60 protein-coding genes and 1 pseudogene (1 of these 61 cut by a window edge) are annotated in these 57,671 nt (G+C 42.2%); 36 read left to right on the forward strand and 25 right to left on the reverse strand.

From position 1 onward, the window contains the following. Nucleotides 1-92: 92 nt before the first annotated feature. Both MTTB_RS06290 and MTTB_RS06295 read right to left on the reverse strand, forming a co-directional pair. Nucleotides 93-2,024 (reverse strand): MutS-related protein, encoded by a 1,932-nt coding sequence (locus MTTB_RS06290; RefSeq protein WP_248564160.1) that lies wholly within the window; start codon nucleotides 2,022-2,024, stop codon nucleotides 93-95. A gap of 12 nt (nucleotides 2,025-2,036) precedes the next feature. Next, nucleotides 2,037-3,329 carry a response regulator gene (locus tag MTTB_RS06295; RefSeq protein ID WP_248564161.1) on the reverse strand — a complete coding sequence of 431 codons (1,293 nt, stop codon included), beginning with the start codon at nucleotides 3,327-3,329 and terminating at the stop codon, nucleotides 2,037-2,039. A gap of 64 nt (nucleotides 3,330-3,393) precedes the next feature. Between MTTB_RS06295 and tmk the strand changes: the two genes are divergently transcribed. Beyond that, nucleotides 3,394-3,969 (forward strand): dTMP kinase, encoded by a 576-nt coding sequence (gene tmk / locus MTTB_RS06300; RefSeq protein WP_248564162.1) that lies wholly within the window; start codon nucleotides 3,394-3,396, stop codon nucleotides 3,967-3,969. Between the two features lie 3 nt (nucleotides 3,970-3,972). On the opposite strand, the gene MTTB_RS06305 is transcribed toward tmk, so the two are convergent. The 5 genes from MTTB_RS06305 to MTTB_RS06325 are packed head-to-tail and all read right to left on the reverse strand — an operon-like array spanning nucleotide 3,973 to nucleotide 10,360. Next, nucleotides 3,973-4,167, reverse strand: coding sequence for a hypothetical protein (locus MTTB_RS06305; RefSeq protein ID WP_248564163.1), 195 nt, complete (start codon nucleotides 4,165-4,167; stop codon nucleotides 3,973-3,975). Between the two features lie 8 nt (nucleotides 4,168-4,175). Next, the gene (locus tag MTTB_RS06310) at nucleotides 4,176-5,135 is read right to left on the reverse strand and encodes a tyrosine--tRNA ligase (RefSeq protein ID WP_248564164.1); all 960 of its coding nucleotides are present in this window, start codon (nucleotides 5,133-5,135) and stop codon (nucleotides 4,176-4,178) included. A gap of 5 nt (nucleotides 5,136-5,140) precedes the next feature. Next, complete coding sequence (locus tag MTTB_RS06315) at nucleotides 5,141-6,187, reverse strand: 60S ribosomal export protein NMD3 (RefSeq protein ID WP_248564165.1); 1,047 nt, start codon at nucleotides 6,185-6,187, stop codon at nucleotides 5,141-5,143. A gap of 14 nt (nucleotides 6,188-6,201) precedes the next feature. Then, nucleotides 6,202-6,609, reverse strand: a complete 408-nt coding sequence (locus tag MTTB_RS06320) for a translation initiation factor IF-2 subunit beta (protein ID WP_248565304.1) — start codon at nucleotides 6,607-6,609, stop codon at nucleotides 6,202-6,204. A 25-nt stretch (nucleotides 6,610-6,634) separates the two neighbouring features. Continuing rightward, nucleotides 6,635-10,360 (reverse strand): LAGLIDADG family homing endonuclease, encoded by a 3,726-nt coding sequence (locus MTTB_RS06325; RefSeq protein ID WP_428343378.1) that lies wholly within the window; start codon nucleotides 10,358-10,360, stop codon nucleotides 6,635-6,637. Nucleotides 10,361-10,446: 86 nt separating this feature from the next. Here MTTB_RS06325 and MTTB_RS06330 point away from each other — a divergent pair, with 86 nt between their 5' ends. Next, nucleotides 10,447-10,875, forward strand: a complete 429-nt coding sequence (locus MTTB_RS06330) for a hypothetical protein (RefSeq protein ID WP_248564167.1) — start codon at nucleotides 10,447-10,449, stop codon at nucleotides 10,873-10,875. On the opposite strand, the gene MTTB_RS06335 is transcribed toward MTTB_RS06330, so the two are convergent. The 3 genes from MTTB_RS06335 to MTTB_RS06345 form a co-directional block, all read right to left on the reverse strand. After that, nucleotides 10,872-11,480: an RlmE family RNA methyltransferase gene (locus tag MTTB_RS06335; protein WP_248564168.1), complete on the reverse strand. Its 609-nt coding sequence runs from the start codon at nucleotides 11,478-11,480 to the stop codon at nucleotides 10,872-10,874. The genes MTTB_RS06330 and MTTB_RS06335 overlap by 4 nt on opposite strands. A 6-nt stretch (nucleotides 11,481-11,486) precedes the next feature. Continuing rightward, nucleotides 11,487-11,993 carry a metallophosphoesterase gene (locus tag MTTB_RS06340; RefSeq protein ID WP_248564169.1) on the reverse strand — a complete coding sequence of 169 codons (507 nt, stop codon included), beginning with the start codon at nucleotides 11,991-11,993 and terminating at the stop codon, nucleotides 11,487-11,489. 77 nt (nucleotides 11,994-12,070) lie between these two features. After that, complete coding sequence (locus MTTB_RS06345; protein ID WP_248564170.1) at nucleotides 12,071-12,430, reverse strand: DUF5518 domain-containing protein; 360 nt, start codon at nucleotides 12,428-12,430, stop codon at nucleotides 12,071-12,073. Between the two features lie 96 nt (nucleotides 12,431-12,526). Here MTTB_RS06345 and MTTB_RS06350 point away from each other — a divergent pair. From MTTB_RS06350 to MTTB_RS06360, 3 genes and pseudogenes are all read left to right on the forward strand, one after another. Next, nucleotides 12,527-13,642: pseudogene (locus MTTB_RS06350) on the forward strand (Coenzyme F420 hydrogenase/dehydrogenase, beta subunit C-terminal domain); the annotation flags it as partial. A 36-nt stretch (nucleotides 13,643-13,678) separates the two neighbouring features. Further along, nucleotides 13,679-14,200, forward strand: coding sequence for a beta-class carbonic anhydrase (locus MTTB_RS06355; RefSeq protein WP_248564172.1), 522 nt, complete (start codon nucleotides 13,679-13,681; stop codon nucleotides 14,198-14,200). A gap of 195 nt (nucleotides 14,201-14,395) precedes the next feature. Beyond that, nucleotides 14,396-14,737 carry a hypothetical protein gene (locus MTTB_RS06360; protein ID WP_248564173.1) on the forward strand — a complete coding sequence of 114 codons (342 nt, stop codon included), beginning with the start codon at nucleotides 14,396-14,398 and terminating at the stop codon, nucleotides 14,735-14,737. A gap of 84 nt (nucleotides 14,738-14,821) precedes the next feature. Here MTTB_RS06360 and MTTB_RS06365 read toward each other — a convergent pair whose 3' ends face one another. Then, entirely contained in the window at nucleotides 14,822-15,478 is a 657-nt protein-coding gene (locus MTTB_RS06365; RefSeq protein WP_248564174.1) for a cysteine peptidase family C39 domain-containing protein, read from the reverse strand. Next, entirely contained in the window at nucleotides 15,472-15,804 is a 333-nt protein-coding gene (locus tag MTTB_RS06370) for a DUF2085 domain-containing protein (RefSeq protein ID WP_248564175.1), read from the reverse strand. Before MTTB_RS06370 ends, MTTB_RS06365 begins: the two co-directional genes overlap by 7 nt. 131 nt (nucleotides 15,805-15,935) lie before the next feature. Here MTTB_RS06370 and MTTB_RS06375 point away from each other — a divergent pair, with 131 nt between their 5' ends. Together MTTB_RS06375 and MTTB_RS06380 are read left to right on the forward strand one after the other, a co-directional pair. After that, the gene (locus MTTB_RS06375) at nucleotides 15,936-16,958 is read left to right on the forward strand and encodes a hypothetical protein (protein WP_248564176.1); all 1,023 of its coding nucleotides are present in this window, start codon (nucleotides 15,936-15,938) and stop codon (nucleotides 16,956-16,958) included. Nucleotides 16,959-16,962: 4 nt separating this feature from the next. Next, nucleotides 16,963-17,778 carry a methanogenesis marker 8 protein gene (locus tag MTTB_RS06380; RefSeq protein WP_248564177.1) on the forward strand — a complete coding sequence of 272 codons (816 nt, stop codon included), beginning with the start codon at nucleotides 16,963-16,965 and terminating at the stop codon, nucleotides 17,776-17,778. Nucleotides 17,779-17,794: 16 nt separating this feature from the next. Here the strand turns inward: MTTB_RS06380 and MTTB_RS06385 are convergent, their stop codons facing one another. Further along, the gene (locus MTTB_RS06385) at nucleotides 17,795-18,187 is read right to left on the reverse strand and encodes a CBS domain-containing protein (RefSeq protein WP_248564178.1); all 393 of its coding nucleotides are present in this window, start codon (nucleotides 18,185-18,187) and stop codon (nucleotides 17,795-17,797) included. A gap of 48 nt (nucleotides 18,188-18,235) precedes the next feature. On the opposite strand from MTTB_RS06385, the gene thiC reads away from it, so the two are divergent. The 5 genes from thiC (at nucleotide 18,236) to glmM (MTTB_RS06410) (ending at nucleotide 24,469) form a co-directional block, all read left to right on the forward strand. After that, nucleotides 18,236-19,510, forward strand: a complete 1,275-nt coding sequence (thiC, locus tag MTTB_RS06390; protein WP_248564179.1) for a phosphomethylpyrimidine synthase — start codon at nucleotides 18,236-18,238, stop codon at nucleotides 19,508-19,510. Between the two features lie 25 nt (nucleotides 19,511-19,535). Next, complete coding sequence (locus MTTB_RS06395; protein WP_248564180.1) at nucleotides 19,536-21,191, forward strand: ATP-dependent DNA ligase; 1,656 nt, start codon at nucleotides 19,536-19,538, stop codon at nucleotides 21,189-21,191. A 101-nt stretch (nucleotides 21,192-21,292) separates the two neighbouring features. Beyond that, nucleotides 21,293-21,682 (forward strand): OB-fold nucleic acid binding domain-containing protein, encoded by a 390-nt coding sequence (locus MTTB_RS06400; protein WP_248564181.1) that lies wholly within the window; start codon nucleotides 21,293-21,295, stop codon nucleotides 21,680-21,682. A gap of 31 nt (nucleotides 21,683-21,713) precedes the next feature. Beyond that, nucleotides 21,714-23,105, forward strand: coding sequence for a glycosyltransferase family protein (locus MTTB_RS06405; RefSeq protein WP_248564182.1), 1,392 nt, complete (start codon nucleotides 21,714-21,716; stop codon nucleotides 23,103-23,105). Next, entirely contained in the window at nucleotides 23,102-24,469 is a 1,368-nt protein-coding gene (gene glmM / locus MTTB_RS06410; RefSeq protein ID WP_248564183.1) for a phosphoglucosamine mutase, read from the forward strand. Before MTTB_RS06405 ends, glmM (MTTB_RS06410) begins: the two co-directional genes overlap by 4 nt. A gap of 472 nt (nucleotides 24,470-24,941) precedes the next feature. On the opposite strand, the gene MTTB_RS06415 is transcribed toward glmM (MTTB_RS06410), so the two are convergent. Further along, on the reverse strand, nucleotides 24,942-26,096 hold the full coding sequence (locus MTTB_RS06415) for a pyridoxal-phosphate-dependent aminotransferase family protein (RefSeq protein WP_248564184.1): 1,155 nt from the start codon (nucleotides 26,094-26,096) through the stop codon (nucleotides 24,942-24,944). A gap of 127 nt (nucleotides 26,097-26,223) precedes the next feature. Between MTTB_RS06415 and MTTB_RS06420 the strand changes: the two genes are divergently transcribed. From MTTB_RS06420 to MTTB_RS06495, 16 genes are all read left to right on the forward strand, one after another. Then, complete coding sequence (locus MTTB_RS06420; RefSeq protein ID WP_248564185.1) at nucleotides 26,224-26,955, forward strand: 6-hydroxymethylpterin diphosphokinase MptE-like protein; 732 nt, start codon at nucleotides 26,224-26,226, stop codon at nucleotides 26,953-26,955. Between the two features lie 27 nt (nucleotides 26,956-26,982). Continuing rightward, nucleotides 26,983-28,092, forward strand: a complete 1,110-nt coding sequence (locus MTTB_RS06425) for an ORC1-type DNA replication protein (protein WP_248564186.1) — start codon at nucleotides 26,983-26,985, stop codon at nucleotides 28,090-28,092. A gap of 245 nt (nucleotides 28,093-28,337) precedes the next feature. Further along, nucleotides 28,338-28,763, forward strand: coding sequence for an archease (locus tag MTTB_RS06430; protein ID WP_248564187.1), 426 nt, complete (start codon nucleotides 28,338-28,340; stop codon nucleotides 28,761-28,763). Nucleotides 28,764-28,793: 30 nt separating this feature from the next. Continuing rightward, entirely contained in the window at nucleotides 28,794-30,242 is a 1,449-nt protein-coding gene (locus MTTB_RS06435) for an RtcB family protein (protein ID WP_248564188.1), read from the forward strand. Between the two features lie 5 nt (nucleotides 30,243-30,247). Further along, a complete protein-coding gene (gene mtnP, locus MTTB_RS06440) occupies nucleotides 30,248-31,033 on the forward strand; it encodes an S-methyl-5'-thioadenosine phosphorylase (RefSeq protein WP_248564189.1) in 786 nt (261 codons plus the stop codon). Next, nucleotides 31,030-31,593 (forward strand): flavodoxin family protein, encoded by a 564-nt coding sequence (locus MTTB_RS06445; protein ID WP_248564190.1) that lies wholly within the window; start codon nucleotides 31,030-31,032, stop codon nucleotides 31,591-31,593. The genes mtnP and MTTB_RS06445 overlap by 4 nt, the downstream gene beginning before the upstream one ends. Before the next feature lie 25 nt (nucleotides 31,594-31,618). Continuing rightward, nucleotides 31,619-31,942: a NifB/NifX family molybdenum-iron cluster-binding protein gene (locus MTTB_RS06450; protein WP_248564191.1), complete on the forward strand. Its 324-nt coding sequence runs from the start codon at nucleotides 31,619-31,621 to the stop codon at nucleotides 31,940-31,942. 110 nt (nucleotides 31,943-32,052) lie between these two features. After that, a complete protein-coding gene (locus MTTB_RS06455; RefSeq protein ID WP_248564192.1) occupies nucleotides 32,053-32,640 on the forward strand; it encodes a 30S ribosomal protein S3ae in 588 nt (195 codons plus the stop codon). Between the two features lie 32 nt (nucleotides 32,641-32,672). Further along, a complete protein-coding gene (locus MTTB_RS06460; protein WP_248564193.1) occupies nucleotides 32,673-33,365 on the forward strand; it encodes a TIGR00297 family protein in 693 nt (230 codons plus the stop codon). 21 nt (nucleotides 33,366-33,386) lie between these two features. Then, nucleotides 33,387-34,616, forward strand: coding sequence for a 2,3-bisphosphoglycerate-independent phosphoglycerate mutase (locus tag MTTB_RS06465; protein WP_248564194.1), 1,230 nt, complete (start codon nucleotides 33,387-33,389; stop codon nucleotides 34,614-34,616). 2 nt (nucleotides 34,617-34,618) lie between these two features. Next, nucleotides 34,619-35,953, forward strand: coding sequence for a phosphoglucosamine mutase (gene glmM / locus MTTB_RS06470; protein WP_248564195.1), 1,335 nt, complete (start codon nucleotides 34,619-34,621; stop codon nucleotides 35,951-35,953). Between the two features lie 4 nt (nucleotides 35,954-35,957). Continuing rightward, a complete protein-coding gene (gene glmU / locus MTTB_RS06475; RefSeq protein ID WP_248565305.1) occupies nucleotides 35,958-37,229 on the forward strand; it encodes a bifunctional sugar-1-phosphate nucleotidylyltransferase/acetyltransferase in 1,272 nt (423 codons plus the stop codon). Between the two features lie 156 nt (nucleotides 37,230-37,385). Next, nucleotides 37,386-37,853, forward strand: a complete 468-nt coding sequence (locus MTTB_RS06480) for a gamma carbonic anhydrase family protein (protein WP_248564196.1) — start codon at nucleotides 37,386-37,388, stop codon at nucleotides 37,851-37,853. Further along, complete coding sequence (gene hisC, locus MTTB_RS06485; RefSeq protein WP_428343379.1) at nucleotides 37,850-38,947, forward strand: histidinol-phosphate transaminase; 1,098 nt, start codon at nucleotides 37,850-37,852, stop codon at nucleotides 38,945-38,947. Before MTTB_RS06480 ends, hisC begins: the two co-directional genes overlap by 4 nt. 4 nt (nucleotides 38,948-38,951) lie before the next feature. After that, nucleotides 38,952-39,644, forward strand: a complete 693-nt coding sequence (locus tag MTTB_RS06490; RefSeq protein WP_248564198.1) for an anaerobic ribonucleoside-triphosphate reductase activating protein — start codon at nucleotides 38,952-38,954, stop codon at nucleotides 39,642-39,644. A 20-nt stretch (nucleotides 39,645-39,664) separates the two neighbouring features. Continuing rightward, nucleotides 39,665-40,795, forward strand: a complete 1,131-nt coding sequence (locus MTTB_RS06495) for a tetratricopeptide repeat protein (RefSeq protein WP_248564199.1) — start codon at nucleotides 39,665-39,667, stop codon at nucleotides 40,793-40,795. 29 nt (nucleotides 40,796-40,824) lie between these two features. Here MTTB_RS06495 and MTTB_RS06500 read toward each other — a convergent pair whose 3' ends face one another. Then, on the reverse strand, nucleotides 40,825-42,438 hold the full coding sequence (locus tag MTTB_RS06500; protein ID WP_248564200.1) for a thiamine pyrophosphate-binding protein: 1,614 nt from the start codon (nucleotides 42,436-42,438) through the stop codon (nucleotides 40,825-40,827). A 69-nt stretch (nucleotides 42,439-42,507) separates the two neighbouring features. On the opposite strand from MTTB_RS06500, the gene acs reads away from it, so the two are divergent. Beyond that, the gene (gene acs, locus MTTB_RS06505; protein WP_248564201.1) at nucleotides 42,508-44,460 is read left to right on the forward strand and encodes an acetate--CoA ligase; all 1,953 of its coding nucleotides are present in this window, start codon (nucleotides 42,508-42,510) and stop codon (nucleotides 44,458-44,460) included. Here acs and MTTB_RS06510 read toward each other — a convergent pair. From MTTB_RS06510 to rnz, 5 genes are read right to left on the reverse strand one after another with little or no spacing between them, the layout of a single operon-like run. Further along, on the reverse strand, nucleotides 44,455-44,910 hold the full coding sequence (locus MTTB_RS06510) for a dCTP deaminase (protein ID WP_248565306.1): 456 nt from the start codon (nucleotides 44,908-44,910) through the stop codon (nucleotides 44,455-44,457). The two genes, acs and MTTB_RS06510, sit on opposite strands and share 6 nt — an antisense overlap. A gap of 47 nt (nucleotides 44,911-44,957) precedes the next feature. Further along, entirely contained in the window at nucleotides 44,958-45,929 is a 972-nt protein-coding gene (locus MTTB_RS06515) for a roadblock/LC7 domain-containing protein (RefSeq protein WP_248564202.1), read from the reverse strand. 13 nt (nucleotides 45,930-45,942) lie between these two features. After that, the gene (locus MTTB_RS06520; RefSeq protein ID WP_248564203.1) at nucleotides 45,943-46,530 is read right to left on the reverse strand and encodes a class E sortase; all 588 of its coding nucleotides are present in this window, start codon (nucleotides 46,528-46,530) and stop codon (nucleotides 45,943-45,945) included. A 3-nt stretch (nucleotides 46,531-46,533) separates the two neighbouring features. Further along, entirely contained in the window at nucleotides 46,534-47,265 is a 732-nt protein-coding gene (locus MTTB_RS06525) for a mechanosensitive ion channel family protein (RefSeq protein ID WP_248564204.1), read from the reverse strand. Continuing rightward, nucleotides 47,243-48,163: a ribonuclease Z gene (gene rnz, locus MTTB_RS06530; protein ID WP_248565307.1), complete on the reverse strand. Its 921-nt coding sequence runs from the start codon at nucleotides 48,161-48,163 to the stop codon at nucleotides 47,243-47,245. Before rnz ends, MTTB_RS06525 begins: the two co-directional genes overlap by 23 nt. An 83-nt stretch (nucleotides 48,164-48,246) precedes the next feature. Between rnz and nadC the strand changes: the two genes are divergently transcribed. Together nadC and MTTB_RS06540 are read left to right on the forward strand one after the other, a co-directional pair. Next, the gene (gene nadC, locus MTTB_RS06535) at nucleotides 48,247-49,074 is read left to right on the forward strand and encodes a carboxylating nicotinate-nucleotide diphosphorylase (protein WP_345894000.1); all 828 of its coding nucleotides are present in this window, start codon (nucleotides 48,247-48,249) and stop codon (nucleotides 49,072-49,074) included. A gap of 139 nt (nucleotides 49,075-49,213) precedes the next feature. Further along, nucleotides 49,214-49,558 carry a hypothetical protein gene (locus MTTB_RS06540; RefSeq protein WP_248564206.1) on the forward strand — a complete coding sequence of 115 codons (345 nt, stop codon included), beginning with the start codon at nucleotides 49,214-49,216 and terminating at the stop codon, nucleotides 49,556-49,558. Between the two features lie 5 nt (nucleotides 49,559-49,563). Here the strand turns inward: MTTB_RS06540 and MTTB_RS06545 are convergent, their stop codons facing one another. The 3 genes from MTTB_RS06545 to MTTB_RS06555 all read right to left on the reverse strand — a co-directional run bounded on the left by MTTB_RS06545 (nucleotide 49,564) and on the right by MTTB_RS06555 (nucleotide 51,493). After that, a complete protein-coding gene (locus MTTB_RS06545) occupies nucleotides 49,564-50,118 on the reverse strand; it encodes a ZPR1 zinc finger domain-containing protein (RefSeq protein WP_248564207.1) in 555 nt (184 codons plus the stop codon). Continuing rightward, nucleotides 50,115-51,077, reverse strand: a complete 963-nt coding sequence (locus MTTB_RS06550; RefSeq protein ID WP_248564208.1) for a 3H domain-containing protein — start codon at nucleotides 51,075-51,077, stop codon at nucleotides 50,115-50,117. The genes MTTB_RS06545 and MTTB_RS06550 overlap by 4 nt, the downstream gene beginning before the upstream one ends. A gap of 68 nt (nucleotides 51,078-51,145) precedes the next feature. Then, complete coding sequence (locus MTTB_RS06555; protein WP_248565308.1) at nucleotides 51,146-51,493, reverse strand: roadblock/LC7 domain-containing protein; 348 nt, start codon at nucleotides 51,491-51,493, stop codon at nucleotides 51,146-51,148. A gap of 122 nt (nucleotides 51,494-51,615) precedes the next feature. Between MTTB_RS06555 and MTTB_RS06560 the strand changes: the two genes are divergently transcribed. Genes MTTB_RS06560 through MTTB_RS06580 form a run of 5 tightly spaced genes read left to right on the forward strand, consistent with a single transcriptional unit; the run spans nucleotide 51,616 to nucleotide 55,673 of the window. Next, entirely contained in the window at nucleotides 51,616-52,677 is a 1,062-nt protein-coding gene (locus MTTB_RS06560) for an N-acetyltransferase DgcN family protein (protein WP_248564209.1), read from the forward strand. Between the two features lies 1 nt (nucleotide 52,678). Further along, entirely contained in the window at nucleotides 52,679-53,035 is a 357-nt protein-coding gene (sepF, locus tag MTTB_RS06565) for a cell division protein SepF (protein WP_248564210.1), read from the forward strand. Nucleotides 53,036-53,052: 17 nt separating this feature from the next. Beyond that, the gene (locus tag MTTB_RS06570) at nucleotides 53,053-54,012 is read left to right on the forward strand and encodes a DUF2226 domain-containing protein (protein ID WP_248564211.1); all 960 of its coding nucleotides are present in this window, start codon (nucleotides 53,053-53,055) and stop codon (nucleotides 54,010-54,012) included. A gap of 16 nt (nucleotides 54,013-54,028) precedes the next feature. Continuing rightward, nucleotides 54,029-54,808: a cell division ATPase MinD gene (gene minD / locus MTTB_RS06575; RefSeq protein ID WP_248564212.1), complete on the forward strand. Its 780-nt coding sequence runs from the start codon at nucleotides 54,029-54,031 to the stop codon at nucleotides 54,806-54,808. Nucleotides 54,809-54,833: 25 nt separating this feature from the next. After that, the gene (locus tag MTTB_RS06580; RefSeq protein WP_248564213.1) at nucleotides 54,834-55,673 is read left to right on the forward strand and encodes a carbohydrate kinase family protein; all 840 of its coding nucleotides are present in this window, start codon (nucleotides 54,834-54,836) and stop codon (nucleotides 55,671-55,673) included. 67 nt (nucleotides 55,674-55,740) lie between these two features. Here MTTB_RS06580 and MTTB_RS06585 read toward each other — a convergent pair whose 3' ends face one another. Further along, complete coding sequence (locus tag MTTB_RS06585) at nucleotides 55,741-56,496, reverse strand: TatD family hydrolase (protein ID WP_248564214.1); 756 nt, start codon at nucleotides 56,494-56,496, stop codon at nucleotides 55,741-55,743. 14 nt (nucleotides 56,497-56,510) lie between these two features. Continuing rightward, on the reverse strand, nucleotides 56,511-57,671 hold the 3' portion of the coding sequence (gene glyS / locus MTTB_RS06590) for a glycine--tRNA ligase (RefSeq protein ID WP_248565309.1). It continues 582 nt past the right edge of the window; only the last 1,161 of its 1,743 coding nucleotides appear in the window; its start codon lies off the right edge, out of view — the gene reads right to left on this strand; it ends in the stop codon at nucleotides 56,511-56,513.

The raw sequence follows: 57,671 nt of genomic DNA on the forward strand, positions 1-57,671 counted from the left end.
AGACTGCCTGCTTCGAGGGTTGCTCGGGGAGAGGGATGAGAATATCCTGGCTGTGAACTTTGTAGAGTTAGTATGCAGGCAACAATAAAATTTTATTTTTTGAATTTTTCGAGTATTTTTGCGTAGATTTTTTTTGTTTTACCATTGGATTTTTGGTAGAGCATTTTGACTATTAGTTCTGGTGTGCTTTTGGCTAGGTAGTTCATTTTGGGTGTTCTGTTGACTATCAGGTTGTAGTTTTCGTCGAGTCCTTTGGCCTCTATGCCGTCTATTCTCACGTTTACTTCTTCTGTTATTTCCCTGGCCATGTGGGTTACTATGACCGCGTAGGATTCCGAGTTTTTTATAAGTTCTATGAAGGTTGATAGTATTTTCACGGCGGCTTCTAGTTCTGTTATGGCTTCGATTTCGTCTAGTAGTATTAGTTTTTGTTTTTTGCTTATTATGGTGTTTGTGAATCTTCGTAGGAATGATTCGAATTCTCCTGCGTCTAGTGTTTTTTCTTTTGAGTATAGGTGTATTTCGTCGAATATTTTTATCTGGGCTTCTTTCACTGGTACTGGGAGTCCCATCTGTGCCAGTATTATTATCTGTGCTATTGTTTCTATTAGGGTTGTTTTGCCTCCGCTGTTGGCGCCTGTGAGTAGGCTGATGTTTTCTTGGTTGTCTAGTTGGTAGTCTATTCTTTGGATGTTTTCTTTGTCTTCTTTGGGGATTAGGTTTAGGTGTAGTGCTCCCTTGAGTTTTATTTTGTCTGTTATTTGTGGTTTTTCTAGTTTGTATTTGGCTGCGAAGCAGCCTAGTGCGAGTTTGTAATCGAATTCTAGGATTTCTTTTATTTCCTCTTCTAGTCGTGGTTTGAGTTTGGAGAGTTTTTCCGCGGCTTCTACTCTTTTTTCGAATGTTTTGATGATCTCCTCGGAGAATTTCATCTCCTCCGCCCTTTTCAGCTCTTTTTCGTCTATTTTGAGCGGATAGGATTTTATATATGGGTTGAAGTCGATCCCCGTCTCCTCTTTAAGTTTTTCCTTGGCTTCTCTCATGACTTTTTCAAATATTCTATCTATCTTGTTTGTTGTGCCCTCGTCGAGGAGCCTTAGGATCTCATCCCCCTTGAGGTCTATCCTTTTGATGAGTTTTTCCAGTTTTTCATCGGCTTCTGATTTTGTTGTGTTGACGATCTTGTTGATATCCTGGGTTGTCTCAGATTCCTCTAATTCTCCCAGGATGTTCATTACCTCATCTAGGACCGTCTCCCAGCCCAGCAACCTTCCAAGTGCTAATAGGCTTCTGAGAAGTTTCCTGTTTTCCTTAAAATAATCTAGGATCGTTTCAGGTACTATCTGGTGTTTTTCGGCGCCTGCATGGACCATGATTATATTGTGCGCTCCTTCAACCTCGAACAGCCCCTCTGAATAGACATAGATTATAAGCTCATATTCCCTTAATTCTATCGGGTTAGGGTTTATGAGTATCGGATGATACCTGTTAAGGCCCATTTCTATGAGTCTCTCATATTCTTCTTCATCTTCTGTTAGAATGGCCACCCCCTGGTTGAATTTTGGTTTTGGCTCATCTGGGGTTTTTATATTCTTGAGTAGTCTTCTGATTTTTTCTATGGGGAGTCTCTGGATCGTCTCCTTGGAATCCATCACCATCTGTATATGTTCTTTTATCCACTTAGGATCTTTCCTAGGATGTAAAAGGAGTATACGGTTACGTGAGTATTGGGTGTTAGCATATGGGAGTATCCTATTGATTATATCCTCGTATAATCTTCTGGCCCCCTCTCCCTTCAAAAACTGTGGTATTGGATCCCCAAGTAGATTGTTTATGACCTCGATAGCCTTTCCCTGACTGATACCATCTACTCTGGCTAGACGATCCACTTCCCTATTCTCAACTAGCCTTGTAAGTTCTTCCTCGCCTCCAAGTTCCCCGAGGATCTTGTCGGCTAACTTATCCCCTATACCCTTTATCTTTTTAAGATCTTCCCGTCCAAAAATAGTATTTGACATTGCCATGGGATCGAAGTTCTATTTAAGCTCTTCCAGGACCTCTGATACTATCTTCAAGAATTTTTGGATGATTATCCTATTCTTTTCCTCGTCCTGTTTCCTTTTTATGGCGATTGAATATAAGTCCGCTAATCTTTCCACTATCTCAAGATCCTTCTTTTCATAGTCACCATCCTTGTTTGCAAGGGCTATTATACCCACAAGCTCCTCCTGTAATAGGGCCGGGACTATGAGGAGGTTTTCAATTTTCACATGACCCTCAGGCAGGCTAATATTATCCTCCTGGGGGTTATTGGATAATATCGGTTTCCTGTTTTCCATGATACGATCACATAAGCTTCCCATTTTGGCTTCTTCCTCCAGTTGGCATTCCTCTAATGTATCCTCTGGTATGATACACTCCTTTAACCTCCCACTTTCAACGGCTCCTATGATACAAAATTGGCTGTCTGTAAGTTTCCTAGCATATTCTATAACATTATCAGATATCTTCTCGAGTGATATGGGTTCCAGAAGCTTCTTGGCAAGATTTGCTAATGCCCTGTTTATCCTGTTCTCCCTTTCAAGGGCCAGTTCATATTCTTTAAGTGAAGTGATGTCCCTGAGTATCCCGGTTATCCCAATAATTTCACCATTAGAATCTCTCAAGGGTGAAAGCGACACCATAAAATATAATCTTTCACCATCCTTTTCCCATTCCCAATTGTATATCCTTGATTCGCCCTCTAATACCATCCGGTTTTGTTCATGGTGTATTTCACCAGCAGCTCCGAAAACTTCCCTGGGGGTTTTCCCCACCATCTCCTCCTCAGCCAAACCATAATCTTGTATTTGACCCGATACCATAGTGTATTTTTCATCAGCATCTAGAGTGAATAGGACATCATTTAATGATCTTATAATCGCACGGTAAAGTTCCTCGCTCTCCCTCAATTTTTTCTCCATTTTATCCTTATAGAGTGCTATCTCGATTACACTCTGAAGTTCCCTATCCTCGAAGGGTTTTATAATGTAACCGAATGGTTCTGTCACCTTCGCCCTCTCAAGGGTCTTGCTATCAGAATAAGCCGTTATATAAATGATGGGGATTCCAAGTCGTCTCCTGATCTCCTCGGCCGCTTCTATACCATCCACTTCACCCTTGAGGACGATATCCATGAGCACAACATCTGGTCTTGTTTTATCGGCTAATTCAATAGCCTTCTTACCTGTAGTTACAGTAGCGGTAACCTCATATCCTAACATCTCCAGGCGCTGCCTTATATCCATAGCAACTATGTTCTCATCTTCCACTATCATTACCCTTGCCATGATCCAAACCTCAAACTTTTATCCTATCATATTATTTATATCCCACCATTATATATTGGATTCAATGTATATTTGTATCGAAGGAATAGACGGAGCCGGTAAAACAACACAATGCAAACTCTTAAAAGACTGGTTTGATAAGAACGGGTACAGGGCAGAGCTTATCAGAGAACCTACCCAGTCACCCATCGGGAGGCTCATAAGGAGAATATTAAATGAACCAAGCCTCCCAACCGATGACCAGCAAAAGATACTCGGCCTATTATTCGCAGCTGACAGACTCCTCCTAAAGGATAAAATCAAAAAGGCAAAAAATGAAAAAACCATCATAATAAGCGACAGATGCTTTTACTCTAGCATAGCATACCAGGAACCAGAAGATTGGATCAGGGAAATAAACAAATTCGCCATAAAACCGGATATCGTTATAATACTTGACATCACCCCCGAGGATGCCCAGGAAAGATTTGAAGGCCTTGAAAGGTTCGAGGAGAAATCATTCCTTGAAAGGGTTAGGAGGAAATATCTCAGAATAGCGGAAGAAAAAAAGTTCCCAGTAGTGGATGCTAACAGGGGGATCAACATCATACAAGAGGATATAAGGAGGATAATAGCACCCTACCTTGGCATTTGCCGATAATAATCATCTTCCCTCTAATTCCTTTATGCGCTCGTTAAGATACTTTACAATCTCATCCTTAACCTTTTCAAGCTCCTCCAATTCCCCTTGCAGGACCGGCCCCTGGTCTGTCTGGACCAACTCCACATCATACTTTTCCATAATCTTTATAACCATGCTAGTTGTTATCCCAGGTGGCAATCTCATCTCATATAACATTATAACACCTACTCAAGGTATGCCCTGGCGGGTTCAAAAATCTTTATCAAATATTCACTAACAGCATTTTTAAGGTCAAGTGGGTGTAATCTCCCGCTAAGGTATTCCCTTATGAGTCCTTCACGGTCAAGTTCAAAGTCCCCTCCAAACTTCTCAGGCCTCTTTATCAGCATCTTACCATATCTTGGTAATATAAGGTACTCTGCCATCTCTATTATAGGGTTGCCCTTTATCTCCTTCATTGGACAATAACTTTTTTCCACCTTCTCCCTGATAACCTCTGGGGGGTCGTCAATTGCTATGAAATTCCCCTTACTAGATGACATTTTCTCCCCACCATCTGTCCCATGGAGTAAGGGTGTGTGCATACATACCGGTGCATTGTAGCCAAGCCTTGGAAGGTTCTCCCTTGCAAGCATATGTATTTTCCTCTGCTCCATACCACCCAATGCAAGATCCACTCCTAGGAATATCATGTCAATAACTTGCATCAGAGGGTATATGACCTCAGCGACCTTAGGATTTTCAGCTTCCCTTGTTATCTGCGCCATGCTCCTCTTAGCCCTTGCCAGTGTCGTTATAAGTGATAGCTCATAGAGTTTATGGGTGTACTCCCCAGTAGTCTGGAAAGTTGAACCTAATATGAACTCCGTATCATCTGATAGGCCCAGGGCCTTGAAACATCTTTTATTGTATTCTGCCATCTCTTCTATTTTCTCCATGGACCCCTTACCATTAAGGTGAGCATGATAATCTGCCAGGAGCACCTTTACCTTGAATCCTATCCTTTGAAGGTCTAGGAGTTTCATCACTGTGATGGCATGGCCTACGTGTATCTTCCCCGATGGTTCATAGCCGATATATGCGACTGGCTCCTTCTTTTTTTGGAGTGTTTCCCTGAGTTCTTCTTCTGTGATAACTTCTATGGTGCCCTTTTTCGCAATTTTTATCCTTTCTTCGATATTCACTCCCATCACCATAGGATGTAGGTTTTATTGTCTATTTGGATTACTGATACCTGGTCACCAATCTTTAAATTTTCCATGCCAGGTTTGAGTTTGAGGTCTATTGGCTCATAGCTTATAGGATCAAGTATTTGTATCCTACCAGGGGATATTGCTGTGACGGTTGTCTCCTTTATATCCTCTGGTGTCGCTATTCTCTCTATATTCTGGTATTCACGCCAGAGTGTAGTGGACATTTCTCGCCTGTCAAGATCATAGAATAGTATACCATGGGAGTCCATGGCCTTTATAACCCCAATGTGGCCTTTGTAGGATATGAAGTCTCCTTTTTTGAATTTGGGTAGTTTGAATGAAATCCATATCCTGTAGATGTTTTTGCCGGTGGATTTGTCCCTCCCCATGAGCCTGGGAGACTCCTTCACAATCCCCCCGAATTCCTCTCGGAGGGCTGCTACAACCCGCTTAGCCGCCTTATATGATCCTATATAATAATCTACACCCTCTCTTTGCCGGGTTGTCCTTGCAAGGTATGCTAGTTTGTCTTTTTCCCATAATCTCTGGAGGATCTTGTTTATCACCTGTTCCGCCTTTTCTATCTCCCCTGATCCTAGGCTTCTCTCATCTGCTCTTAATTGTATGACCGCCTCATAATATCCTGATTTGTATTTACTACAATATGGGCATACCCTCTTTTTTAATCTTACCTCCGTATAGAAATCCTGTGTTATCCTCTCCCCCAGGACCTTCGCCTCCCCCCTTACTAGGCAGGAGCTTATGGTCCCCCTTTTCTGGATTATTTCAAGATCTACTATGGTATCCTCCACACTCCTGCTAATATTGTTTTCGAGGGCGCGGTATATTATCTCATCCTCTGGGACGCCCCTCCCAGTCCATTTACCATTGATTAGTTGTGCGTTGCAGTGCGCGCAGACTTCAACTTCTATCCTCTCAGGAACCTCCAAAAGCTTATACTCTTTGAGGAAACATTCCCTGCATAATCCCTTGAAGAGTTGGATGTTGGAGCGCCCACAGTTTATGCAAAAATTCCCACCCATATAAAACTCCTAACCTAGACTGGCTTTAAAGGGGCCTTAGCACCGCAGGCCTCACACTTTAGGAGGGATATGCGACCTTCTTTTATTATGCGAGTATCTGGACGGTTACATTCTGGGCATAATACGAACTTTTTCACATAATCTTCTATCCTCTCATTTATAAGGAAATGGGTGAATTTCCCCTGGAGGATAGCCCTTTTACCCTCGATGTTTCCTGCTGTTCCAAGTTCCCTCAGTAGGTATCTTAGAAGGTGTTGTGGGTCCCTGTTTAATTTGGCCGCTATATCCTTGAAGTTTTGGATGAGTGTCCTGTTACCCTGGATGACAGAGTAAGCTTTGGGGGTGGTGAAACGTTTAGTTTCTAGGACCTCTGGTGGTAATTGTTCTATGGCCCTATCTAGTAATTTTTCATAATCTTGCAAAGTTATCATACCTCCTCCTCTTTTTTTAGACTATCTTTACATAGCCTCTCTGGGGTTCGAATATTACCCCCTTTTCTTGTAAAAATCTTAAGAGTTCTTCTACCTTTTCTTCACTTATATTATATCTGTCTAACATTTCTGATTTAAGGATGTTAGTGGGTGCTTTTCCCCCATATTCTTCTTCAAGTTCTTTTATTAATTCTATTAGTATGTTGAATTTGTCTCTTTCCGATTTTGGTGTTCGGCCTTCTACTTTATCAATGTCGATTTTGCCTGTTTCTGGGTCGTAGCCTACCTGTTTGAGGCATGATTTCGCCAGTCTTATAGCCCTTTTAGCATCCTCTGCTTCGACCTTATTTTTGAGTTTTACCCTGGCGCTTGCCTCTGCTAATCTTATTATGGCTTCTAGTTGCCGTGCTGTTATTGGTACTGGTGAGTCTTCGTCTGTTGCGCTGCTCCTCATTGAAACATAGAATTCTTCGAGTACTTTCATCGCCTCGTCTGTTAGTTTGGGGTGAATATTCTTTCTCGCATATGCTATATATTTTCTTAGTAGTTCTGGTTCGATTTCTATGGGTAATGTATCCTCCTTGTGGGTTTTGAGGATGTGCCTTGCAAGTTCTCTGTCTCTTTCTTCGTGTGGTTTGTCCTCTATGACGAATATTAAATCGAACCTTGAGAGTATGGTTGATGGGAGGTCTATCTGCTCTGCTATGGACTTGTAAGTGTCGAATCGGCCGAATTTTGGGTTGGCGGCTGCTAGTACTGCGCAACGGGAATTTAGGGTTGCCATGATACCTGCCTTGGCTATACTTATGGTTTGCTGCTCAAGTGCCTCGTGTATAGCGGAACGATCCTCCTCACGCATCTTATCCAATTCATCAACACAGACAATTCCACGATCTCCCAGGACCAATGCACCAGCTTCAAGGGACCATCCCCCAAGTTCGTCCCGAACCGCCGCGGCTGTGTTATGAACCACTATCCCATTTGCTATGAAACTATGGGATTCTTTGACCGTTAGATCATAAACATGATCATACGGTGAATCGATGACCTCAACCCTCTTTATCTTTTCAAATAGGATGTCAGAATAAGCCAAGCTTTCTAAATATTGAAGCTTTTCTCTAATAATTTCCTCCCGAGCTTTCAACTCCCTTAAGATTCGAACAAAGGATTTGCGCACCCTCTTATCTTTTATTCTTCTTGTAAATTGAACAAGAGTATTGAAAGGTATGCTCTTATCTGAGCTTTTCCCTAACATTGACTTGAGCTTATCAGGCAACTCTATTTTAACATTTTCAATCGAAGCTTTTGATTTTAAGTTTCTGATAATCCTCTGGAGTGATTTTCTTGAAATAGCACCATCTTCTTCAACTAGATTTCCAAAATCATGGGCTTCTTTAACACTTACCCCATAAAAACTTATTATCTCTTCTATGGTTTCCCCAATCCCGGGGATTATATCCATGATCGTATTACTCTCCCCACCTTGTAATCCCCGGAGTTTATTCTTTTTCCTCAGATCTTCAAATCCAATAAACTTGGCGAACTTTCCAATACCCTCCCCGGAAATTCGGATAAGATAATCACCTATAACCTCCCTCCTCTTTAGATGGGCTATTATCCCAAATCTTAGAAGTGCAAGTTGGAGTTTACGGGCCAATTTTTCACTTTTAGTATAAAATTCGATGGAAGATGGGCCATCATCTCTTATGATCCCACCGGAATCGAATAATCCCCTGATAAATGCTGCAAGTTCTTTATTTGGAAGAGAAAATATAACTTCACTAATATCGAATCCTCCAGATTCTGGGATGCCAAGTCTGCTCAAAATGTGTGCAATAATCTTCGAATTGAAACTGATACCTAGTGTACTCTCCCTTGACTCGATCCCGAAAAGCTCTTTGACAAGAGATTTGAACCTTCTTCTAAGTTCTCTATTAGTATTTGAGAACCTTATAGAATAAACCCCATCAGATGTGACTCTAATATCCCCATCCCCAACTATCAAACCTACAAAGTACAAAAACCTCTCATTTAAGTACTTAGGAAGCTTTATTGGACGCTCCTGAGATTGTGAAAATCCTTGAATTTCATCATGTAACCTTTCCAGACTATAATTGGCTTTCTCAGCAAGCTTTAAAAGCATCTTCAAATTCATAGTATTCCTATAATGATCGTCTCCATTAAATCCAAGCTCCCCGGCGGATTCTCTAATACCCTCCCCCATTTTAATCTCCTTGGAAAGTTTCCCTATTAGAGATTCTACCCCATAAACTACAACATCATCCAAGTCCTCGATAAGTTCCAATGTTAAAACTCTTCGCCCCCCATACTCTAATCTTCTTGTTGTCGCCACATGGTCGCCTTCTCCAAGTCTCTTAGCTTCCCCCCACCTTAATTCTCCCTCCTCAAAACTTAAAACCTTCGTTTCTGGTGTTAGAGTCAACTCCTTCCCAGTTTCTGTTGTTATTTTAACCAGTTTCTCCGGAGCCCTAAGCCTCCAAACCTTATCAGAAACCCTCGAAGATACTCTTGTTGGATTAATAGTCTGAACCCTAATAGGTTTTTCAAGCTTTGAAACATAAACCCCCATCTTATATTTGATAGGTTCAGTGAGGTTCTTGTCAACAAAATCTCCAATCTCCAATGCCCCTTCCTCTGTAAAGATTAGACTCTCAGGAGCCACACACAAACCAACACCAGTGGTGCCCTTACCACTGGTATATATGCCCCTAGGGGCCAGCTTTGAAACATATTTAAGCATCTGGGATTTTCCAATACCAGGATCCCCAACAATAAGAATGTGTATATCACCACGTAATCTTGTTTTATCATCCAATTCCTTCCCGGTTCCCCCGAACAATTGGAGGGCAATAGCCTCCTTGATTTCACGGTATCCATAGATTGATGGGACTGTGGATCTCACTATCCTCTCATAAATGTTAGGGTCCACTGCAAGTTCCTTGATCTTTTTCTCGTCCTCGGCTGTTATCTGCAATTCTTCAAATTCTTGTTCGAGAAATTCCGCATAATTTCCATATATGAAATTCTTGAAACGTTTCGCCCTATCATCCCTTATTGTTCTGAGGATACCCGTGACCCTCACAACATCCCCAGGTGTTAAGGTATCCACAAGGTCATCCTCTAAGACTATGGTTATCTGTCTGGGTTGTTCACCACCCGAAAGATTCTCCAGGGGCTCCTGTAACTTTAAAGTTTGAGTGTCAAGGAATTGAGAATCCTCCTGTAATAGTCTGAATGAACGGCCCCTACACTCCGGGCAGAAGGAAGGTTCGGCTAAAATGTTACTGGATTGGGGCACCTCCTGTTGGTGTCCGCAGCTTCTACATTCAAAAACAGCCCTTAATATCCTCGGACGTATTTCATCAACCTTCCTTACTATACCGTCAACTGCAACTAGCTTACCTATAAATTTACTCCTCAAATCCCTCAATGGGATAATATTAGTGATATTCTTGAATCTTATGTTAAGATCCGCGTCCACTCCCACAGGGTTTATGTTCTGGATGGCCCTCTGCGCCGTTCTTATTATAGTGTCAGGTTTCTCTATTAGAAGATCCGCAAGATCCGGGTCGAAGATTTCCAGGTCCCTATAGTCTATTTCAACGGATCTCACATTGGGGTATTTCTCCAGGACCTCGAATATCCTATCCTTATATTCTTTCGTGGAAAAGAATTCTTCAAATTTAACAGTGGGTGTTTTTGTTTTCTCTACTACCTTCATCATAAAAATATATTATTATCGTTTTATAAAAATCTTTACAGACCATAAAATTTCAGTGGATACAAGGATGCACTGGAGGTGATTCAATGAAAAGGTCAAGGCTAAGATTGTTCAAGTTCACTTCAATGACCATCTCGGTTTTTGGAGTGTTAATGATCATTGCAACGGTCATAGTCCTAGCATACATTGGAATTGAGAGAATATCCTCAACAATATCCACGAATGTTGATAAAGGATCATTATATGATGAGTACGCCCAATTACAAAAAGAATACCAGGATCTGGAAATCGACTACGATTCAACAAAAAAGACAATCTATGAATCAGGTAACAAAGACCTTATGGAAAAATACATTAACGCAGAGATAAAACTCGTGGAGGCTAAATCGGCCCTCGATGATGTTCAAAGCGCCCTTTCCACCAACAAACCAATACCAGAGATCAAGAATAGATTACAGACAGCAAAGTTAAAATTAAAAGAAGCCAGAGATAGTCTGGCCAGTCTAAAATCCTAACCCTTGAATCCCTTACAGACAATATACATCTCGGGGCTGCCTTTCCTAGAAGAAGCCGGTTTCGTGCTTTTAACCTTCCTAAAGGAACTCCTCAATTTCCTTAACAATTCATTGAAACCAGGCCCCTGGAAAACCTTAACAAGGAGATTACCATCCTTCTTAAGGAATCTCCCAGCAACCTTTATAACACTTTCAACAAGTTCCAATGACCTTAACTGGTCAATATCCTTTATACCCGAAAGTGAAGGAGAAGCATCAGATATTATAACATCAGCTTTCCCGCCTAGAAGCTCACCTATCTTCTCCTGCACCTTCACATCTGTAAAATCACCCCTTATAGTATGGAAATTATCCACCGGGAAAGGCCTAATAGGCTTAATATCCACGGCAATGACAAGCCCATCACCACCCACCCTCTCAAGGGCCACCTGTGACCAGCCACCAGGAGCAGCCCCAAGATCGACAACCTTATCACCATCCCCTATAATATGAAACCTATTATCAAGTTGCAAAAGCTTATACGACGCCCTAGACCTATACTTCTCCTTCTTAGCACTCTTATAATAATAATCCCTTCTCCTTTCAAGATACCATCTTCTACCCAAAGCCAATCACCTTATTCTACAAATCGGTGAACCCACCCTCACAACCTCTGCTTCAACCCTACCATCAGAGATTTCAACCAACATGACGCTAGGATAAGCCAACCGTGGCACAGTAGGACTCCCAGGATTCAAGAGCAGTATACCATCAACCTCCTTAATAAACGGCTGGTGAGTATGCCCCGAAATAAGAACATCAACACCCATCTCCAGGGCAATATACTTAAGCTGCTGAGTATCCCCACGAGGATAAACCTCACCATGATTCAAACCTACAACCAGACCATTTATTTCTAAAATCTCATCCCTTGGAAGTTCAAGACCATAATAACGGTCCATGTTACCCTGAACACACCTTACAGGGGCTAAACTATTGAATTCCTCCTTAACGTCCAATGAGGTTAAATCCCCAGCATGGAGTATCATATCCACGCCACTGAAAACCTCAAAAACCCTATCAGGGATGACAGGCACCCTATCAGGTATATGAGTATCAGAGACAACACCAACAAGCATACTGACCACGCAAACCTTTATCCAAAAACCCACCATTTGAGGGATCATCTCAAAATCGTGTGCTGGGGCCAGAATCCCTAGTCCCCTGCCAGGAAACCGCCTATAGCCCCCCCAATCCCCATGAATATCATCGAAACTAAAAGTAGGACTATTACCACTGCGATACCACTGAAAAGTCCTATGAAAAAACCGAATATTCCGCCGATGAGAGCGCCGAAAATGCTTAAAAGTATGGTTAATATTATACCACCAAACGCACCAGCCACCGTAGCATTCCAGAAACCTCCAAGGGCACCCTCCTTCACCATTAAACCCACTACAAAACCTGCTAGGAACAATCCCAGGACAGAAGCGCCCCCTGGCATGAAAGACCTTAGGATGATTGGAAAGACAATAGAAAGTATGAAACCTACAAATACAGGACCCCACTTCACCATACTAATAATTGTAAATACTATCTTACTATTTAACTTTATCGGCGGGAAGTCCCATTTGTGAGGAGGGGGATGAAAACGTCCATGTAACCCCCTCTTGGACGGGTTGTGACCTCACTGCTAAAATTCCTGCTTGAAGAAGGAATTGTAGACGCGATTCTCGCCGTTAAGAAGGGTTCAGATCTCTACGATGCCGTTCCAACCTTGATAACAGATCCGGATAAGGTCATAGAAACTGCAGGTTCACTCCACTGTGGTACACTCAACATTGCAAAGGTCATCACACGTTACCTTAAGAGTGCAAGGGACATGAAGATAGCAGTCACAACAAAGCCATGCGATGCCATGACAATAGTTGAGCTTGCCAAGAGGGGTAAAATAGACAGGGACAACGTAATAATGGTGGGTGTTAACTGTGGAGGAACACTTCCACCTGTAAAGACAAGGCAGATGATAGAAGAAGTATATGAAATGGACCCTGACGACGTTATCAAGGAGGAAATAGCAAAGGGTAAATTGATAATTGAAACATCAGACGCTGAAAAGGCTATCAGTGTTGATGAAGTAGAAGAAATGGGTTACGGTAGAAGGACCAACTGCAGAAGATGTGAGAAGAACATACCAAGAATGGCTGACCTTGCACTTGGTAACTGGGGTGTTATAGGACCCTTGGCCGGCAAGGCAACCTTCGTGGAAGTAACATCTGAAAAGGGTACTGAAGTCCTTGAAAAGGCAATAAACGCAGGAGTAATTCACGTAGAGGATCCAATACCCAAAGGTATTGAAATACGTGAAAAAATCGACCAGGCAATGGTTAACCTTGCAACCAAGTGGCAGAAAAAGGACTTCAGTGAAGAAACCGGTGCTGAAATCCTCATGAACCTTGATAAGTACATGGATGATCTGAACCGTTGCATCAAGTGCTACAGCTGCAGAGAAGCATGCCCAATCTGTTACTGTGAAGAGTGTTCACTTGAAACAAAGACCCCTGAATGGCTTGAAAAGGGTAAACTTCCACCATCCCCTGTTTTCCACCTCGAGAGAATGATGCACATGGTGGATTCATGTACCAACTGTGGCCAGTGCGAGGAACTCTGCCCGGCAGAGATACCCCTTGCGAAGATATGGCATGAAATAAACATCAGAGTACAGAACATCTTTGGCTATAAGACAGGGTTTGAAACAGGTCAGGAACCTCCACTGACCCATAAATAAAAAACCCATCCTATTTTAATTTTTTAAGGTGATCCAATGATCATAGATCAAGTACTGGAAAAAAACCAGGAATTCTTAAGGGATTTTAAAAGCGAAGACCTCAGCCACAGGCCAGCCAAAAAACTCGCCATCGTAACCTGTATGGACACAAGATTAACTGACTTTCTTGAACCTGCAATGGGCCTTGAAAGAGGCGACGCCAAGATCATAAAGAATGCCGGAAACCGTATAACAGATGATGCACTTAGGTCACTCGTAGTTGCAGTGCACTCCCTTGGCGCAGAGGAGATCATGGTTATAGGGCATACCGATTGTGGAATGGCAAATGTTAACTTCGAAAAACTCAGGAAAGCCATGGAAGAAAATGGAGTCCCCCGAGATTTTATTGAAGAACTTGGACTGGAAGACTGGATCATGGCAATTGAGGATGAAGAAAAAAATGTTATTGAAGGTGTCAAGACCATCAAAAAATTCAGGGCAATCCCTGATGATATACCGGTCCATGGACTGATAATTGATATCAGAACAGGGAAATTGAAAGTTCTTCACCGCGACTGATGATCCAATTTTTTGTCTCATTTTCCAAAGTTAATTATCAACTCTTCCATATCAAATAGGATTACACCGCCAGTGCTTATTAACTAGGATTTTCATATATTCATTGATGAAGGAGTGGACCAATCGAATAAAGAGAAAAAGATACTTCTTGTGATATGTTTTGTACTGGTTGCAGCTTTAGGTTTAACTTCCGGGATGTTGATAAAGCTGGTCACAGAACCCAGAAATGAGAATGTTATATATACATCAAAAGAAGTGAAACCACCCGAGGATGCCCAGATCCCTGAGTGGCACAAGGTTGCAACCTTCACGGGATCCGGTGATGACTACGAATGTTTCACTATCAGGGGCAGTAAGTTCCTAGTGATCATGTCCGCCACACCAATAATCAACTATGACATAAATATCATGACCGTTGATGTTCTCAAGGATGGTTCAGGAATAGCAACTGACACCATAGACTGGGGACCGACCGAGTCTCCAAAGAGCAAAACCAGAAGGATAGAGTCTCAAATGGGCCAGGAACATACTGTATAAGAGTGTATTCAACAGAGCTTGAAAGCTGGAAGGTTACAATATGGGACTACTATTAATATATTCCAGGAAGCCATCCAAATAAGATCATTGGATGTGGATTCTTATATTCTGGTAGATTTCATCGAATATCTCGGGGCTGACATATTCTATCCCACTTGATGGGTCTAAAAATATCATAAAACCATCCGGGGTCATCCCAGCATATACTGTGAAATGACCATTGGACCCTGGTATCACAACATATTTTTTGGTATGGTTTTCATCATAGCATGGATATCCTATGTCAAGACTGCCATCATCTATTACTATTATATCATATTTTCCTGGGGGGCCTTTCTGTATACTAGCATTGTATCCAAAATGTTCAGCGACTTTAATGAGTTGGCGGGCAGTATAACCCCTGGGGTCGTTACCGAGATAATCCACTATCATCTTCTCGGTTAAGTTAGCGCCTTTCTTGTTTATGAGTGCTGTTGCAAGGGAGGCCGGTCCACAAGTATAATCTGTCGTCTGGTAGACTATGGTATAACCGTTTATGGTCTCCCTCTTATCGTATGGTTCTTGGCTGACTTCAGGGCTTATCATAGCCCCTATCATGACTAGGAATATTATGCCAAGGCAACAGCCCCCTAACACAGACAATATAACATTTGCAGATCCTTTGCGGAGTTTTTTCCCGCAGTTTCTGCAGAAATTGGCTTCTCTCCTATTGTATGCTCCGCATCTTGGACATTTCAACATACCCACCACGTTAATATGTAAAATTTTAGGGCTTTTGTCAAGATCCCGAGGCCTAAGCCTGCGAGGAGTCCTGTTAAGAGTCTCAGTAGGTTGTTACTTTCCCTTAAACCTAACAGTTGCGTGAACCCATCAAGTATCATTGGGGTTGTTATTAGGATCGCCATGACAACTAGGTTTAGAGTGTATTTTATGGGTGTGAAATATGCTATTAAAAAATAGGAGAACGCTCCAATGTATACACCAGTACATCTTGAACAAACCGGGAAATAACGACCTCTTATCGAGAACGTCCTATCAGGTCTCCTATGACAAATCCAAAATCTCATTATACCCCCACACAGAGAGATTATAGAAGGTCAGTATTTTATACTTTGCCTTTTATAATCTGGTTAGGATAACTTTTATAATCTGGTTAGGATAATAATATAACAAGAATGTCCCTATGGGGGGGATAATATTGGGAGACAATTTGAGGGTTTCTTCCTCAATCCTGGATTTGGCAGAGGGTGCATGTGGTATATGTCACAGGGTCCTCGAGGAACTTTCAAACCATGGTATAATAGGGGAGTCAAATGAATGTTTTGAGGGTGTGGACGCTAGACTAGTTAATAGCATGGGGGAAACCATAGGGGATGGTAGAGATATAACCTGGGCCCCGGCCATACTCCGGGCAGAGATAGACGCTGATATCATCCCAGAGGATACAGCAGGAGACATAGAGGGTGTCCTGACGAAGAAGGCCGATCTTAGGAGAGTGGCTGGGATGTCAGGTTATGGGAGGGTTGTGACATCCGCGGGTCTGATAATATCCCATATCTGGGAAAATGGCGGGTACGTGGAGGTTAAAAGGGATGGTATAGGTGTCAGGGCGATATTCTATGACAAGGATGGTGATGAGATCTCAAATTCCGTCACAGGATTCTGTCCAGTCTGTGCGATAAACATATCAGCTGGGAGAGTCCCCAGTATAAGGCGTAAAATAGCAGAGCAATTAAAAGGATCCAAGAACACAGGCCAGATAAAATATGAAAGGGGCATCCTAAATAGGATCAGGTGGAAAAACAGGAGAATATACACCGACCTAATCGAAGATGATAAGATTATAGGTAGGAACTGGGGCTGTTGCATAGCATATTCCACTGTAAGGGCTGAGATAGCGGCTGGATTAGGGAGTAAAAAATGGAATAGGATATTTAAACACTACTGCGATCAATGCCCCCTCAAACATTGTTGGATAGGGAAGGCCATGGGGGCCCTGGGGAACAAAGTACTCCACAGGATGAAAAACGTTAACGTAAGAGAGATTGTGAGAATGGAAGATTATATAACAGTAGATATTATGGATGATAACAAGAGGGTAGGTTATGGTATAGGGACCCTCTGTTCATTGAGCGCCTCTGTGAACGCTCTTATGAGATCAGATGCCATCAAAATCTTGAAACCAACACCCGCTGAAGGATTCCCATACAAAGAAGGGTGAAAGAATGGATGAGCATATCATAGAAGCCCTGGGAAGGACCCGGATCATTATAAGGGATGGTAGGATAGTCTCACTCGGAGAGCCCATGATAAAATACTGTCCACTATTCCACAAATATAGGAGCATCAAGGAACTAAACAAGGAAACTATACGTGAAAATATAGAATTCAGGATAAAAGATTTTGGGATGTGCACCCCTGAGAGAGAACTTAGGATGAGGGATTTCCTTTCATTTGGGGTTTCCGAGATAATCTCAACACTACTCGAAGAGGATATGATAGACTGTGCGGTGATGGTATGTGAAGGGGCTGGGACAGTCATAATAACTGAGCCAGAATTCGCACAGGGAGTGGGTGGGAGAATCTCCGGAATAGTAAAGACAAGCCCCATAAAAAGGATCATAGAAGAACTCGGAGAAGAAAACGTACTAGAACCAGACACCGGGAGGATAGACCAGTTAATGGGTGTTAAAAAAGCTCTAAGCCAAGGATACTATTCCATGGCTGTTACGGTAGCCGATGTAGAAGATGCAGTTAAAATAAGGAAATTAGATGGGAAAATTTACATCTTCGCCGTTCACCTTACCGGTATAACAAAAAAAGAAGCTGAAATACTCTTCCAAAATGCTGATATCATAACATCCTGCGCCTCAAAACACATACGCCACATTGGCGATAAAAAGGCACTATTCAAAGCAGGATATTCAATACCAATATACGCCGCCACAAAAGCCGGTGAAAAGTTCATAAAAAAGAGGATAGAGAAGATAGGCGGCCTCAAAGAAAAGAAAAACCCCCCATTACCATATCCACTCATCTAAAACTATCCCCCTTTTTTTAGGGGCAGTCATCTTCTATATGATCAGCCACGGCTTTTATCACACAACTCTGGGTTATAAGACCCAATAATCTCCCATCCTCCACCACAGGGATCCTCTGATAGCCAGTCTCCACCATTATCTTACTTATACTACCAATAGGCGTGTTCTTGTCAACCACAACAAGATCCCGGCTCATAATATCCTTCACTTTAAGTTTAAGAGCTTCACTACCAGCCAATAATATATCCCTATGTGTTATGAAACCAACAAGCTTATCCCCCTCAACCACAGGCACCCCACCAATATTAGCCCGGACCATCTTCAACTTCGCAGCCGCCACAGACTCCTCTGGTTTCACCACAATAACATCCCTTATCATAATATCCTTCGCACGAAGTTTCCGTATCATAAACTTATTTGTGTTCCAAATCATATATTAAAGGTGAGGGGATCCAAAGTGACTCAAATGGAAGAAGCAAGAAAAGGCAACACAACACCCCAAATAGAAGAAGTGGCCAAATCTGAAAATTATAAGATCCATAAGATCATGAAAAGAGTAGCAGAAGGGAGAATCGTCATACCATCAAACCCAATCCATGATCCAATCCCATGCGGGATAGGTGAAGGCCTATCCACGAAAATAAACGCTAACATCGGATCATCCCCCAGGTTGGAGGATCCCGAACTGGAAATTAAAAAATCACTCGTCGCCGTCCAATACGGAGCAGACACCATAATGGATCTGAGCACAGGACCAAAACTATCCAAGATAAGAAAAACCATCCTAGAAAAGGTGGACGTACCAGTCGGCACAGTACCCATCTACGAGGCTGGCATAAAAGCCGCCCAACCAAATAACGGTTCAATAGTCGACATGGACGAAGACAACATATTCAATACAATAGAAAAACAGGCAAAAGACGGAGTCGACTTCATGACAGTCCACGCTGGCATAACACTCGACACAGTGGAAAAATTAGAAAGATCAGAGAGGATCATGGGGATGGTGAGCAGAGGAGGAGTGTTCCTCGCCACATGGATGAAACATAACAAGAGAGAGAATCCACTCTACTCAAACTACGAATACCTCCTCGAAATAGCCCACGAATATGATGTCACACTCAGCCTCGGCGATGGACTGAGACCAGGCTGCCTAGCAGACGCATCAGACACCCCACAACTACAAGAACTAATCACACTAGGAGAACTGGTTGAAAAAGCCAGAGAAACCAAAGTACAATGCATGGTAGAAGGGCCAGGACATGTCCCAATAGATCAAATTCCCGCGAATATGAAAATCCAGAAGACAATCTGTAAAGGAGCCCCATTCTACGTCCTAGGTCCCATAGTAACTGACATGGCCCCAGGATACGATCATATAAGCGCGGCCATTGGAGGGGCTATAGCAGCCTATCATGGAGCAGATTTCATCTGCTATGTCACACCAGCAGAACACCTAACCATACCCGGTGTAAAAGAGGTTAAGGAGGGTGTTATAGCATCAAAGATAGCTGCACAGGCAGCCGACTCCGCTAATAGGATGTTGAGGGCGTGGAACATGGAATTAGAGATGGCAAGGGCAAGGAAAAACTTCAACTGGGAGAGGCAATTTGAACTAGCATTCGACCACGAAAAACCCAGAAAATATAGAATGCAATGCCCAGTTGAAGAAGAAGACATGTGCTCAATGTGTGGCGAATACTGCGCCCTAAGACTCTTCAAAAAACAATAAAACCCCCCAAGTTAAGGGGATGATTATGGAATACAAAAATTTAGCTAAACTCTATAACAGGCTAGAATCAACAACCAAAAGACTAGAAAAGACCGTTATAATAGCCGATTTCCTCAAAAAGACAGACACCAAACTTCTACCAATAGTAACCCTACTCCTTCTAGGTCGTGTTTTCCCAACCTGGAGCGAAGAAGAACTCGGAATCGGCCCAAAACTTCTAATGAAAGCAATATCAACAGTCACTGGTGTGAGTGTTGATGAAATAGAAGAAAAAATCCGCGAAGAAGGCGACATTGGCAAAGCAAGCGAAGTACTATTCAAAAGAAAAGCCCAAGTAACATTCACTCCACAACCCCTCACAGTCAAAAAAGTCTATAAAGACCTTAGAAAATTGGCATCCATAACAGGACCCGGAGCCCAATCAAAAAAGATAAACATACTCCTCGGCATCTTCTCATTAGCCTCCCCAATCGAAGCCAAATATATAACAAGAACAATACTCGAGGAATTAAGGGTGGGGGCTGGTGAGGGTATTATAAGCGACGCCATCTCACTAGCATTCAACATCGACAAAGAAGTTGTTGAAAGAGCCTACATGCTCACCAACGACCTCGGGATGGTGGCCAAGGTCGCCAAGAGTGAAGGCGAAGCCGGACTCCGCAGACTCTCACTAGAACCCGGAAGACCAGTGAAACCAATGCTAGCCCAACTGGCAGAAAGCATAGAATCCGCCATAGAAGAACTGGGGGAGGCCCTCTGCGAAACCAAATATGATGGTGTGCGAGTCCAAATACACAGAAAAGGTGATGAAATCCTCGTATTCACTCGCAGATTAGAAAATATAAGCAACGCGGTCCCTGAGATCATCAAACGCGTGGAAAAGGCCCTACCAGGTGAAGATTTTATAGTGGAGGGGGAAATCATCGTAAACATTGAAGGAAGACCAGGCTCCTTCCAGTACATCCTCCAAAGAGTGAAAAGAAAATACGACATCGAAGAGATGATAACCAGAATACCACTAACACTCTACCTCTTCGACATATTATATTATAGGAAGCCCCTAATAGACGAAACCTTCAAAGAACGGCGCAAGATCCTAGAATCCATAATCAAGCCCATAAAAGGTAAAATAGAATTAAGTAAACAAATAAGCGTCAACACCGAGAACATCAAGGATGGTAAACTACTCTTCAAGGAATCTATAAAAGAAGGACATGAGGGTATAATGATAAAAGATCCAAACGCACCTTACATACCAGGGATACGGGGTAAAAAGATGCTCAAATACAAGGCAGAACCCGAAAGCCTGGATTTAGTGGTTATTGGTGGAACATACGGCAAAGGAAAACGCGCACACCTTGTAGGATCATATCTTCTAGCTGCAAGGGATGATGAAACCGGTGAACTGAAGACAGTAGCACATGCTGCAACAGGCCTAGATGATAAAACCCTCAAAGAACTCACAGAAAGACTGAAGAAGATAACGATAGAAGAAAAGGGGGGGAAAATCAAAGTAAAACCTGAGATAATCCTAGAAGTAGCATATAGTGAAATAGTCAAAAGCCCAGAATATGAAAGCGGATACTCCCTCCGATTTCCAGTTGTGAAAAGGATAAGAGACGACCTCAGCCTAGAAGACGTTGACACCATAAAACGTATAGAATCACTCTTCAAACCATGAACATTCCCCCATATACTACAATTTTCCTAAATTCAACCACGAAGGATGGCCAGGCCACAAAATATAATAATACTTAACAGCCCATCATTAATATGGTGTTTATGGAAGATGAGAAGATATTTAAGATTGTCATTTTCATAGCATTAGTGGGCCTTATAGGGATGATAATATCAGCGGGTAGTATCACACCACGGGAAATTAAAATAAAAGAAATAAACAGGGGCATGATCGATGAAAAAGTCACAGTAACAGGTTTAGTGGAGGAGATAAAAAATTCAAGAACCGGTAAAGCATCATTCATCACATTAAATGACGGTACCGGGAAGATAACAATTGTAATCTTCCAATCAGTGAAAAACGAGATTGAAAGATCCAACCTGCCCATAGAAATGCTAAAATACAGAAAAATAAAAATCACAGGGAAAATAACAGAATACAAGGGCTCAATGGAGATCATACTTGAAGAGCCACAAAACCTAAAAATATTATAGACTAATGACAATTATCCGTGGGGTGAAAACCTTGGACTATCCTGGAAAATCGGCTTTTAACAAGTTCATAGTATTCATACCAGCCCTCGCATTCACACTAGCATTAATACCCACAATAAAATATAACTGGCCATTAAGCTGGGACATCTACTATCATATACATAATATGAAACTTTACAGTGAAGGTATACTCTTCTGGGATAGTCTAACCGCAGCCCCCTATGGGAGGCCCATATTTTATCCCCCACTCTTCCACCTATTCCTCTTATCCATTGTGAAAATTTTGAATATCAGCCCCTTTTTGGCTGCGAGGCTAATACAACCATTTTTAGCATTTTTCGGGGTTTTTTCGTTTTCTTATATTTCGAGAAAATTTTATGGGAACATTATAGGATTCCTCACAGGCTTATTCATCATCTCAAGCCCCCTGTTCCAGAGGATGATCGTCCCAATCCCAGAATCCATGGCAGTGATACTCCTACCCGTCCTCGTCTATTTTTATTATCTTGCAATTAAAAAAGGCGAAAATAAATATGCCATAGTAGCTGGTTTCCTATGGGGCCTAGTTCTCCTCACCCACCTATTATCAGCCCTCATAATATTATCCGTGATAACAGTTACAACCATACTCCTGAAAATCAAGGGCGAAAAAAACCTCAAAGGATACTGGATCATTATAATAGCAGGTTTAATCACAAGTAGTCCCTGGTTAATCCCCCTCCTCATAAAATACGGTTTTGTATTCAGATCACCACCAACACAAGCATTACCACTTAAAAGTTATATACAACTTATAGGTCCCATCCCATTCTTCCTAGCATTGGTAGGTCTCATCAACATCCTATGGAACCGTGAAAAAAAGAATATCATAATACTCTCCTGGTTTATCAGCGTGACATTCATAAGTGTAATCTATATATTCGGCGTTAATGTAATCACCGAAAGAATAATCTACTTCAACCTGTTCCCAGTAGCAGTACTTGCAAGTTTATCCATAAAAGCCCTAAATTTCGAGAAAAAAAAGTACACCCTCCTCCTGTTGATGATAATGGTCCTATCATTGTATAACGGGTATGTAACTGCCAATTCCACGAAACCCTCCATCTCTGCCTCCGAGATCCAGGTTGCAGAATGGTTCAAGTATCATGGAGATCATGAAAGAGTTGCTGTAACTGCAGATTATCATCTGGATCCCATAATAGTATCTATTTCAGATCAGCCAGTGGCTGCCGGAGGCTATGCACCCGGTACCGTTAAATCCATCAATGGGGATAAATACATAAGCGGAAAATTCACAAAAGAAGAAATGATACGAGAAAAAATAGGCTATATAGTCCTCAAAACTAATATGAACCCACCCCCATACTCAAGATTAGTATACACAAATAAGGACTTCAAAATCTACGAAGGGTTGATAAAATGAAGAAACTATTCGGCACTTTTGGCGTTAGAAGGATTGCGAATAAACAATTAACACCAGAATTCGCCTCAAGGCTTTCAGCAGCCTTCGGTTCGCTCACAGATGGGAAAATTGCTGTGGGCGGTGATACAAGAACCTCCACCCCAATGATAAAACATGCTGTTATAGCAGGTCTCCTATCCACAGGATGTGATGTTGTAGACCTTGGGATCCTCCCAACCCCCACAGTACAGTATGCTGTTAGAAAATACTATGATGCAGGTGTTATCATCACAGCATCCCATAACCCCCCACAATACAATGGGATAAAATTCGTCGATGAACATGGTATAGGAATCAAAGAAGAACTAGAAGAAAAGATAGAGAAAATCTTCTTCGAAGAAAAGGCTGAAAGAGTCCCATGGGATAGAATAGGCTCCACAACCAAGAACAGGAAGATTATCAGAGAATACATAGATGAGATTATAAAGAGAGTTGATGCCGATATCATAAGAGAGGCAAATTTTACTGTTGTAGTTGACTGCGGATCAGGGGCAGGCTCATATACAACACCATACCTTCTAAGAGAGCTCGGATGCGAAGTCTTATCATTGAATTGTCAACCAGACGGTTTTTTCCCCGGCCGAGACCCCGAACCAACCCCAAAAAACCTGAAAAATCTGATGGATATTGTTAAAACCAGCGGAGCGGATCTTGGCATGGCCCATGATGGCGACGCCGACAGGACAATCTGTATAGATGAAAAAGGAGATTTCATCTTCGGCGATAAAACCTTTGCATTAGTAGAGAAGAAAATGTTACAAGAAAACAAAGGAGGCTTGATCGTAACCACCGTAGCAACCACTTCAGCCATTTATGACATCGCAAAAGAAAACAATGGAAAGGTTATAACAACCCCAGTAGGAGATCTAATCGTGGCAAGAACCCTAAAAGAGAAAAAAGGACTCTTCGGCGGCGAAGAAAATGGCGGCCTAATATTCCCAGATTTTGTATATGGCAGGGACGGGGCCCTCTCAGCCGCCAAGATACTCGAAATCATGGCAGAGGAAAACAAACCAATCTCCAAGCTCGTAGCCGAACTACCAAGATACTATTCTGAAAAGATGAAAATAGAATGTCCAGATGAACTTAAACCCAAGGTAATGGCCACCATCCAAAAAAAAGTTGAAAAAGATCCTAGCGTAGATAGAATAGACACTACAGATGGTGTTAAAATATTCAAGGAAGACGGGTGGGTGATCATAAGACCATCAGGCACAGAACCAATATTCAGATGCTTCGCAGAGGCTAAAAGCCAAGAAAAGGCCACCCAAATGGCTAAATGGGGTATTAGCATCGTTAAAAGGTCAATTGATGAGATAGGATAGAACCTCCAACAAGGAAACCCTTTTATAATACCTCATCAAAAAGAAAATTCCGGTGGTTTTTCAGAAAAATGAACTCCAAGTACATCTTATTGACCCTTGCAATTGATTATACTGATCCTAGTTAGGGGCATATTCTACTCTAGAGAAGAGCCGAAGGAGAATGTCACCCAAAACATCACAAAAACCCAGGAAGTCCAATACAATCAGACAACCACCACCCCGAGGATGATATCCGCAGAAGAGGCTCAGAATATCGCAGCTGATTACATGGCCGCAAACCCTGCAGAATTTGGGAATACCACAGCCGGCACACCATCGCTAAAGGGTGGAGTATATTATGTTCCAGTAATTGTAACTACAAGTGAGGGACAACACCCACCAGGGACCATCGTAGCCCACATCCGAATAGATGCGAAAACAGGCACAATATTAGGCATAGAAACCAAAAAATGTACTAAAATAAGAAAAAATTTTAGAGGTTTTTGGGGAGATAAGTGTCTGCTATTGCAGCTACCCCTTCACCCATCTCCACATCGAATCCAAGTTCCCTTAAGGTCATCTCCAATGCTGAGAATGTTGTTATAAGTTCCCTGTGTGTTATATTACCCATGTGTCCTATCCTGAATATCTTACCCTTCAGGTGATCCTGTCCACCTGCAAGTTCCACATGATACTTGTTCCTCATGGTACCCCTAAGTTCAGCGTCTGTTATACCCTCTGGTAGTTTAACCGCTGTAACAGTTGTGGATGAAACCCTCTCATCAGGGAACAACTCAAGACCCAACGCCTTTATAGCATTCCTAGTGGCCTCCGCGGCCAACTCATGCCTTCTAATCCTATTTTTAAGACCTTCCTCCTCCACAACCTTTAATGCTTCGTGTAAGGCGTATACTAATGAAACCGCCGGGGTGTAAGGCGTCTCTGGGGGTTCCAGGCTACTGGTCTTCCTATACTTTTTAAGGTCTAGATAGTAGCATCTTGAATCTGTATTCTCAACAACATCCCATGCATCGTCACTTAATGTTATCGCAGCCAAACCTGGGGGGGCTGCAAGACATTTCTGCGAACCAGTAACACAAATATCTATATTGTATCCATCAACATCTACCTCAGCCCCTCCTAGTGAAGAGACGGTATCAACAATATAAAGTGCATCATAATCATCTAGGATCTTACCTATCTCCTTTATGGGATTAGCAACCCCAGTGGAAGTTTCATTGTGCACCACAGTAACTGCTTTTATACTCTCATCTTCTTCAAGGGCTTCTTTGATATCATCAGGATTCGCTGCCTTCCCCCATTCAACCTCAATCCTCTTTGATTCGCCCCCGAACGCCTCAACAATATTACTGAACCTTTCACCGAACTTTCCACCGACCACATTAAGTATCCTGTCACCGGGCTCTAGTATATTAACTATAGCCGCTTCCATGGCCGCAGTACCCGAACCTGTAAGTATATAGGATTTATTATTGGTCCGGAATATGTTGGAGAGCATCTCACTCGTCTCTGTTAAGAATTTGCCGAATATGGCGCTTCTATGATTCACTATATTCTCTGACATGGCCTTCAATACCCTTGGAGTGACTCTAGTAGGACCTGGGATCATCAATAATGTTTCATCCATAAAAAACCCTCCTGATCATCCATTACTTTCATATTATTAAAGAGGATCTTAAAAAGATTTATACTTATCCGACGACTATGATGCTAGTAAAAAACCCAAAAAGTATGGTCTCCTTAAACGTGATTATATGGATCTTAAAACATGGATTGGCTGGTATGAGAGGATCTTAGAAGATTTCAAATTCGATCCCATAGCTGATATGGAAGCTGCCGAGTACCTTAACGATTTTCTCAAAAAACATGAAAATATGAAAGTTGACATGGATGATCTGCCACATAGTGATAAATTCATAATTTTTGGGGCCGGACCATCCATTAAAAAACATTTAAAGCTCTTAAAGGAGGATTTTGACCTTAGGGTTTTCACGTTGATAGCCGCTGACGGGGCTACAAGCGCCCTCCTAGAAGAATCTATACTACCCGATATTATCGTAACAGACCTTGACGGTAGCATGGATGATATAATCAGGGCGAATAAGGCCGGTTCTTTCATAGTGGTGCATGCACATGGTAACAACCTGGAAAAGTTAAAAGCTTATCTTCCAAAGCTTAGAAACATCCTAGGGACCACCCAGACACCCCCAATAGGAGACCTGCACAACTTTGGTGGTTTCACTGATGGTGATAGGAGTGTTTTCCTCGCGGTTGAATTAGGCGCCAAACTCATAATCCTAGCTGGTATGGATTTCGGTGATATCATTACAAGATATTCAAGGCCACAGATAAGTGAAAAGATGGAAAAAGCAGATGAAGTTAAAAGGTTGAAACTTGAATATGCCAAAAAGCTTATAGATTGGATAATGGAAAATGAGGATGTTAAAATTTATAATCTCATAGAGGCTAAATCATTGAAAGGTTAATATACCTTGAAGGATAATTATCATATTATGGGAATAGATGATATCCTACTACATGATGAGACAATATTCCGGAACCTACACGCCTTTGACTCTGATTATATCCCTGAAAATTTTAAGTACAGGGATTCACAGATGGAAGCCCTTGCAGTTTGTATAAGACCCGCCTTGATGGGCGGGAGGCCCATCAATGCAGTTGTCCTAGGAGCCTGTGCAACTGGTAAGACCACAGCCATAAGGAAACTCTTTGAAATGGTTGAGGCTAACTCAGAGAAGGTTATATGCTCTTATATTAACTGTCAATTGCACACAACACGCTTCGGCATATTTTCACAGATATACTATAAGATCTTCGGCTATTACCCCCCAGAGACCGGGGTCCCATTTTCCAGGATATACCATGACATAATGCATAAACTTTCAACAGAGGACAAGGCTCTCATAGTCGCATTAGATGATGTCAACCACCTATTCCATGACAGGAATGCTAACAGGATATTCTATGACATCCTAAGAGCCCATGAGGCCTTTGATAATGTCAGGACGGGTATATTCGCCATATTATCAGATATTGAGTTCAGGTATGCTCTTGACAAAAATGTTAACTCTGTATTTATCCCACAGGAGGTAATATTCCAACCATATAACTACGATGAAATATATAACATATTAAAGGACAGGGCAAAGATAGGATTCTATAACGGTGTAATCTCCGATGAATTAATAGAGGAAATCTCAGACCTGACCTTTAGAACAGGAGACCTGAGATATGGTATAAACCTTCTAAGGGTCTGCGGGAACCTCGCCGAGGCAGAAGCATCCCCCAGGATAAAAAAAGCACACCTTAAAGAGGCTATAAAAGACACAACATACACAAATTTCAAAGACACAATAAAAAATCTTTCAAAAAATGAAAAAGAACTCTTAAAGATTATCAGAGACGCGAAGGGTGAAAACCAAACAGCAGGCCAAGTCTATGATAAATTTAAAAAGAAAACAGGGTTAAGCTATTCATCATTTAATAGGATATTGGAAAAACTCGAATTTCTAAGACTTATTGACACCCCATTCACAGGTAAGGGTAAACGTGGTAATGCACGGCTCATAATCCCAAGATTCAACAAAGGACCAGATAGATGAAAAACAGGCCCCATGGATAATTAGAATTTGGCGTGCTCGCGAAAAAATACACACCATCCACTATAAGTAAAAGGATAACAAATATTATGATACAAGCCTCAATATTAAGGTCACTGAAACCACCTTTTTTCTTTGACCTATCCAACCTATACATCCCTTATCACCCCAATAGATTGTCACCCACCAGAGGATATAAAAAAAGAGGTAGAGAGCATCTGAAAACTAATAAACAGGTTGGAGAGAATATGAAGAAAAAATTCGAATACTTCGAAGTAACAGCCGACGCCGGCTACTGGGCATACGGGTCAACAATAGAAGAAGCCTTCGAAAACGCGGCCCTGGCAATGTTCGAATTAATGACAGACACCAGCAAAGTCCAACCAAAAGAAGAAAAAAAGATAGAATTAGAGGCCGAAGATGAAATATCACTCCTACATGATTGGCTCGATGAACTCCTATTCCTAAAGGATACAGAATTCCTATTCTTCTCAAAATTCAAAGTTAATATACAAAAAAATAGAGTATATAAACTAGAAGGAAAAGCCAACGGTGACAATATAAATCCTAGTATACATGAAATCCGCGATGAAGTAAAAGCGGTCACCTATCATCTCATGGACGTGCGAGAAGAAAACGGCCAATATAAAGTTAGAGTAATAGTAGACCTATAAAAAAAAGAACCCCCAGGGGTGGGATCAAATATGGATGTGAAGGATATCCTGATAAAAGTTAGAGAATCAGTATGGGAAGTCCCCACAGACTATAAAGAGTGCATGCGCGTCCCCGGACGAATATTCCTAGATGAAGAAGCATTAAAAGACCTGGAGAAAGGAGCAGTTGACCAGGTGGCGAATGTAGCATGCCTACCAGGCATACAAAAATTCTCAATCGGCCTGCCAGACATACACTTCGGCTACGGGTTCAGTATAGGTGGCGTGGCAGCATTCGACGCCAGCAACGGCATCATAAGCCCGGGTGGCGTGGGATTCGATATAAACTGCGGAGTCAGACTACTAAAAACAAACCTAGACCATGAAGAAGTCAAACCAAAAATAAAAGAACTCATAGACACACTATTCCGGAACGTCCCCTCAGGCGTTGGAAGCAAAGGCAAAATAAGACTAAAAGAAGGTCAAATCGATGAAGTGCTAGAAAACGGTGCAGAATGGGCTGTTGAAAACGGATACGGATGGGAAGAAGACCTAGAACACCTCGAAGAAAATGGTAAAATAGAAGACGCCAACGCAACAAAGGTAAGCGAAAAAGCAAAAAAGAGGGGCATACCACAACTAGGCTCACTAGGCTCAGGCAACCACTTCCTAGAAGTCCAAAGAATAGATAAAATCTTCGACGAAAAAGTCGCGAAAGCCTACGGCCTAGAAACCGGAAAAGTAACAGTACTAATCCACACAGGATCCAGAGGATGCGGCCACCAAATCTGCTCAGACTACCTAAAGATCATGGACAAAGCCTACAAAAAATACAACATCAAAATACCAGACCGCCAACTAGCCTGCGCCCCAGTAGACTCAGAAGAGGCAAGAGAATACTTCCAGGCCATGGCAGCAGCAGCAAACTACGCATGGGCCAACCGACAAATGATAGTACACTGGGTGAGAGAATCCTTCGAACAAGTATTCAAAAAACCAGCCGAAGACATGGAAATGGAAATACTATATGACGTAGCCCATAACATAGCCAAGAAAGAAACCCACCCAATAAAAGGCCTGAAAAGAGAAGTCTACGTCCACAGAAAAGGGGCTACAAGAGCCTTCGGCCCGGGGAGAAAAGAAATACCCTCCAAGTACAGGAAAATAGGCCAACCAGTCATAATACCAGGTACAATGGGGACAGCATCCTACGTACTCCACGGGACAGAAACCGCAATGAAAGAAACATTCGGATCCACAGCACACGGAGCAGGCCGTAAAATGAGCAGAGCAGGTGCAAAGAGAACATACCGGGGCGAGCAAGTCCAAAGGAACCTCTCAAAGAGGGGAATATACATAAGGGCCACCTCAATGCCAGTTATCGCAGAAGAAGCACCAGGAGCCTACAAGGACGTTGACATGGTCGTTAACACATCACACAAAACAGGCATATCACGCCTAGTCGCCAAAATGATACCACTAGGCGTCGCCAAAGGGTGAACAAGTTGATAGGGATAATCGGTGGAACAGGAATCTACAAAACACCCCCAAATGTCAAGGTGGAAAAAAAGATCATAAAAACACCCTACGGGGACTCACCCCCAATATCAATTTTCAAACTCCACGGCAAAAAAGTCGCATTCATACCCAGACACGCAGAAGGCCACCACAACCCACCCCACAAAATAAACTACAGAGCAAACATATGGGCCCTTAAACGTTTAGGCGCCAATAAGATAATCGCAACCAACACCGCAGGATCACTCCACAAATCCATCAAACCAGGGACAATAGTCACACCAGAAGACTTCCTAGATTTCACAAAAACGAGGATAGGAACATTCTACGATGACAAGACAGTCCACGTGGATGTTACAAAACCATATTGTCCAAAACTCAGAAGCACACTAATATCAACTGGAAAAGTAGAAGATGGTGGAGTATACGTGTGCACAGAGGGGCCCCGTTTCGAAACTGCAGCCGAAATAAGAATGTTCAAAATCCTAGGGGGCACAGTCGTGGGGATGACAGGATTACCCGAAGCCGTTCTCGCAAGAGAACTTGAAATGTGCTATGCAAGCCTCTGCCTAGTATCAAATTATGCAGCGTCAATCTCAGAGGACAAACTCACCATAGAAGAAGTTTTCAAAGTCCTGGAGGATAAAAGGCCCGTTATCGTGGAGATCATAAATAGAAGTGTTGAGATGATCGATGAATCCCCATGTAAATGTCATGAGGCGCTTAAAGGCGCCTCTGTAAATGAAATACTCAAAGGGGAGATGCCAAAATGAAAGTTTTATTATTATGCGGAAGTCCAAGGAAAGAAAGCAATACCATGACAACATTAGAAAGATGCGCCGAAAAAATCAGAGAAGAAGGCCTCGAAACCGAAATAGTCTCTCTAAAGGAAATGGACATAAAATCCTGTAGAGCATGTCTAACCTGTGCAAAGACAGGTGAATGCGCAATAGATGATGGCCTCAACACCATCATCCAAAAAATAAAAGAATCAGAAGGATTCATAGTAGGATCCCCAGTATACTTCGGAACAGCACGCGGCGATGTCATGTCAGCACTACAAAGGATAGGAATGGTTTCAAGAGCCTCCGACAAATTCCTAAAATGGAAAGTCGGCGGACCCATTGCAGTAGCCCGGAGGGGTGGTCAAACAGCCACAATACAAGAAATGCTAATGTTCTATCTCATAAATGATATGATAATCCCAGGTTCAACCTATTGGAACATCCTCTTCGCCTGGGCCGCCGGCGAAGTTGAAGATGATAAAGAAGGTATCGAAACCATAGAACATTTCGGCGAAAACGTTGCTAAACTAATCAAAAAAATATACTAGACCCCCCACCCCCCGGTGGTTAGAGTTGAAAATAGCTGTTGCATCATCTGATGGCGAAAATGTAAACTCACATTTCGGCAAAGCATCAAAGTTTATCATCTACGAATTCGATGGTGAAAAAGCAGAAATGGTCGAAGAGAGGAAAGTCAACCTCGACCCCGCCGAAAAACACCAATGGATGAAAACATTAGATGCTATAAGAGACTGTGATATTGTAATAGCAGTCCAGGCCGGATTAAGGGCTAAATTCGGCCTTGAAGAGGCGGGTATACGATTCGTATCAGATGAAGGACCCATAGAGGATGCTATTAGGAGGTATATCAAACATTACAAGTTCATGAAAAGCTAACCTTAATATTTAAATATCTTCTAACCTAATAATCTACTTCAATATTTTGGAAAATTAGGACCCAAAGTTTATTCTAATTTTTCACAAATTCACAATTTTAGGGTGATATAATGGCTAAAGTGAGAAGAAGAAGAGTAAGAGACACATGGAAAGAAAAAAAATGGTATACTGTAACAGCCCCGAGCCTATTCGGGGAAAAGGAGATAGGTGTTACACCTGCACGTGACCCTAAACTATTATCCACTAGGAGAGTAGAAGCTACAATGCGAGAACTTACAGGTGACTTCTCAAGACAATACGTTAAATTAAAATTTGAGATAGAAAACGTGACAGGAGATAAAGCAACTACAAAGTTCATAGGCCATGAAGTTACAACAGATTACGTTCGGAGCATGATAAGAAGAGGTACCAGCCGTGTTGACGCTCCGAAGATAGTGAAGACAAAGGATGGTTACAAGGTAAAGGTACACACACTCGCCATAACAACCCGAAGAGCCAAATCATCACAACAAAGATACATGCGTAAAATCATCGAAGACAAGATAGAGGAGCTTGCAAGTGAGAAAACCTTCAACGAGCTCGTGGAGGGTATTGTAACAGAGAAAATAGCCTCAGAGATATACCATGAAGCCAAGAAAGTCTATCCCCTCAAAAGAGTGGAGATAATAAAGACCAAAGTATTAGGGGAACCAGCCTAGAATAGGGGCCCCATGATGGGGGGATCCCCCATATGAAAGACTTCAACTGGATGTATGTACTCATATGCATACTCATAGGCTTTTTAACCTACAATCGGCGTGCTTTGGACCTGTGGGGATCCCTCCTAATGGTCGTAATGGGTTTCATTATAATAATAGCCGCCGGGTTTAATTGGCTGATTCTGATCTTCATTTTTTTGATTCTAAGCCTTTTCGCCACAAAATATAAGAAAGATTATAAGAAGTCCATGAACCTCTATGAAGGTAGGAGGAGCGCGCGGAACGTCATGTCCAATGGCATAATACCATTTATAATGGCCAGCTTCAGCTACTATGATGGGTTCCTCGGGGGATTCATAGGATCCGTGGCAACAGCAACCGCAGACACACTAGCAAGCGAAATAGGGATCCTGCAGACGCCCAGACTAATAACAGACTTGACAAGAAAGGTTAAACCGGGAACAGATGGTGGCGTATCACCCCTAGGAACCGCCGCGGGCATAATCGGAGCAGGTATCATCGGCCTATCAGCATATTTTCTCCAAATATGCCCCAACCCCATAACCTCTATTAAAATAGCTGTGATAGCAGGCACCATAGGCTGCTTCATGGACAGCATCCTAGGCGCATTATTTGAACGAAAAAATTACATTAACAATGAACAGGTGAACCTACTAGCAACAATCACAGGAGCAGCTGCAGGGATAATCCTCCTCCATCTCTAAACAAAAGCCAAGGTGTGAAATATGAAAAGCCTAATAATGATAATTGATGGGATGGCAGACCGTCCAATACCAGAACTCGGAGAAAAGACACCACTAGAAGCTGCTGAAACACCCAACATGGACAAGTTGGCGGAAAATGGGATTAACGGTATCATGGACCCGATAAGACCAGGTATAAGGGTTGGAAGCGACACCGCACACCTTTCAATCCTAGGATACAACCCATACAAAGTCTACACTGGCAGAGGACCATTCGAAGCCGCTGGGGTGGGAGTGGAAGTGAAACCAGGAGACATAGCATTCAGATGCAACTTCGCAACCCAGAACGAAAATGGGACAATAATAGACAGGCGTGCGGGTCGAATAAGGGAAAAAACCGACAAAATAGCCGAAACAATCAACTCCATGGAAATAGAAGGCTTCGAAGACGTTGAAATAATCTTCAAGGAATCCACAGGCCACAGAGCAGTCCTAGTTTTAAGGGGTGAAAACCTATCAGACAAAGTATCGGACTCAGACCCAAAAAAGGAGGGCAAACCCCCCAAGACCGTGAAACCCCTAGAAAATTCCCCCGCAGCCGAAAAGACCGCCAAACTCATAAATAGACTAGTCAAAAGATCATACCAACTACTTAAAGACCACCCAGTAAACATAGAACGCATAAAAAGGCGCGAAAACCCTGCTAACATCATACTACCAAGAGGAGCTGGGGCCGTACCCCATATAACAAAATTCGAGGAAAAATATGGCCTAAAAGCGGCGTGTATAGCTGAAACGGGACTAATAAAGGGTATAGGCAACCTAACAGGCATGGACGTCATAGAAGTGGAAGGGGCGACCGGAGGCACAGACACCAACCTCAAAAATATAAAAAACGCAATCCTTGACACAATAAACAGCCCATATGATCTCATACTCGTAAACATTGACGGCGCCGATGAAGCAGGCCACGACGGAGACCTGAAAGGCAAAATAGAATTCCTAGAAAAAGTTGATAAAATATTCAAAGACATCCCACTAGACGAAATATACCTAGTCTTCACAGCCGACCACACCACCCCAATACACGTAAAAGACCATACCGGAGACCCAGTACCCATCGTAATCACCGGCCCAGGTATAAGAGTAGATAACATAAAAAGATTCAATGAAAGAGAAGCAAGCAAAGGTGGACTCTGCAGGATAAGAGGATCAGATATAATGAACATACTAATCGACCTAATGGACAAAACAGAAAAATTCGGTGCATAAAAATGAAACTCTTTGGAACATCAGGCATCCGAGGAAAATTCAAAGAAAAACTAACAGCATCACTATCATTAAAAGTTGGGAAAGCCATCGCAACCCACCTCAAAGGAGAAGGCGAAGTCATAGTAGGATACGACCCGCGCACATCAAGCCAAGTCATAGAAAACGCATTATCCGCAGGGCTGATGGAAGGAGGATGCGACGTCATCAAAATAGGAATGGTCCCCACACCAGTCCTAGGATATGCCACATCCAAACTTCAAGCCAAGGCAGGTGTAATGATAACAGCCTCACACAACCCACCAGAATACAATGGAATAAAAGTATGGAACCATGATGGAACCGCATACTCACCAGCACAAGAAAGGGAAATAGAAAAGATAATCCAAGAAAAAGATTACATCACAGCAGACTGGGACAACCTCGGAAATTCAGAACACATGAACATGACAAAAATGTACATGGAAGATCTACTAGAACATGTAAAAGTAGAACCCGGCCTTAAAGTAGTCTTTGACTGTGGCTGTGGAGCAGCATCACATATAACCCCAGTAATCTTAAGAGAGCTCGGATGTGAAGTCTTATCATTGAATTGTCAACCAGACGGTTTTTTCCCCGGTCGAGACCCCGAACCAACCCCAGAAAACCTGAAAAATCTGATGGATATTGTTAAAGTCAGCAAGGCAGATCTTGGCATAGCCCATGATGGCGACGCCGATAGGATGGTCGCAGTTGACGAAAAAGGCAGATTCGCAGACTTTGATAAACTCTTAACACTCATCGCAAAAGAGAAAGGTGGTAAAATCATCACCACAGTCGACGCATCCATCAGCCTCGATGAATGCCTAAAAGAAGTTGGCGGAGAAGTCATAAGGACAAAGGTGGGGGACGTGCACGTTGCAGAGGCCCTAATCAAGGAAGGAGGAACATTCGGCGGAGAACCATCCGGCACATGGTTACACCCAGAATTCTCCCTATCACCCGATGGGATATTCTCAGCCCTCAAACTCGTTGAAATAGTATCAAAAGAGGGTCCATTATCCAGATTACTCGATGAAATACCATCATACTACAACATAAGAGATAAGATACCCTGCCCCGACACCAAAAAGGACAATGTTATGGAGAAAGTTAAACAACAACTACCCAAACAATTCACAGAGAAAATACAAATAGACAACATAGACGGTGTAAGGATATCACTAGAAGATGGCAGCTGGGTGCTCATAAGACCATCAGGCACAGAACCATATATAAGAGTCAGAATAGAAGCCAAAAAAGAAAAAACAGCCAAAAAACTTCATAATATGAGCCGATCCTTCCTAGAAAAAATAATATAAGGGGATTATGATGCAAGCAGTCATCCTAACCGCAGGTGAAGGGACAAGAATGAGACCACTCACACTAACAAGACCCAAGACAATGCTACCAATAGCAGGCAAACCCATACTACAATACAACATAGAAGCCCTAAGAGAAAACGGCATCAAAGACATCCTAATGATAACAGGATACCATGAATCAAAAGTTAAAGAATATTTCAATAACGGAGAAAATCTCAACGTAAATATAAGATACCATACACAAAAAGAACAACTAGGAACGGCAAACGCCATAAAATACGCCCAGAAACATGTAAAGGATGACTTCATAGTACTCAACGGCGACATCATCACCGAACCAGACACAATCACAGACCTACTATCACATTATAAAGAAGCCGACACCACCATAATACTCAGAGAAGTCGAAGACCCAAGCCAATTCGGAGTTGTTAAACTAGAAGGAGACAAGGTAAAGGACATCATAGAAAAACCACCAGCCCACAAAGCCCCAGGGAACCTGATAAACACTGGCATATACCTCTTCAACCACAAAATATTCCATTACATTGAAAAGACAAAAAAATCACCCCGCGGAGAATACGAGATAACAGACTCCATCAAAATGCAAATAAAAGACGGGCTAACAATAAAAGGGATAATATCCAGGAGGCGCTGGATAGACGTCGGGAAACCATGGGAACTATTAGAAGCCAACGAAACACTCCTCAAAGACATAAAAGAGGATATAAGAGGTGAAATAGAAGACAACGTCACAATCCACGGGCCAATCATCCTAGGAGAAAATAGCATAATAAGATCAGGAACATACATCATAGGCCCCGTCTACATAGGAAAAAACTGTGACATAGGCCCCAACTCCTACATCAGAGCAAACACATCAATAGGAGATAATGTAAGCATAGGAAATGCCGTGGAAATCAAAAACTCCATAATAATGGATAAAACAAATATAAACCATTTATCCTATGTGGGAGATTCCGTCATCGGAGAAAACTGCAACCTCGGGGCGGGTACAAACATAGCAAACCTCCGATTCGACGACAACCATGTGAAGATGACCATAAACGGGGAAAAAATGGACACGGGCCGCCGCAAAATGGGGGCGATCTTCGCAGATAATGTTAAAACTGGCGTCAATTCCTCCTTTAACCCAGGCATCAAAGTGGGCGTCGGATCCCACATAGGACCCGGCAGCATAATATCACATGACATACCATCAAACAGAATAGTAATAGCAAATCAAGAACATATAATCAACAAAAGAGTGTAAAATTCCCCCAACCTTTGGAAAAAACAGCCCATAAAAACCCCCCACACCTCACATCCCATTCTCCTTTTAATTTTAACGGGAATAAAATCCTGGGAAAATACTTATTAACCTTATCCCCTAATCATATCATAACAGCCTCTACTTTAGGTGGATAAGATGGGAAAAAACTTTAAAGTCCTCAGTGGAGCTAAGATAATAGGCAAAGTCGAAATAGGGGATCATTCATCAATCTGGTATAACGCCGTGATAAGGGGCGACATCGAACCCATCAAAATAGGCTCATATTCTAACATCCAAGACAATTGCGTAATACACACAAGCAAAGGATTCAAAACCACCATAGGAAACTACGTCTCCGTAGGACATGCAGCAGTATTACACGGTTGCAGTATAAAAGACAATGTCCTTGTAGGGATGAACGCCACCATACTCAATGGCTCCACCATCAACAAAGATTCAATTATAGGAGCAGGCACCGTTGTAACCGAAGGAAAAGAATTCCCACCAGGAAGTCTAATACTCGGCGTCCCAGGGAGGCTCATAAGGGAACTTACAAGAGAAGAGATAAAATCCATAAAAGACAACGCACTAAGATACTCCAAACTCGCCAAGAAGGGATTATAATGATCAGAGACACAATACTAGGAACAGAACCATACGTGCCCGGAAGATCAATAAAAGAAATAGCCAAAGAATACAAGCTTAAAGAAAGTGAAATCGTGAAACTCGGATCCAATGAAAACCCCCTCGGACCCTCACCCAAAGCCGTTGAAGCGGTTAAACACGAAACCAAGAACATGCACAGATACCCCGAATCAGGATTAGATGACCTCAAAAAGGCAATCGCAGACTACTCAGAGACACGCCCCAATCAGATAATAGTCGGGGGTGATGGAGCCGATGAAATAATAGACCTCCTCGGCAAAACCTTCATAGACCCAGGCTCAGAATTCATCGTCCCACTACCATCCTACATGTATTATGAATATACCCTACGCCCATATGGTGCAAAGCCCGCCTATGCAAAATGGGACATGGAAGAGAACACAGTTGATACAAACTCTGTCATAGAATCCATAAATGATAAAACAAGGCTCATCTTCCTGTGCACACCCAACAATCCCACTGGTGGCCTTATCAGAGAAGATGATATAACCAGGATACTAGAATCAACTTCTGCATTGGTTGTAGTGGATGAAGCCTACTTCGAATTTGCAGGTGTCAGTAACATAAAACTCCTCAAGGATTATGAGAACCTGCTCATCCTAAGAACATTTTCAAAGGCCATGGGCCTTGCTGGTATGCGTATAGGCTATGGTATCTCAAATCCCAGGATAATAGATTATATGCATCGTATTAAGCCCGTTTTCAGTTTGACTAGACTTTCACATGTAGCTGCCCTTGCAACATTATCTGATAAAGATTATATAAAAAAGTCCATTGAATTTTCAATTAAAAGCAGAGAATACCTCTATCATAGACTTTCAGAAATGGATAAACTCAGGGTCCTCAGATCCTATGCAAATTATCTACTAGTGGATATACGCGAAACAGGCATGAACGCGGGTCAATTAGTTGATGAATTACTCAAAAGGGGTGTTATAGTCAGGGATTGCACATCATTCAAGGGCCTGGACGAATATTGGATACGTGTGAGTGTGGGGACAATAAAAGAAGATGATAAGTTCATAGACGCCCTCAAGGAGATCATAGAGTGATCTTATGAAAATTGGAGATTATAGTATTTCTACAGTAGACTTTCCCGGCACTCCATCACTCGTAATATTCCTCGCCGGTTGCCCATTCAGATGCCCATATTGCCATAACCCAGAACTCATAAACGGAGGAAAAAATACACCACTCAATAACATCTACAAGAAAATACTACAATCCAAAGATCTGGTGGATGCCATTGTAATAAGTGGTGGAGAACCACTCCTCCAAATAGATGAAACAGAAAAAATCCTAGAATTTGCCAAATCACAAAACCTTAAAACAAAACTGGACACCAACGGCTACCAGCCAAAACACATCAATAGGATAAAAAAGCTAGTAGATTATGTTGCACTCGACGTTAAAGTCCCATTTGAAAAATATGAGAGGATATTCGGCTTTGATGGGAGCCGGGTCCGTGAGACCATGAATATCCTATCAAAATCAAAGGTTTTCCTTGAATGCAGAACCACTTATGTCCCCGGACTCTTAAAACCAGAAGATATTATAAGCATCGCCTCCCAGATCCAATGCGACCTTTATGTGATACAACAATTCAGGAACAATATGGTACTCGACCCCAAATTCAAAAATGTTAATCCACCATCACCTTCCATCCTAAAGGATATCGCGAAAAAAGCTAAAAAGTACTGTGAAAACGTGAAGATCAGAACACAAGAGTTTGGAGAAGAAAAAATATAAGTGACAGTGGAGGGGGTAGATTGCCCATCCTATCATTCAGCAGCCGCCAAATCGACCTTATAACCGGTGAAAAGAACATGACCATACGTAAATTATGGAAGAAACCCCTAAGGGTGGGTGATAGGCTCCACTGTTACTGGAATCTCATATCAAAAGAGCGTCAAAAAGTCTTCGAAGCCGAGGTTACAAGTGTAGAGATCATAAAATTCAAGGACCTTATAGAAGATGATAAACTAGCCCAAGAAGACGCTTTCAAAGACGCTGATGAACTTAAAAGGGAATTCGAGAGAATATATGGGGAACTTGATGATGAAACCAAATTTCAGATTATAAGATTCAAGAGATTACCAATCGAAGAATGGGAAGGCGAAAAAATAGACCAAAAGGCCATGATAATCCAAAAAGCAGACATACTATTCGACCTTGGAAAATATAAAGAATCAAAAACATGCTATAATGCAGCCCTAAAATTAGACCCAGAAAACGTCTACATACTAAATAGGCTAGCAGACAACCTTACAAGACTTGGAAAATTCCAAAAGGCAATAGAATACTATGACAGGGCATTAGAGTTAGAACCAGAAAACGAATACATATGGAATAACAGGGCCATCACATTACTTAACGCAGGCAACATAAAAGGAGCATTAAACTCCAATAACAAAGCCCTCAAGATAAACCCAGAAGATACAACCATCCTATACTGGCATGGAGTAATATTAGAAGTTATGGGAGAAGCAGAAGAAGCGCTCAAATACTATGATAAGGCCATAGAAGCAGATGATAAAAATGTGGGAGCATGGAACGCCAGGGGCGACCTCCTATCAGAACTAGGAAGAAAAGAAGAAGCTATAAAATCCTATGAAAACGCATTAAAATTTGCATTAGAAGACGATGAAAGCGCAACACTCTGGAATAGGAAGGGTAATGCACTATTCGAACTTGGAAGTTTCCAGGATGCCCTAGAATGCTACGAGAGGGCATTAGAGTTAGAACCGGAAAATGATATATTTTGGAGCAACCGTGGCGTCACATTACTCGAACTAAACCGCTTCGAAGAAGCCCTCGAATCATTCAACAGAGCACTCAGTATAAACCCAGAAAACGAAGACGCCAAAATACTTAAAGAAGAATGCCTCGAAAACCTATAACCTCCCCCAAGAGCCTTGCTTTTCCCAGCTCATTCCCCTCCCCCATCCACATCAATGAAACCTGGTGGTAATGGGATATCCTCTTCTTCAACTCTTATTTCAACCAAAACCGGCTCATCCGCCCCAAGAATATTCGGGAGAAGATCATCTAATTCCTCCGGCTCCTCTATCCGAACAGCCTCTATATTATATGACCTTGCCAACCTGACAAAATCCGGGTTCTTAAGGCGAACCTGGTAACTTTCACCATACTCCATCTCCTGCCATTGCCTTACTATACCCAAACTGGAATTATTCAACACACAGATTATAATGGGCAAGCCCCTCTCCATTATTGTCCCAAGTTCCTGCATGGTCATCTGGAAACCACCATCCCCTGTTATCAAAATTATCTTCTTCTCGGGCCTTGCCAAGCCGACACCAATCGAAGCCGGGAGCCCATAGCCCATGGGCCCGAACGCCCCAGAATATATTAATGAGCGGCTTTCCAAAACCCTCCTATAAAGGGTAACCCAGGTCGTATGGCTTCCAGCATCATTCACTATTATCGCATCAGGGGCCAACTCAAATATCCTTGGTATAACCTGGCTAGGTTTGAGAGGATAATCCTCCAAGAGTGGCGGACAATCATATGCTGGGGGATTATCCACTGAATACTCATTCAATTCTCTGACCCAGCTGGTGGAGAAACTTAATCTAGATTTTATCCTCTTTATGAATTCCTTAACATCCATTTGGAGGTTAACATCCCCCTTGAGTGTTTTCTTATCGATATTCACGTGTATTATTGGCGAATCCCCAAATCCAGTTATTGTCCTCTCCGATATCCTGCAACCTAATGCTATGATCAAATCACAGTTTCTCCCAGCATAATTAGCTGTGGGGGTGCCCCTTGTACCTATCATCCCCAAGCATAATGGATGATCCTCGCCTATAACACCCCGCGCAGGATATGTTGTCGCAACTGGTATATCATGGGCTTCTATAAGTTCTCTGAGATCATCCTCAGCCCGAGCCCAGAGCACACCGGCACCAGCAACTATAAGAGGCCTCCTAGACGACTCTAATAAGCTGATAGCCTCCCCCATATTAGTATAGTCCCTCGTGGGAGAATATTCCACCCCCCCTGATATTATGCTCTCCCCCACCTCCTCCTGGAATATGTCCTTATTTATATTAATGTGGATAGGGCCCATAGGCTCCATCCTAGAATATAATAGGGCTCTTTTCAAGGCTGATATGGCTTCTTCACCATTCTCTGGTTTGAAGGTGTATCTTGTGATTGGCTTGAATACCTTCTCCAATTCAACTTCTTGGAATACGTTCAATCCTATCTGGGCCCGTGGAATATCCCCAGTGATCACGATCAATGGTATGGAATCCTTGTAGGCTGTTGCAACACCCATAACAAGGTTCAAGGCACCTGGCCCCCCAGTGGATATGCAGACACCTATTCCCCCGGATGCTCGGGCATACCCATCCGCCGCATGCACGACCCCCTGTTCATGCCTCAAAAGTACATGTTCAATCCTCGAAGTCCTCAAAGAATCATAAAGGGGTAACACATGTTCACCCGGATGACCGAAAACATATTTTATACCAGCATCTTCTAATAGTTTTACGATAGCATCAGAACATTTCATAGACAAAATCCCCTAAACTTAACTTTAAAATATTATCTCAAACCAAAAGTACATATAAGGTGAGATTCTATGACCGATCATCTAGATGCACTACTCCATGAGAAAAGGATATTCCACCCACCAGAAGAACTTGTTAAAGAAAGCAATATTAAAAAATGGATGGACAAAAGAAATATAAAAAGTTACTCCGAGCTCATTAAAAAATGTGAAGAAGACCCAGAATGGTTCTGGGACGAGTTAGCCCAAGAATTGGACTGGTTCAAACCCTACACTAAAATATTGGAATGGGATCCACCATATGCAAAATGGTTTGCAGATGGTAAATTTAACATAGTCCACAATGCACTTGACAGACACGTTAAAGGATGGAGAAAAAACAAGATAGCCTACATATGGGAAGGAGAAGATGGTAGAAAGAGAAAATTAACATACTTCGACCTCTACAAGGAAGTGAACCGCCTAGCAAATGCACTAAAGGAACTAGGAGTCAAGAAAGGGGACAGGGTCAGCCTCTACCTTCCAATGATACCAGAACTGCCCATTGCAATGCTAGCATGTGCAAAAATCGGGGCAATACACAGCGTAGTCTTCTCAGGATTCTGGGCCAAGGCATTCAAAGAAAGAGCCATAGACGCAGGGGCCAAGATAGTGATAATAGCGGACGCATTCCACCGACGAGGAAAAATCATAAAACTCAAGGACACACTAGACACAGTCATAGACGATATACCCACCATAGAGAAGGTCATAGTCGTGGAAAACCTGAAAACAGAAGTGAACATGAAAGAAGGAAGAGACATCTTCTGGGACGACCTCCTAGAAGGACAGGAGAAAGAATGCGAAACCGAAATACTAGGAGCAGAGGACACACTATTCATACTCTACACCTCAGGTACAACAGGCAAACCCAAGGGCGTGGTACATACACATGGAGGATACGCCGTGGGAACCTACACAACCATGAAATTCGTCTTCGACATCCGAGACGATGACATCTACTGGTGCACAGCAGACATAGGATGGATAACAGGCCACAGCTACATCGTCTATGGGCCGCTGATAGCAGGGGCCACATCAATACTATACGATGGTGCTCCAGACTATCCAGACCCTGGAAGACTCTGGAAGATGATAGAAGACTATGGAGTTACAATATTCTACACAGCACCCACCCTAGTAAGAATGTTCATGAAATACGGTGAAAAATGGCCCCAGGCCCATGATCTGAGCAGTTTAAGGTTGCTGGGGTCCGTGGGGGAGCCCATAAACCCAGAGGCGTGGATATGGTATTATGAGAATATTGGTGGAAGAAGATGCCCCATAATGGATACATGGTGGCAGACCGAAACAGGAATGCACCTTATCACACCATTACCCATAAATCCACTGAAGCCGGGCTCGGCATATAAACCTTTCCCAACCATAAAAGCTGATGTACTAGATGACGAGGGTAACAGTCTAAGGGATGAGGGAGGCCACCTTGTAATCAAGACCCCATGGCCTGCAATGTTCAGAACATTATACAAGGACGAGAAACGTTACATTGAAACCTACTGGAGCAAATTCCCAAACATTTACCTTACAGGGGATGTTGGGAGGATAGATGAGGATGGCTACTTCTGGATACAGGGTAGGGAAGATGATATCCTAAATGTGGCAGGTCATAGGATAAGTACGGCTGAGGTTGAATCCGCCCTTGTAAGCCACCCATTCGTGGTGGAGGCTGCAGTTGTCGGGAAACCAGACATACTCAAGGGAGAGGAGATAGCAGCTTTTGTAATATTAAAGGAGGATGTTGAACCAACCCAACACCTCAAGGGAGTGCTTAGAGAGCACGTGCGTAAGGAGATAGGCCCTATAGCAACTCCAAGTTATATCGGGTTCGTGGATGATCTTCCCAAGACCCGCTCAGGTAAGATAATGAGGCGGATAATAAAAGCGAAACTTATAGGGGAGGAAGTAGGTGACACGAGCACCCTCGCGAATCCCGAGGCTGTTGATGAACTGGAGAAGGCATTATAGCGGCTCCTGATAGCTTCCATTGTATTCCCCGGATCCCTTAACCTTGAATACGATGGCCTGTGCTATCCTCTCCCCTCTTTTTATTTTATATTCAAAGTCCCCGTAATTGTAGATTAGGAATCTTAGTCTGCCATGGAATCCCGGATCTCCGAGTGCTGTGTGCACTGCTATAAATGATCTTAGTAGTGTTGAACGGGGAAGGTATATCATGGCATAACCCTTTGGGATTTTTATTTTCCTGTCCACAGTTACAAGATAGGCTTTTTTAGGTTTTAAATTATAGATTGGAGGTTTTAACCTTCGGAGTTCTGGTAATCTTTTTTTATCATCTAAAAGAGATGCTAGGCTGGCCTGTTCAAAAACCTCGTCAAGGCGCAGATCTATACCCGCCGGTTGTATTAGGTCTTCGAATTCTGGGAAAAGCCTCCTAAGTTCCTTTTCTCCTAGCATTGTCCCTGCTCCCACTAGCCTATTCAATGTAAGGGGGGATAAAACCCTTATGATGATTCTTCCCAGATCTTCCTAAGTTCTGGGTGTATCCCATTTATTATCCCAAGTTTTTCCATTGCCGTACCATATGTTTTATGGATTGACTTGAATTCTGGCCTTATCATACCCCTAAATGCATCATATCCCATTACTCTACCATAGTTTTCTGTTATCGCCCATATTATCCCATTAAGGCCCTCTATGATGTCCTCCACCCTATTTTGAGACTTTTCTATATTGGACCTTATGGTGTCAAATTCTATGGCCGCATTTGCCTTAACTTCCACACCTTCAAGGATCTGTGGACATTCATTATATGGTAACGACTTCCTCAACATTCCCCTGGCTGGTGCCACTCCCATTATTTTACTGGCTCCAATTGACATTGCAAGTAGTATGTTCTCATATATTTCAAGTACTAAGCCGATTTTTTCTTTTTCAGCAGCAGGTACTTCAACTTCCTTTTCCATGGTGGGGAGCGAAATCGGCGGTTTTATTTCAGGTAACCCTTGGGGCTCCTCTGGAGGGGTGGCTTCCTCCCCTTCCTCGGGTAAACTTTTAACCTCACCTGTGGGGGTGGTTTCCCCTTTTATTGGGGCCTCAGTAACCTTCTCACTGATAGTTGGTGTTTTCTCTATCCTGTGGAGTTTTTTCCTGTTTTTTTCTGATACGAGGATTATGTGACCAAGGTTAGCGCCTTTGTCTGCTATTACTATAATGTGTATATCTTCAATATCCAATAGTATCATTTTACTTTCTTGGAATTCTAGGATTATCGTCTTACAGCGGCCCTGTCCAGTTCTCTTAAGCAGTTTTCGTGATGATTCGTTTATAACCCTCGCCATGGATTCTATTTGTCCTTTATCCATCTTCTCCAATGTTATCCTATCATAGAGGATGCTCTGATCATCCATTACCATTATACCATTAAATCCATTTACTTTCTTGAAATCCTGGTAAATTTCATCGAAGATGTCCATCTTTTTGAACCTCTTATTGGATGTTTACAAGTTCACAATATGTTATCCATGCAGCGTCCGTTCTCCCCGGCGGGTAACATGTTATGAGCATTAGTTTCGCTTTTCCTGTCTGTGCGAATCTTATGGGGTTTTCCTTGTAATCCCATCTTATATCCTCGCCATTGGATACTACCTTGTATGTGTATTTTTTAGAGTTTATGAAGTCCTCTATTATTACCATGTCACCTGGCCTTAAATTTCCTATTAACTGGAAAGGCCCTGAATATCTTGTTCTATGCCCCAGTAGGCCGCAGTCTCCGGGTTCCCCTGGCATCACACTCTCAGGGTAATGGTAGACGGAATCGTAGGCGTTAACCGTGTCCTCCCTTATCCAAACTTCCAAGCCTATCCTTGGTATTATCAGTTTTCCTATGATAGTATGCCCCGTGTTAGTGTGTAGTTCAGGGTTTAAAAGTTCCTTTGGGGCTTTCTTGTAATCTTCGAGGTGGCGTTGTGAAATTTTCACCTTTTCAATGTCCTGGCATCCCTTTATTATGATAAGAGATGAAACCATTATACAGATAATGATTATAATCATCGAGTATATTTTATATCTTCTCATTTTTCACCTGTTAATAAGTTTCTTGATATTTTCTCCTATCAGGGACCTATAATGGGCGACTTTATCTGTTTTATCCGTCCAGGCTGTTACCTTGGCGATCATACCAGTGTCCGCAATCTCTAATATGATGAGGCCAGGTTCTGGTTCTGTTAAGATACCATCTATTTTTTTGATCGTATCTTTTATCTTCCCTTCAAATTCTTTTATATCAGCCTCCATTGGTATGTTTACCTTGAGATCTATCCTACGTTTATGTGATGCTGTATAATTAACATATGGGTTTTTGGAAAATGAAGAATTTGGTATTGTTATAATCTTATTGTCAGAAGTGCAGATTGTTGTTGTCCTGAAACCCATCTTTATAACCGTACCCTTCTTGTTGGAAACTTCGATCACGTCACCAACCTTGAAACTCTTATCCGCGAGTATGAAAAGCCCTGATATGAAATTCGCTAGAGTATCCCTAGCAGCAAAGCCCACCGCAACACCTACTATCCCTATACTAAGGATTAGTCCAGTAAGGTCAATCCCAAACCATTTCAAGATCAAGGCCGCTGCTAATACATAAAGGGTGTACTTTATTATATCATTCAACACATGTATTACTGTCAGGTCTAACTCCCATTTTTCCGCGCTCTTATAAAGTACTCGGGAAACCCACTTTACTACAATGAATGTGACGAGTACTGTAACCCCTATAACTATTAAACCTTCAACTATCATCTTTGGTTGCATATTTCCTCACCTCAACAGACATGAGGTCATGGGCTACTATAGTATCCCCAAATATTTCCCTAGCCGCCCTTTCAATAATATCCGAACGCTTATAACGGGTGCTGAGGTGTGTTAAGATCAAATTCTTCACATTAGACCTTTTAGCAACCTCGGCAGCCTCAGAGGCCGTGGAATGTCCGGTTTCCAAGGCTTTATCCTCCTTACCGGCCTCGAATGTGGCCTCATGTATGAGTATATGGGAGTCCCTGGCCAATTTCACAAGCTCCTGGGACGGTCGAGTATCACCCGAATATGTTATCTTAATACCCTTGCGCGGTTTTCCAAGAACCTCCTCCGGTCTTATTATCCTATTACCTAAACGTACTGGGATACCCCTATGTAACTTCCCAAAGGCCGGTCCAGGTTTTAAACCCAACCTTATAGCCTTATCCCTTAAAAACCTGGGCCTTTTCTTTTCCTCAAAACAATATGATAAATTAGGTACCGTATGCTCTGTCTCAGCACAACTTATAACATATTCCTCCTTTTCTATGATCTTACCAGCGCCTATCTCATGCACATAAACATCAAAATTCATCGAAAAATATCCAAGCTTCAACGCCACCTTAACCATCCCCCTCAAGCCCTGGGGGCCGAATATGTGTAAAGGTTCCTCCCTCCCCCTGAACGCCATTGTCTGGATCATCCCCGGCAAACCCAAAAGGTGGTCCCCATGTAAATGACTTATGAATATCTTCTCTATCTTCATCGGACTCACCTTTGCCTTCGCCATCTGCCGCTGGGTCCCCTCTCCACAGTCAAACAAGAACACTTCACCGAATGCCTTTAAAGCTATTGCACTATGGTTTCTTTTCTTGGAGGGTATTGCCGCTGACGTTCCAAGGAATATCAGTTCCATTTTTATCACGCCATCCCCCTTTTATAAAAGGGTTTATAATCCCCATTGTTAATATATCATAAAGGGTGAGCCCTTTGATTGATATGATAAGGAAATTAATAAAAGAGGATGTGGGCTTCGAGGATATAACAACTAACGCACTTATAGAGGTTGGCTTGGAAGCTGAAGCAGAGATCATCTCCAAGGATGATGGTATAATAGCCGGGGTTGAGGTTGCAGAGACCACATGTGATAATTTTAATCTAGACTTCAAAGCATATAAGTTAGATGGTGATAATGTCAAAGAGGATGAAATCATACTCACAATGAAGGGGGATGCAAGGCACATCCTCCTGATTGAAAGAACCCTCCTCAATCTCATGATGAGGATGAGCGGCATAGCCACCACCACATATAATCTAGTACAAAGGGCGCGAAGATACAACCCCAATATTATAATAGCAGGAACCCGTAAGACAACACCCGGCCTCCAATGGTGGGAGAAACAGGCCATCCGTATTGGTGGTGGTGACACCCACCGTTTCAGACTTGATGATTGTGCCATGATAAAAGATAACCATATTTCCCTCATCGGAGACTTGGAAGAGGCCATAAAGAAGGTTAGATCCTACATAAGTTTCACAAAAAAGATAGAAGTAGAGGTTGAATCTGTTGAAGACGCCATCATAGCTGCAAGGTGTGGTGCAGATATAATACTCCTTGATAATATGAGACCATCAGTTATCAAGGATGTTATCCGGGCCCTTGAAATGGAGAACCTCAGGGATAATGTTATCCTCGAAGCCTCCGGGGGCATAAACCCTGATAATATTGACGAATATGCTGCTACTGGGGTTGATGTGATCTCAATGGGGTTTATCACCCATTCAACGCCCGTGGTGGATTTAAGCTTGGAAATAAGGAAACTATAGCTTGTTTTAATCCTAATTAAAGTTGTCTTTAATATTCTCTAAGATATGATCCCATCCCATTTAAAAAGTTTAAGCTTTTTTCAATTATCCAAATATTTATATAATCGGGCACCTAACATATGATGAAGGAGGTAATTTCATGGTCCAAGAAAGTGAAAAGGAAGAATTACCATTCGCAAAGGCCGAAGTTGTAAGGCTTATGAAACAACACCTTGACAGCGACAAGATGATAAGAGAAAGAGTCAAAGTTGAAATGAACAAATTCCTAGGTGAAATATTAGCGAAAATCTGCAAGGAATTAAACAAATACCCCTATGCGACAGTAGAATATGACATGTTCAAAGAATGCATATACCCCTATAAGAACATAGAAAGGATAAACAAGGAAAAAGAGAGGATAATAAAACATTTAGAGGCTATAAAAGCGGACTGCGACTCCCTGGCCATGGACGTTGAACGTACAATGAAATTAAGAAAAGAATAATAGGATCATCTCTCAATTGTTATAAAACCCGTTTTAAGTTTTTTGATTTCCGCACTGGTTAACTTGCGCTTTGAAACCCTTGGATGGGCTATGAAGCTCTGCCCCATAGGATCCTCCACTACAACCTTAACCTTTTTCTCACCACTCCTAACCCTTCTAAGATCCTCAAGTAACTCAAGGGATCTTTCCCGGGCCTTTTCATCCTCAAATAATTTTAATGCCATCTTAACAGCTGATTGGAATCTTTCAATAACCCCTTCAATATTTGAAATATAAGCTGTTGACCTTGGCCCCGGCTCAACCTTCAAGCCGAGTTCTGGTATCCTTATAGTGGCTGATTGTGATTTAACCACCCTCGCATTTAAAGTTTCAGGTTCTACCCATAGAGAATATCTCATCGGATCTCCATGGTCTAGGCAGAGAACGTCACTGTAACGGTATCCACATTCATGGCATATTAGCGTGGATTCCATAACCTCTCCAAAGTATGGTATCTTCTCCAAGTGCGTGGTTATCCCCAATGATTTCTTGGCATGACATAATGGACAGTCAATTTTCATTGTTGATCATCTTCTCCTTTGTATAGTAGTCCTTTTTTGTCGAGCTCCTCGACTATTTTATCGAGACTCTCTTTATCTGGTGCGCATATTATATGCGAATGTATATTATTTGATAACCTGTAGAGCCTTTCAAGGTCCCTTTTCCGTTTAGGGTTGCTTTGAAGCCTGTCAAGGAACCTCTGAGCCTCCCGCGGATCATACACGTTCACTTCCCTTTTAAGGGGCTCTTTAAATCCTGGTATATAATAGGCGACGTCTACTATACGCCCACCACATTTCCTAATCACTATATCTATCACTTCACCTAGCTTATCTACCGAATGCTTTAATGTTATCAGTTTGCAATGTTCTCTTATAAACGATAGCATCCTTTTCACAGTACAGGTTACGCTTTCATTGTCAATCACTGGTACATCATGTTCCTTCGCTTCATTGACTAGATGATCATGTATGATCCTGTTTTCTTTGAAATATTCAAGATGCTTACCGCCCCTTTTGATCTCCATGGCCCTTTTGACGAATCGTTCCTTATGGAGTTCTTCATCCGCGGATAATATGAAAAAATGTATTGAAGCTTCATCTTTGAATTTGGCTATGTCCAGGAGGCCCGGGATTAAATGCACTCCCTCGATGACTATGTCATCCGCATCGTCGATAGCCCTCTTTATGACTTTTTCAATGGCGGGTATGACGAAGGAAGCATGTTCTTCAAAACCCGCGCTTACTAGAGATCTATAGTCCTCGAATCTTTCTTTATCCCTTAGGGCGGTGTAAGCATCAAATGATGATCTGTGGAGTACGGGAGCATAATCCGGTCCAATGATCCCCCTTACAACTTCCCGGATAAAATCTGTTTCTATAAGATGTTTTATATTCAGTTCACTGGCTATGGCAGCGGCTATTGTGGATTTGCCTATGCCGGAGGCGCTTCCTATCAATATTACATATGGTTTCCTCAATATCCCTACTCTCCAAAGGCCATATATTATGTTCTTGCGAATCTTTTAGCCCAAAGGAAGATCCAAGTTCATGTTAATAGATCCTTCACCCTCTCCGCACTTCTTTTCATCTCGAGCCTTATTAGTCCAAGGTTTATATCAACATCCGTTATAACTGCGAGTATGCCTTCACCAGCGTCGATCATCAACGTTTTACCCCTGCTACCCTCTATCGTCACCTGTTCGAGCGGTTCTTGTTGGATCTCCTCAGCTGACCTCTCAGCCGTACCGAACACTGCTGATGCCATTGCAGCTACAAGTTCAGCGTCTATACCGGATGGGACTTCGCTCTCTATTATAAGACCATCCTTTCCAACAACCAGAGACCCATTAACACCATTAATCCTGCCCAGATCCTTAAGCACCCTTTCAATCATTTCAACCATATTACCTATCCCCTAGCTTTATATATTCATCAACTATTTATTATTAGGTAAGCACACATAACTAATTAAAGTTTCTATTATCTTCAAACATTAAAGTTTTAAGGAGTGATTCTTTGTACATCTTATCTTCTGTAAAAGAACTTCAAAAACTCAACCCATTCATTGTAATAGGCTGTGGTGGTGGAGGAGAAAAATTCGCAAACTTCGAAGGCGTGGAAACAGTAGGATTCGTAGACGATGACCCATCAAAGCATGGAAAAAAATTCTGCAATTCCATAGTATCATCAAACCTCCTCGAACTCCTCAAAAAGACACCCGCAAAGAGCGTTGCCATAATGTTACCCATCGGAGCCGAAGGAACCGCACTAAAGTATGCAGTCCAAGCAATAAACGAGGGCAAAAATGTTGTAACCTCATTCAGATCACTACCACTCGCCGAAAACCAGTCACTCGTAAAATTCGCACAAGAAAAAAAAGTAAAAATCCTAGAAATAAGCCCCCGTTTAGATAACGTCCGCAAAGTCATGGGAGTCGTCCCACCACACTGCACAGAAATCCTGCCAAAAATAAACTACAAACACAAAACCCCAGTAATATACATAGGAGGAACCTCACAAGAATGCGGCAAAAGAACCACCACAAGGATGCTAGGCCTCGAAGCCAAAAAAAGAGGCCTGAAACCCGGAGTAATATCTACCGATGAAATGGGATTAGAAGCGCCAATTGACATTAACTTCAGGGCAGGCAGCCTCTCCGTAATGGACGTCGCAGCAGCCCTAATGGGCACAATAAAATACATAGAAGAAAAAAAGAACCCCGATATAATCTTCGTCGAAAGCCAAGCTAGTTTAACAGAAAGAAAAAACCCCCATCCAAGGGGTTTATCAGCTGCAATCCTAGTAGGGTCCATGCCAGACGCATGCATAGTATGCCACAGGCCCAGACACCCATACAGGCACCCTAGAGGCATAAAAGAAGAAATAAGGGCAATAGAGGCCGTTGAACCAACTAAGGTTGTGGGCATTTCCCTAAACCTGAGAAACATAAATGATTATATAAAAGAAAAGTTAATAAGGAAATATGAAACCCAATACAACCTTCCAGTCGCCGATGTAAAAGGGGGAGGCTCATCTAAATTACTAGATGCCATCATAGACCATATAGGAGAGGTATAAATTGCGAGATATTATAAACTTATTAAAAGAAACCATTGGCCTAGACGAGGAGGAAAAAAAAGAAGAAACCGAAACAATCATAGTACCAGAACATTCATTCTATGAGATAATATTAATGAAAGCTAAAAACCTCGAAGACATCGACGACGTTCTAATCCAGATAACAGAAGAAAAAAATCCAGTAATACTAGATTTAAGTCGTCTAAAAAAAGAATCCCTAGAAGATTTCAAAATAGCGGGGGAAAAACTAAAAAACCTAAGGGAAACAGAAAAGGCAGAAGCCATACTATTATGTAAAAACGAAAAAGAGATCATAATCATCACACCCCCAGAGATAAAACTCATCAAAAAAGAATAACAGATGGGGAGTGATGAATGGAACTACCAATCACAAGACCAACATACGTCTCCTACGGTGACGAAGTAGAATTTGATAAATTTCTAGAAAAACTTGCCAGGAAAAAACATAACGGGTTTATTAGAATCACCCACGCCTCAAGCGAAGGCCACATAATAATCAAAGATGGCACGCCAGTCGCAGCCTCATATGACAGATACATGAAATCAGAGGCCATGGAAAAAATCCTAGAAATCGTTAACAAGATGGAAACGCTCATAGAATTATTCGAATTAAAAGAATCCCAAATAGATTACATAATAGATATAAACAAGGTATATAAACTTGAACCCTCCTTTTCAAGAAAACTCAAACCACCAAAAATAGAAGAACACCCAAAAATAACACCAATAAAAAAACCCACACCAAAACCCAAAGAACCACCAACAGAAGAAAAACCCACACCAAAACCCAAAGAACCACCAACAGAAGAAAAACCCACACCAAAACCCAAAGAACCACCAACAGAAGAAAAACCCACACCAAAACCCAAAGAAGCTCCCGGACTTGCTGAAACAACAAAAAAACCTTTGAACAGAGAAGAAGTGATGAAAAAATACGGATTGAAGGATATTGACGAAGAAGAAGTTGAAAAAGTCCTTGAAAATTATAAAGGGGGTGCCATGACTACAATAGATATAGAAAGAGTGGAATTGACCCTGATGAACAAAATAAAAAAAGCAATAATAGGCATCCCCAATATAAAGAGCGTTGAAGTCATGGTCTTCCTAGAAAACATGCCCGAACTTGAAGGGGACATGAAAGTACTCATCGAACGCGAGAACACAGGACTATTATCCCGTCTAATGGGCGGAGTAATGAAAGAAGAAGAACTAAAAGAACACATTATCGATATAATCGAAATGGAGATAAAAAAGACATTCAGAGGTTATCCCGAAATCATAGAAAAATTTAACGTGAATATCGAAATACATTAAATTATGGGGGCATAAAATGACAAGAGTCATAACAATAGCTTCTGGTAAAGGAGGAGTTGGCAAGACAATAGTCGCAGCCAACCTAGGAGTCGCACTCGCAAGCTACGGCGAACGTGTAATCGTACTAGATGCAGACATAGCAATGGCCAATTTAGAGCTCGTACTTGGGATGGAAGGCAAATCCGTCACCTTACACGACGTACTCGCAGGCAAAGCCGACATAGAGGAAGCCATCTATGAGGGTCCAGAGGGTGTGAAAGTAGTCCCCGCCGGCATATCACTCGAAGGGTTGCGTAATGTGAAACTAGAACGTTTAGAGGAGGTATTATCCCAACTACTCGAAGATACCGACATCCTACTAATTGACGCCCCAGCCGGCCTTGAAAAAGATGCCATAACAGCGCTAGCTGCTGCTGAAGAACTTTTACTCGTCACAACCCCCGAGATCCCCTCCATAAGTGACGTTCTCAAGACAAAAATCATCGCAGACAAACTAGATGTTAAAATCATAGGTGTTATAGTGAATAGAGAACAACATGACAAGACCTTCCTAACCGTCGATGAAATCGAAACCATACTAGAAGTCCCAGTGATCTCAGTCATACCCGAAGACCCTGAAATTAGCAGGTCAGCAGCATTTGGCGAGCCTATAATTATAAAAAATCCTAAATCACCGGCGAGCAATGCCATAATGAAGTTAGCCGCGGATCTATTAGGTAAAGAGTTCCATCCAATCGAACCAGATAAGAGAGGGATTATCTCAAAATTAATAGCAGGTTTAACAGGGCGAAGATAAACCCTCCCATGGTGGGGGATTTCTTTTGGATATTGTAAGCGTGGGAACCGCCAACATAGATTTCATCCTAAAGGTTCCATCCTTCGTAGAACCCGATACTGAAATGAACATTGAAAAGTTACATCTCTCACCAGGGGGATCAGCCCTCAATTTCGCAGTCCACGCCACCAGAAACGGCCTAAGAACGGGTATAATAGCAAAGCTTGGTCTGGACTATTTCGGGGATATAATCTATAATAGACTCAAAAATGAAGGAGTTGACATCAAAGGAGTCTCAAGGACCAGCAGACGTACTGGGATGGCATTCATAAGCGTGGACGAGGCTGGTAGAAGATCCATATACTCATTCATAGGGGCGAACAAAGAGCTTACAATCGGAAAAAAGGAGATAGATTATATCTCAAAGGCTGATCTAATCCACCTCGGGGGCACATACCTTGAAATAGCATTCCCAGCAGCTGAACATGCGAATCTCCTCTCATTTGCACCTGGGGCTCTTCTGGCAGCTTATGGCATGTCCACACTGAGACCAATACTCCAGAATGCGGATGTCCTTTTTCTCAATGAACATGAACTTAAACTTTTAACAGGTAAATCCCACAAAGAAGGTGCTAATCTCCTAGTCGATGAAGGAATCCCCCTAATAGTAATAACAAGGGGAAGTAAAGGCGCAGAAGTTTATACAAGAAAGGACACGGTCAAATACAAAGTTAAGGAAATTAAGGCCGTGGACACAACCGGTGCAGGTGACGCCTTTGCCGCGGGTTTCATAGCATCATGGATAAAAGGTGAAAGTTTAAACTCAAGCCTCAAAAGAGCCCATGAATGCGCTCTGAAAAATCTTAAAAGATTAGGCGCAATATAATCTTTTATCGGCAAAAAAAGACTAATGTGGGGATGGATTCAAAAATACATATTCCGTGCGTGGAATGTCAAATTTTAAAAAAGTTTTCAGCGTTCTTTGAGGATACTCTAACTATCTCCGAGTCATTGAAGCCTTCAAGGCGCATTTTATGAACTGTTTTCGGCACTGACAATGGATCTGATGGTGCAGAGCTCATGTCACTGTTTAACATGAACTTGTCTACACCATATTCTTTCATGATCATAACAGCCTCAAATGGCATCATTTTACCCGGTTGTACAGTGAGTCCAAGCATTGATCCATAATCGATGACCTCCTTGATTATCTCTGTATTTACATGATCTATTAACACCCTTGAGGCGTCGATATTATCCTCGAGGACTTGTAAGAGAATCCCCACAATCTTCCTTTTGTTTTTGCGGGGTGTGTGTATTATCACAGGGATTTCCAGTTTATCAGCTAACTCCAACTGTTCCTTAAAAACCTTTATCTCTAACCGCGTTCCTTTTTCAATACCGATCTCTCCTATGGCCACAGCCCTTTTATCCTCCAGAATTTGTGGTAAGTTCCCTATTACCATTTTATAGTCTCTTGGTATGCTTCTTGGGTGTATTCCCACTGCTACATATAATTTGATTCCATTTTCTTCCGCGCGTTGAACGTCAACTTTTAGTAGTCGTTGTATGTGTTCAAAGGTGACTGCTGAGACTTTCATTGGCAGGGGGTCATGGGCGCATGTTATGGCCTTATCTATTCCTGCTATTGCCATTTCCTCGAAATCTTCATATGGGCGCGTGTCTGAGTGTATGTGTGCGTCTATCATCTTATTTTCACCTGTTAACCTTGGATTTTATAGGAGTGTGAAAGATCCCGGAATCTCATCTTCCTTTTCAAGAGGTCCTCCAGGACTCTTGTAAGTTCTTTTATTGGTATTCTGACCTGTTTTGTGTCGTTCCTATTCCTTAAGGTGACTTCATGATCCTTGAGTGATTGATGATCCACCGTAACCGCAAATGGCACTCCTATCTCATCTATACGAGCATATCTTCTACCTATTGTACCCGATGCATCAAATTCTGCGATGAAACCATTATCTCTAAGATCCTCTTTTATCTTTAATGCTAATTGGACAAGCTTTTCTTTGTTTACTAGGGGCAGGACTGCAACCTCCACTGGTGCTATATCAGCTGGGAAGTTAAAGTATGTCCTATCATCCTCTTTTTTATATGAGTGGAGTAGGAGTGAATATATTATCCTGTCAATGCCAAAGGATGGTTCTATCACATGGGGGAATATCCTTTCACCTTTTATGGTTTCCTCAACTTCCTCAAATTCAAGGTCTTCCCCTCGTAATGTGTAGGTTTTATCTAATTCGAGTTTGAATTGGCCGTTTTCTTTAAGTTCCCTTTTAACGGTTTTCGGATCCAAGTCTTCTAGGGCCTTTATGATCTTTGCCGCGTCCTTTTTAAACCTTGGACCGATTTTATCCATCCTAGCCTTAACTATCTCCCTTTTTATTATCTTGGGTTTTTCATATTCTACGAAAACCCTGAGGTCTTCTTTGCTGTGTTCGCTATGAGATCTGAGGTCGTAGTCTGTCCTGTCTGCTATGCCTATTATTTCGATCCACCCGTATCTGTTGGTTTTTATTTCAACATCCCAGCAATCGATCGCATAATGGGCCATTTCTGTTGGAAGATGTTGGCGAAATCTTATAACCTCCTCTGGTATCCCTATATCGACTAGGAATTCCTTTGCTAGCCATAGGTGATATGTTAAAAGTTCACTTGATATTATACCCTTTTCAGCGGCTTCTCCTGCTGTTATTATTATGGGTTTTTTGCCTTTTTCCTGGTTTTCTGCTGGGTGGAGTTTTAGCTTTTCTGATCTTATCATGTGGAATTTTGGGTGTGTCTTCTCCTCGGGGTTTACGAATATTTCTGCTTCTGCTTGTGTGAATTCTCTGAGTCTAATGACGCCCTGGCGGGGTGATATTTC

This window comes from Methanothermobacter tenebrarum, assembly GCF_023167465.1.
Taxonomy (GTDB): Archaea; Methanobacteriota; Methanobacteria; order Methanobacteriales; family DSM-23052; genus Methanothermobacter_A; species Methanothermobacter_A tenebrarum.

Bases quoted from the DNA above. Each gene is read 5' to 3' on its own strand.
- MTTB_RS06290 (WP_248564160.1), bottom strand. From the start codon at position 2,024: ATGGCAATGTCAAATACTATTTTTGGACGGGAAGATCTTAAAAAGATA.
- MTTB_RS06295 (WP_248564161.1), bottom strand. From the start codon at position 3,329: ATGGCAAGGGTAATGATAGTGGAAGATGAGAACATAGTTGCTATGGAT.
- tmk (WP_248564162.1), top strand. From the start codon at position 3,394: ATGTATATTTGTATCGAAGGAATAGACGGAGCCGGTAAAACAACACAA.
- MTTB_RS06305 (WP_248564163.1), bottom strand. From the start codon at position 4,167: ATGTTATATGAGATGAGATTGCCACCTGGGATAACAACTAGCATGGTT.
- MTTB_RS06315 (WP_248564165.1), bottom strand. From the start codon at position 6,187: ATGGGTGGGAATTTTTGCATAAACTGTGGGCGCTCCAACATCCAACTC.
- MTTB_RS06325 (WP_428343378.1), bottom strand. From the start codon at position 10,360: ATGAAGGTAGTAGAGAAAACAAAAACACCCACTGTTAAATTTGAAGAA.
- MTTB_RS06330 (WP_248564167.1), top strand. From the start codon at position 10,447: ATGAAAAGGTCAAGGCTAAGATTGTTCAAGTTCACTTCAATGACCATC.
- MTTB_RS06340 (WP_248564169.1), bottom strand. From the start codon at position 11,993: ATGCTTGTTGGTGTTGTCTCTGATACTCATATACCTGATAGGGTGCCT.
- MTTB_RS06345 (WP_248564170.1), bottom strand. From the start codon at position 12,430: ATGGTGAAGTGGGGTCCTGTATTTGTAGGTTTCATACTTTCTATTGTC.
- MTTB_RS06355 (WP_248564172.1), top strand. From the start codon at position 13,679: ATGATCATAGATCAAGTACTGGAAAAAAACCAGGAATTCTTAAGGGAT.
- MTTB_RS06360 (WP_248564173.1), top strand. From the start codon at position 14,396: ATGTTGATAAAGCTGGTCACAGAACCCAGAAATGAGAATGTTATATAT.
- MTTB_RS06365 (WP_248564174.1), bottom strand. From the start codon at position 15,478: ATGTTGAAATGTCCAAGATGCGGAGCATACAATAGGAGAGAAGCCAAT.
- MTTB_RS06370 (WP_248564175.1), bottom strand. From the start codon at position 15,804: ATGAGATTTTGGATTTGTCATAGGAGACCTGATAGGACGTTCTCGATA.
- MTTB_RS06380 (WP_248564177.1), top strand. From the start codon at position 16,963: ATGGATGAGCATATCATAGAAGCCCTGGGAAGGACCCGGATCATTATA.
- MTTB_RS06385 (WP_248564178.1), bottom strand. From the start codon at position 18,187: ATGATACGGAAACTTCGTGCGAAGGATATTATGATAAGGGATGTTATT.
- MTTB_RS06395 (WP_248564180.1), top strand. From the start codon at position 19,536: ATGGAATACAAAAATTTAGCTAAACTCTATAACAGGCTAGAATCAACA.
- MTTB_RS06400 (WP_248564181.1), top strand. From the start codon at position 21,293: ATGGAAGATGAGAAGATATTTAAGATTGTCATTTTCATAGCATTAGTG.
- glmM (WP_248564183.1), top strand. From the start codon at position 23,102: ATGAAGAAACTATTCGGCACTTTTGGCGTTAGAAGGATTGCGAATAAA.
- MTTB_RS06415 (WP_248564184.1), bottom strand. From the start codon at position 26,096: ATGGATGAAACATTATTGATGATCCCAGGTCCTACTAGAGTCACTCCA.
- MTTB_RS06420 (WP_248564185.1), top strand. From the start codon at position 26,224: ATGGATCTTAAAACATGGATTGGCTGGTATGAGAGGATCTTAGAAGAT.
- MTTB_RS06425 (WP_248564186.1), top strand. From the start codon at position 26,983: ATGGGAATAGATGATATCCTACTACATGATGAGACAATATTCCGGAAC.
- MTTB_RS06430 (WP_248564187.1), top strand. From the start codon at position 28,338: ATGAAGAAAAAATTCGAATACTTCGAAGTAACAGCCGACGCCGGCTAC.
- MTTB_RS06435 (WP_248564188.1), top strand. From the start codon at position 28,794: ATGGATGTGAAGGATATCCTGATAAAAGTTAGAGAATCAGTATGGGAA.
- MTTB_RS06445 (WP_248564190.1), top strand. From the start codon at position 31,030: ATGAAAGTTTTATTATTATGCGGAAGTCCAAGGAAAGAAAGCAATACC.
- MTTB_RS06455 (WP_248564192.1), top strand. From the start codon at position 32,053: ATGGCTAAAGTGAGAAGAAGAAGAGTAAGAGACACATGGAAAGAAAAA.
- MTTB_RS06460 (WP_248564193.1), top strand. From the start codon at position 32,673: ATGAAAGACTTCAACTGGATGTATGTACTCATATGCATACTCATAGGC.
- MTTB_RS06465 (WP_248564194.1), top strand. From the start codon at position 33,387: ATGAAAAGCCTAATAATGATAATTGATGGGATGGCAGACCGTCCAATA.
- glmM (WP_248564195.1), top strand. From the start codon at position 34,619: ATGAAACTCTTTGGAACATCAGGCATCCGAGGAAAATTCAAAGAAAAA.
- MTTB_RS06480 (WP_248564196.1), top strand. From the start codon at position 37,386: ATGGGAAAAAACTTTAAAGTCCTCAGTGGAGCTAAGATAATAGGCAAA.
- MTTB_RS06490 (WP_248564198.1), top strand. From the start codon at position 38,952: ATGAAAATTGGAGATTATAGTATTTCTACAGTAGACTTTCCCGGCACT.
- MTTB_RS06500 (WP_248564200.1), bottom strand. From the start codon at position 42,438: ATGAAATGTTCTGATGCTATCGTAAAACTATTAGAAGATGCTGGTATA.
- acs (WP_248564201.1), top strand. From the start codon at position 42,508: ATGACCGATCATCTAGATGCACTACTCCATGAGAAAAGGATATTCCAC.
- MTTB_RS06510 (WP_248565306.1), bottom strand. From the start codon at position 44,910: ATGCTAGGAGAAAAGGAACTTAGGAGGCTTTTCCCAGAATTCGAAGAC.
- MTTB_RS06515 (WP_248564202.1), bottom strand. From the start codon at position 45,929: ATGGACATCTTCGATGAAATTTACCAGGATTTCAAGAAAGTAAATGGA.
- MTTB_RS06520 (WP_248564203.1), bottom strand. From the start codon at position 46,530: ATGAGAAGATATAAAATATACTCGATGATTATAATCATTATCTGTATA.
- MTTB_RS06525 (WP_248564204.1), bottom strand. From the start codon at position 47,265: ATGCAACCAAAGATGATAGTTGAAGGTTTAATAGTTATAGGGGTTACA.
- rnz (WP_248565307.1), bottom strand. From the start codon at position 48,163: ATGGAACTGATATTCCTTGGAACGTCAGCGGCAATACCCTCCAAGAAA.
- nadC (WP_345894000.1), top strand. From the start codon at position 48,247: ATGATAAGGAAATTAATAAAAGAGGATGTGGGCTTCGAGGATATAACA.
- MTTB_RS06540 (WP_248564206.1), top strand. From the start codon at position 49,214: ATGGTCCAAGAAAGTGAAAAGGAAGAATTACCATTCGCAAAGGCCGAA.
- MTTB_RS06545 (WP_248564207.1), bottom strand. From the start codon at position 50,118: ATGAAAATTGACTGTCCATTATGTCATGCCAAGAAATCATTGGGGATA.
- MTTB_RS06555 (WP_248565308.1), bottom strand. From the start codon at position 51,493: ATGATTGAAAGGGTGCTTAAGGATCTGGGCAGGATTAATGGTGTTAAT.
- MTTB_RS06570 (WP_248564211.1), top strand. From the start codon at position 53,053: ATGGAACTACCAATCACAAGACCAACATACGTCTCCTACGGTGACGAA.
- minD (WP_248564212.1), top strand. From the start codon at position 54,029: ATGACAAGAGTCATAACAATAGCTTCTGGTAAAGGAGGAGTTGGCAAG.
- MTTB_RS06585 (WP_248564214.1), bottom strand. From the start codon at position 56,496: ATGATAGACGCACACATACACTCAGACACGCGCCCATATGAAGATTTC.